Annotated in this window: 52 protein-coding genes, 1 tRNA gene and 1 pseudogene (2 of these 54 running past the window's edge); 32 read left to right on the forward strand and 22 right to left on the reverse strand. The window is 72.2% G+C overall.

Annotated elements, in window-relative coordinates; translation table 11 throughout:
• Positions 1–290 carry the 3' portion of a helix-turn-helix domain-containing protein gene (locus NAMU_RS13655; RefSeq protein ID WP_138180204.1) on the forward strand. 73 nt of this gene lie to the left of the window's left edge, so 290 of the gene's 363 nt are visible here — the last part of the coding sequence; its start codon lies beyond the left edge, outside the window; the stop codon is at positions 288–290.
• Here NAMU_RS13655 and NAMU_RS27455 read toward each other — a convergent pair.
• Positions 255–1,616, reverse strand: coding sequence for a tyrosine-type recombinase/integrase (locus NAMU_RS27455; RefSeq protein WP_015747992.1), 1,362 nt, complete (start codon positions 1,614–1,616; stop codon positions 255–257). The two genes, NAMU_RS13655 and NAMU_RS27455, sit on opposite strands and share 36 nt — an antisense overlap.
• Positions 1,617–1,692: 76 nt before the next feature.
• Positions 1,693–1,775: transfer RNA gene (locus NAMU_RS13665), tRNA-Leu, on the reverse strand.
• 71 nt (positions 1,776–1,846) lie between these two features.
• Between NAMU_RS13665 and NAMU_RS13670 the strand changes: the two genes are divergently transcribed.
• Positions 1,847–3,196 carry a M20/M25/M40 family metallo-hydrolase gene (locus NAMU_RS13670; RefSeq protein ID WP_015747993.1) on the forward strand — a complete coding sequence of 450 codons (1,350 nt, stop codon included), beginning with the start codon at positions 1,847–1,849 and terminating at the stop codon, positions 3,194–3,196.
• 163 nt (positions 3,197–3,359) lie between these two features.
• Here NAMU_RS13670 and NAMU_RS13675 read toward each other — a convergent pair whose 3' ends face one another.
• The 5 genes from NAMU_RS13675 to NAMU_RS13695 all read right to left on the reverse strand — a co-directional run bounded on the left by NAMU_RS13675 (position 3,360) and on the right by NAMU_RS13695 (position 7,716).
• On the reverse strand, positions 3,360–3,674 hold the full coding sequence (locus NAMU_RS13675) for an AzlD domain-containing protein (protein WP_015747994.1): 315 nt from the start codon (positions 3,672–3,674) through the stop codon (positions 3,360–3,362).
• Positions 3,671–4,429 (reverse strand): AzlC family ABC transporter permease, encoded by a 759-nt coding sequence (locus tag NAMU_RS13680; protein ID WP_015747995.1) that lies wholly within the window; start codon positions 4,427–4,429, stop codon positions 3,671–3,673. Before NAMU_RS13680 ends, NAMU_RS13675 begins: the two co-directional genes overlap by 4 nt.
• A gap of 13 nt (positions 4,430–4,442) precedes the next feature.
• The gene (locus tag NAMU_RS29345; protein ID WP_015747996.1) at positions 4,443–4,754 is read right to left on the reverse strand and encodes a DUF5703 family protein; all 312 of its coding nucleotides are present in this window, start codon (positions 4,752–4,754) and stop codon (positions 4,443–4,445) included.
• 7 nt (positions 4,755–4,761) lie between these two features.
• A complete protein-coding gene (locus NAMU_RS13690) occupies positions 4,762–6,723 on the reverse strand; it encodes an AAA family ATPase (protein WP_015747997.1) in 1,962 nt (653 codons plus the stop codon).
• A gap of 66 nt (positions 6,724–6,789) precedes the next feature.
• A complete protein-coding gene (locus NAMU_RS13695; RefSeq protein ID WP_015747998.1) occupies positions 6,790–7,716 on the reverse strand; it encodes an aldo/keto reductase in 927 nt (308 codons plus the stop codon).
• A 176-nt stretch (positions 7,717–7,892) separates the two neighbouring features.
• Here NAMU_RS13695 and NAMU_RS13700 point away from each other — a divergent pair, with 176 nt between their 5' ends.
• The 7 genes from NAMU_RS13700 (at position 7,893) to mshC (ending at position 14,015) form a co-directional block, all read left to right on the forward strand.
• Positions 7,893–8,945, forward strand: a complete 1,053-nt coding sequence (locus tag NAMU_RS13700; protein ID WP_015747999.1) for an LLM class F420-dependent oxidoreductase — start codon at positions 7,893–7,895, stop codon at positions 8,943–8,945.
• On the forward strand, positions 8,942–9,784 hold the full coding sequence (locus NAMU_RS13705; RefSeq protein WP_015748000.1) for an undecaprenyl-diphosphate phosphatase: 843 nt from the start codon (positions 8,942–8,944) through the stop codon (positions 9,782–9,784). Before NAMU_RS13700 ends, NAMU_RS13705 begins: the two co-directional genes overlap by 4 nt.
• A 101-nt stretch (positions 9,785–9,885) precedes the next feature.
• On the forward strand, positions 9,886–10,614 hold the full coding sequence (locus tag NAMU_RS13710; protein WP_015748001.1) for an MSMEG_4193 family putative phosphomutase: 729 nt from the start codon (positions 9,886–9,888) through the stop codon (positions 10,612–10,614).
• Positions 10,615–10,643: 29 nt separating this feature from the next.
• The gene (locus NAMU_RS13715; protein ID WP_015748002.1) at positions 10,644–11,204 is read left to right on the forward strand and encodes a DUF3090 domain-containing protein; all 561 of its coding nucleotides are present in this window, start codon (positions 10,644–10,646) and stop codon (positions 11,202–11,204) included.
• Complete coding sequence (locus tag NAMU_RS13720; RefSeq protein ID WP_015748003.1) at positions 11,197–12,015, forward strand: SCO1664 family protein; 819 nt, start codon at positions 11,197–11,199, stop codon at positions 12,013–12,015. Before NAMU_RS13715 ends, NAMU_RS13720 begins: the two co-directional genes overlap by 8 nt.
• Before the next feature lie 19 nt (positions 12,016–12,034).
• Complete coding sequence (locus NAMU_RS31435; protein ID WP_015748004.1) at positions 12,035–12,766, forward strand: M10 family metallopeptidase domain-containing protein; 732 nt, start codon at positions 12,035–12,037, stop codon at positions 12,764–12,766.
• Between the two features lie 31 nt (positions 12,767–12,797).
• On the forward strand, positions 12,798–14,015 hold the full coding sequence (mshC, locus tag NAMU_RS13730) for a cysteine--1-D-myo-inosityl 2-amino-2-deoxy-alpha-D-glucopyranoside ligase (RefSeq protein WP_015748005.1): 1,218 nt from the start codon (positions 12,798–12,800) through the stop codon (positions 14,013–14,015).
• Positions 14,016–14,048: 33 nt separating this feature from the next.
• Here mshC and NAMU_RS13735 read toward each other — a convergent pair whose 3' ends face one another.
• Complete coding sequence (locus tag NAMU_RS13735; RefSeq protein ID WP_052307943.1) at positions 14,049–15,164, reverse strand: ROK family protein; 1,116 nt, start codon at positions 15,162–15,164, stop codon at positions 14,049–14,051.
• Positions 15,165–15,396: 232 nt separating this feature from the next.
• Here NAMU_RS13735 and NAMU_RS13740 point away from each other — a divergent pair, with 232 nt between their 5' ends.
• The 3 genes from NAMU_RS13740 (at position 15,397) to NAMU_RS30490 (ending at position 18,512) form a co-directional block, all read left to right on the forward strand.
• Positions 15,397–15,774, forward strand: a complete 378-nt coding sequence (locus NAMU_RS13740; RefSeq protein WP_015748007.1) for a WhiB family transcriptional regulator — start codon at positions 15,397–15,399, stop codon at positions 15,772–15,774.
• Between the two features lie 161 nt (positions 15,775–15,935).
• Positions 15,936–16,328, forward strand: a complete 393-nt coding sequence (locus tag NAMU_RS13745; protein WP_015748008.1) for a hypothetical protein — start codon at positions 15,936–15,938, stop codon at positions 16,326–16,328.
• A 129-nt stretch (positions 16,329–16,457) separates the two neighbouring features.
• Entirely contained in the window at positions 16,458–18,512 is a 2,055-nt protein-coding gene (locus tag NAMU_RS30490; protein WP_015748009.1) for an ATP-binding protein, read from the forward strand.
• Positions 18,513–18,519: 7 nt separating this feature from the next.
• Here NAMU_RS30490 and NAMU_RS13755 read toward each other — a convergent pair whose 3' ends face one another.
• A complete protein-coding gene (locus tag NAMU_RS13755; RefSeq protein ID WP_015748010.1) occupies positions 18,520–19,380 on the reverse strand; it encodes a PAC2 family protein in 861 nt (286 codons plus the stop codon).
• Between the two features lie 171 nt (positions 19,381–19,551).
• Between NAMU_RS13755 and metH the strand changes: the two genes are divergently transcribed.
• The 3 genes and pseudogenes from metH to NAMU_RS31040 all read left to right on the forward strand — a co-directional run.
• Positions 19,552–23,112, forward strand: coding sequence for a methionine synthase (gene metH, locus NAMU_RS13760; protein ID WP_041368933.1), 3,561 nt, complete (start codon positions 19,552–19,554; stop codon positions 23,110–23,112).
• Positions 23,109–23,801, forward strand: coding sequence for an HAD family hydrolase (locus NAMU_RS13765; protein ID WP_015748012.1), 693 nt, complete (start codon positions 23,109–23,111; stop codon positions 23,799–23,801). The genes metH and NAMU_RS13765 overlap by 4 nt, the downstream gene beginning before the upstream one ends.
• 7 nt (positions 23,802–23,808) lie before the next feature.
• Positions 23,809–24,117, forward strand: a pseudogene (locus tag NAMU_RS31040) (SRPBCC family protein); the annotation flags it as partial.
• A 29-nt stretch (positions 24,118–24,146) separates the two neighbouring features.
• Here NAMU_RS31040 and NAMU_RS13770 read toward each other — a convergent pair.
• Positions 24,147–25,064 (reverse strand): PhzF family phenazine biosynthesis protein, encoded by a 918-nt coding sequence (locus NAMU_RS13770; protein ID WP_015748013.1) that lies wholly within the window; start codon positions 25,062–25,064, stop codon positions 24,147–24,149.
• 79 nt (positions 25,065–25,143) lie between these two features.
• On the opposite strand from NAMU_RS13770, the gene NAMU_RS13775 reads away from it, so the two are divergent.
• Entirely contained in the window at positions 25,144–25,890 is a 747-nt protein-coding gene (locus NAMU_RS13775; protein WP_015748014.1) for a YaaA family protein, read from the forward strand.
• Between the two features lie 37 nt (positions 25,891–25,927).
• On the opposite strand, the gene NAMU_RS13780 is transcribed toward NAMU_RS13775, so the two are convergent.
• The 5 genes from NAMU_RS13780 to glgX all read right to left on the reverse strand — a co-directional run bounded on the left by NAMU_RS13780 (position 25,928) and on the right by glgX (position 34,490).
• The gene (locus NAMU_RS13780; RefSeq protein WP_015748015.1) at positions 25,928–27,430 is read right to left on the reverse strand and encodes a cryptochrome/photolyase family protein; all 1,503 of its coding nucleotides are present in this window, start codon (positions 27,428–27,430) and stop codon (positions 25,928–25,930) included.
• 41 nt (positions 27,431–27,471) lie between these two features.
• On the reverse strand, positions 27,472–27,900 hold the full coding sequence (locus NAMU_RS13785; RefSeq protein ID WP_015748016.1) for an organic hydroperoxide resistance protein: 429 nt from the start codon (positions 27,898–27,900) through the stop codon (positions 27,472–27,474).
• Between the two features lie 39 nt (positions 27,901–27,939).
• Positions 27,940–29,700 (reverse strand): malto-oligosyltrehalose trehalohydrolase, encoded by a 1,761-nt coding sequence (gene treZ, locus NAMU_RS13790; RefSeq protein ID WP_015748017.1) that lies wholly within the window; start codon positions 29,698–29,700, stop codon positions 27,940–27,942.
• An 88-nt stretch (positions 29,701–29,788) separates the two neighbouring features.
• Positions 29,789–32,092, reverse strand: coding sequence for a malto-oligosyltrehalose synthase (gene treY / locus NAMU_RS13795; protein WP_015748018.1), 2,304 nt, complete (start codon positions 32,090–32,092; stop codon positions 29,789–29,791).
• Between the two features lie 58 nt (positions 32,093–32,150).
• Entirely contained in the window at positions 32,151–34,490 is a 2,340-nt protein-coding gene (gene glgX, locus NAMU_RS13800; protein ID WP_015748019.1) for a glycogen debranching protein GlgX, read from the reverse strand.
• Positions 34,491–34,759: 269 nt separating this feature from the next.
• Here glgX and uvrC point away from each other — a divergent pair, with 269 nt between their 5' ends.
• The 10 genes from uvrC (at position 34,760) to NAMU_RS13850 (ending at position 44,516) form a co-directional block, all read left to right on the forward strand.
• Positions 34,760–36,799, forward strand: coding sequence for an excinuclease ABC subunit UvrC (gene uvrC, locus NAMU_RS13805; protein ID WP_015748020.1), 2,040 nt, complete (start codon positions 34,760–34,762; stop codon positions 36,797–36,799).
• A 31-nt stretch (positions 36,800–36,830) separates the two neighbouring features.
• On the forward strand, positions 36,831–37,739 hold the full coding sequence (gene rapZ, locus NAMU_RS13810) for an RNase adapter RapZ (protein ID WP_015748021.1): 909 nt from the start codon (positions 36,831–36,833) through the stop codon (positions 37,737–37,739).
• Positions 37,739–38,719: a gluconeogenesis factor YvcK family protein gene (locus NAMU_RS13815; RefSeq protein WP_015748022.1), complete on the forward strand. Its 981-nt coding sequence runs from the start codon at positions 37,739–37,741 to the stop codon at positions 38,717–38,719. The genes rapZ and NAMU_RS13815 overlap by 1 nt, the downstream gene beginning before the upstream one ends.
• 54 nt (positions 38,720–38,773) lie before the next feature.
• Positions 38,774–39,754: a DNA-binding protein WhiA gene (gene whiA, locus NAMU_RS13820; protein WP_015748023.1), complete on the forward strand. Its 981-nt coding sequence runs from the start codon at positions 38,774–38,776 to the stop codon at positions 39,752–39,754.
• 269 nt (positions 39,755–40,023) lie between these two features.
• Positions 40,024–41,031, forward strand: a complete 1,008-nt coding sequence (gene gap / locus NAMU_RS13825) for a type I glyceraldehyde-3-phosphate dehydrogenase (protein WP_015748024.1) — start codon at positions 40,024–40,026, stop codon at positions 41,029–41,031.
• Positions 41,032–41,173: 142 nt separating this feature from the next.
• The gene (locus tag NAMU_RS13830) at positions 41,174–42,370 is read left to right on the forward strand and encodes a phosphoglycerate kinase (protein WP_015748025.1); all 1,197 of its coding nucleotides are present in this window, start codon (positions 41,174–41,176) and stop codon (positions 42,368–42,370) included.
• A gap of 6 nt (positions 42,371–42,376) precedes the next feature.
• A complete protein-coding gene (gene tpiA / locus NAMU_RS13835) occupies positions 42,377–43,162 on the forward strand; it encodes a triose-phosphate isomerase (protein WP_015748026.1) in 786 nt (261 codons plus the stop codon).
• 49 nt (positions 43,163–43,211) lie between these two features.
• Complete coding sequence (secG, locus tag NAMU_RS13840) at positions 43,212–43,448, forward strand: preprotein translocase subunit SecG (RefSeq protein ID WP_015748027.1); 237 nt, start codon at positions 43,212–43,214, stop codon at positions 43,446–43,448.
• Positions 43,449–43,489: 41 nt separating this feature from the next.
• Positions 43,490–43,837, forward strand: a complete 348-nt coding sequence (locus tag NAMU_RS13845) for an RNA polymerase-binding protein RbpA (protein WP_015748028.1) — start codon at positions 43,490–43,492, stop codon at positions 43,835–43,837.
• 175 nt (positions 43,838–44,012) lie between these two features.
• The gene (locus NAMU_RS13850) at positions 44,013–44,516 is read left to right on the forward strand and encodes a hypothetical protein (protein WP_015748029.1); all 504 of its coding nucleotides are present in this window, start codon (positions 44,013–44,015) and stop codon (positions 44,514–44,516) included.
• A gap of 15 nt (positions 44,517–44,531) precedes the next feature.
• Here NAMU_RS13850 and NAMU_RS13855 read toward each other — a convergent pair whose 3' ends face one another.
• On the reverse strand, positions 44,532–45,053 hold the full coding sequence (locus NAMU_RS13855; RefSeq protein WP_015748030.1) for an amino-acid N-acetyltransferase: 522 nt from the start codon (positions 45,051–45,053) through the stop codon (positions 44,532–44,534).
• Between the two features lie 288 nt (positions 45,054–45,341).
• On the opposite strand from NAMU_RS13855, the gene rimO reads away from it, so the two are divergent.
• The 4 genes from rimO (at position 45,342) to NAMU_RS31440 (ending at position 48,508) form a co-directional block, all read left to right on the forward strand.
• Complete coding sequence (gene rimO, locus NAMU_RS13860) at positions 45,342–46,799, forward strand: 30S ribosomal protein S12 methylthiotransferase RimO (RefSeq protein ID WP_015748031.1); 1,458 nt, start codon at positions 45,342–45,344, stop codon at positions 46,797–46,799.
• Complete coding sequence (gene pgsA, locus NAMU_RS13865; RefSeq protein ID WP_015748032.1) at positions 46,796–47,386, forward strand: CDP-diacylglycerol--glycerol-3-phosphate 3-phosphatidyltransferase; 591 nt, start codon at positions 46,796–46,798, stop codon at positions 47,384–47,386. Before rimO ends, pgsA begins: the two co-directional genes overlap by 4 nt.
• Positions 47,387–47,396: 10 nt before the next feature.
• Positions 47,397–47,942, forward strand: a complete 546-nt coding sequence (locus tag NAMU_RS13870) for a CinA family protein (RefSeq protein WP_015748033.1) — start codon at positions 47,397–47,399, stop codon at positions 47,940–47,942.
• A 158-nt stretch (positions 47,943–48,100) separates the two neighbouring features.
• Positions 48,101–48,508 (forward strand): helix-turn-helix domain-containing protein, encoded by a 408-nt coding sequence (locus NAMU_RS31440; RefSeq protein WP_015748034.1) that lies wholly within the window; start codon positions 48,101–48,103, stop codon positions 48,506–48,508.
• A 30-nt stretch (positions 48,509–48,538) separates the two neighbouring features.
• On the opposite strand, the gene NAMU_RS30495 is transcribed toward NAMU_RS31440, so the two are convergent.
• From NAMU_RS30495 to NAMU_RS13900, 5 genes are read right to left on the reverse strand one after another with little or no spacing between them, the layout of a single operon-like run.
• On the reverse strand, positions 48,539–49,489 hold the full coding sequence (locus NAMU_RS30495; RefSeq protein ID WP_083785839.1) for an ACT domain-containing protein: 951 nt from the start codon (positions 49,487–49,489) through the stop codon (positions 48,539–48,541).
• Positions 49,486–50,280: a thymidylate synthase gene (locus NAMU_RS13885; protein WP_015748036.1), complete on the reverse strand. Its 795-nt coding sequence runs from the start codon at positions 50,278–50,280 to the stop codon at positions 49,486–49,488. Before NAMU_RS13885 ends, NAMU_RS30495 begins: the two co-directional genes overlap by 4 nt.
• Positions 50,281–50,328: 48 nt before the next feature.
• Positions 50,329–50,604: a GlsB/YeaQ/YmgE family stress response membrane protein gene (locus NAMU_RS13890; RefSeq protein WP_015748037.1), complete on the reverse strand. Its 276-nt coding sequence runs from the start codon at positions 50,602–50,604 to the stop codon at positions 50,329–50,331.
• An 11-nt stretch (positions 50,605–50,615) separates the two neighbouring features.
• Positions 50,616–51,791 (reverse strand): hypothetical protein, encoded by a 1,176-nt coding sequence (locus NAMU_RS13895; RefSeq protein ID WP_015748038.1) that lies wholly within the window; start codon positions 51,789–51,791, stop codon positions 50,616–50,618.
• Between the two features lie 27 nt (positions 51,792–51,818).
• Positions 51,819–53,456, reverse strand: coding sequence for an alkaline phosphatase D family protein (locus NAMU_RS13900; protein ID WP_041370654.1), 1,638 nt, complete (start codon positions 53,454–53,456; stop codon positions 51,819–51,821).
• Between the two features lie 95 nt (positions 53,457–53,551).
• Between NAMU_RS13900 and NAMU_RS13905 the strand changes: the two genes are divergently transcribed.
• Positions 53,552–54,394, forward strand: coding sequence for an inositol monophosphatase family protein (locus NAMU_RS13905; RefSeq protein WP_217180410.1), 843 nt, complete (start codon positions 53,552–53,554; stop codon positions 54,392–54,394).
• A gap of 4 nt (positions 54,395–54,398) precedes the next feature.
• Here NAMU_RS13905 and NAMU_RS13910 read toward each other — a convergent pair whose 3' ends face one another.
• Positions 54,399–54,965, reverse strand: a complete 567-nt coding sequence (locus NAMU_RS13910) for a cysteine hydrolase family protein (RefSeq protein WP_015748041.1) — start codon at positions 54,963–54,965, stop codon at positions 54,399–54,401.
• A 56-nt stretch (positions 54,966–55,021) separates the two neighbouring features.
• Here NAMU_RS13910 and NAMU_RS13915 point away from each other — a divergent pair, with 56 nt between their 5' ends.
• Positions 55,022–56,465 carry the 5' portion of a Na+/H+ antiporter gene (locus NAMU_RS13915; protein ID WP_015748042.1) on the forward strand. Its footprint extends 422 nt past the window's final position, so 1,444 of the gene's 1,866 nt are visible here — the first part of the coding sequence; it begins with the start codon at positions 55,022–55,024; the stop codon falls past the right edge of the window.

Genomic DNA, 56,465 nt, shown 5'->3' on the forward strand with positions numbered 1-56,465 from the left:
AGCAGGCCAGGAACCGCAAAGTCCCACACCTTCGGTTCGGCCGAGATCAGATCAAGTTCCGGCGCACAGACGTGGTCGCGCTGATGGATCTGGCCGCGATCGCCCCCGTGTCCCTCACCCGAGCCGAGCCAGAGGGGGTCGATGCCGAGAAGGCCGGCACCGCTGGACTCCGAGCTGAGGCGACCGCCGCATACCGGTTGGCGAAGGCCGCCGGCCGGCCCGAGCAGGCCGCGCGCCAGGCAGCCCGGAAGCTGCTACCCGGCTTCATGCCCGAACGAACGGCTGTCTGACGCCGGTCGACCGCTACCCGCGGGTCGCGCTGCCAATTCGGCCACCCGCGCTGCTTCGATGTGCTGGCTGGGCATCAGATGGCTGTATCTGTCGATCGTCGTCGTGACGGACTCGTGACCGAGCCTGCGCTGCAGCACCATCAGGTCGATGCCGGCGGCGATCATCCATGAAGCGTGGGTGTGGCGCAGATCGTGGATGCGCGGCGTCTTTGTCAACTTCTTGACGTTCCCGCGCCCACCCTTATTACCAGCTACTCGCCTCCCTGTGGCATTCGCGCGGCCGGTTCTGGCCGCATTGGCCTTCGGTTCAAGCGGATTCTGCGCGGCCTGAACCGCAGCGATCCAGTTCGTCTCCCAGAATGTGTTGTGCCGGATCTGGCTCCCGCGGGCGTTGACGAACAACAGCTCGTCGGGCGCCCTCCCTTCGGCGAGGGTGAGCAGGTCGCGGCCAAGCGTCTCGCCAACCGACACCGTCCGGCGGCTGCGGCTGGTCTTCGTCGAGCCGACGTAGTGCTGGTGCTCGCCGTCTCGCTTCCATGCCTTATTGACGCGAAGCGCGACCATCTCCGACGACTGCTGCACGTCCATCACCTGCAGCGCCGTGATCTCTCCCCAACGAAGTCCGGTCCCGACCATGGTGCGCAGCAGCAACTGGTACCGCGGCGTCATCGCGTCGTGCAGCAGGTCGAACTCTTCGTGGGTGAGTAGGCACATTTCGTCCCCGACTTCCTCCACGCGCGGCAACGACACCCCCCTGCAGGGATTGTCCGCTCGCAGGCCCCGCTGCACCGCCCATTCCATCGACGCGGAAAGTAGGCCGTGTAGATTCCGGATGGTCTTGGGCGACAGCAGACGAGCCTGATCGACGACGGGGGGGCGGGCGGCGCGGACCGGATGGACCGGGGTGCCTCGGGCTCGCGAGTTGGACTTGCCGACTTGCTTGGTGCGCATCCGAGCGACCCAGGCCTGGACCGCATCTGCGTCGACTCGGTCGATCGGCGTGTGGCCTAACGTGTCGTCGAAGTGGTCGCGGACCTGGTTGCGGTACTTGCGCAGCTGGCTCTCGGCCGCGCGGTGATTGGCCTCGATGTAGGCGAGCATGACCTCCCGCACCGTCTTGATGGCCAGGTTGGCGCCGGCGACGGCAGCGGAGGCCTTGCTTCCGTCGCCGCCGAAAACGTCCAGCATGCGAACGAAATGGTCGGCATCGCGGCGCTTCTCAAACGTGATTGATTGCCGTAGGACGCGGCCGTCCTGTCGCTGCCGCCAGCGCACACGCCACCGCACCTCGCCCACTGGGGTGCGGTACTCGTCGATGCCCGCCATGGGCCAAGACTAGGCGCCATGGGCCAAAATCTCGATTCCATGGGCCACACTGTCCTGTTTCCGCAGGTCAGATGAGTGTCCGAGGGGGGACTTGAACCCCCACGCCCTTGCGGGCACTAGCACCTCAAGCTAGCGCGTCTGCCATTCCGCCACCCGGACCGGGTCCGCCGTGCCATCTGAAGCACTGCGACGGTCAAGCTTACTCGATGGCCGGGTGCTTGGATGACACGATGACCCCATCGGACCCCACCGACTCCAGCCCGGCCGCGAACGCGGTGGCGGCGGCGCAGGCGGAAGTCGTTCAGCTGTGCAGCGAGCTCATCCAGTTCGAGTCGGTGAACACCGGCGACCCGGCCACGATCGGCGACGGGGAGGCCCGGGCCGCCCGCTACCTGCAGGACAAGCTGGAGGAAGTGGGGTACGAGACGACCTACCTGGAGGCGACGCCCGGCCGGGGCAACGTGATCTGCCGGCTCACCGGGGCGGATCCCGACCGGGGCGCACTGCTGCTGCACGGCCATGTGGACGTGGTGCCGGCCGACGCGGCGGAGTGGACGGTGCACCCGTTCTCCGGGGCGATCCAGGACGGCTACGTGTGGGGTCGTGGCGCGGTCGACATGAAGGGCATGGTCGCGATGACGGTCGCACTGGCCCGCCAGTACCGGGCGCACGGGTTCGTCCCGCCCCGCGACCTGGTTTTCTCGTTCATGTCCGACGAGGAGGCGGGTGGGGCCTTCGGCGCGCACTGGCTGGTCGACCATCATCCGGAGCTGTTCGCCGGCGTCACCGAGGCGATTTCCGAGGTCGGCGGATTCTCCATCTCGCTGGGGGACGACCGCCGCGCGTACCTGGTCGCCGCGGCCGAGAAGGGCGTGGCCTGGGCCACTCTCAAGGCCACCGGCACCGCCGGTCACGGCTCGATGATCAATCATGACAACGCGGTCAGCCGGGTTGCGGCGGCCGTCACCCGGTTAGGCACCCACCGGTTCCCGATCACGCACACGGTCACGGTGGACACCTTGTTGTCCCGGATCACCGAGCTGACGGGGCTGGAGTTTCCGGAGGACGACCTGGAGGGATCGGTCGACAAGATCGGTCCGGTGGCCCGCATCGTCAACGCCACACTGCGCAACACGGCGAACCCGACCATGCTGCGGGCCGGCTACAAGGCCAACGTCATCCCGTCGACGGCCGAGGCGACGGTGGACTGCCGAGTGCTCCCCGGGTCGCAGGACACCTTCCGGCAGGAGGTCACGGACATCGTCGGCGACGGCATCGAGATCGACTGGGTGTGGCAGCCACCGCTGGAGTACCCGTTCGAGGGCAACCTGGTCGACGCGATGACCGCCGCCGTGACCGCGGAAGATCCGCAGGGCACGGCGATCCCGTACATGCTCTCCGGCGGCACCGACAACAAGGCTTTCGACAAGCTCGGGGTGGCCGGGTACGGCTTCTCACCGATGCGGCTGCCGGCCGACCTGGACTTCACCGCGCTGTTCCACGGCGTGGACGAGCGGATCCCGGTCGACGCCCTCGCCTTCGGAGTGCGGGTCCTGGACCGGCTGATCCGTACCTGCTGAGCCGCGATGGCCCGCGCGGATGAAGTCGTTGACTCCCGTCACATCCGTCCCATCTGGCGTGAGTTGATCCGCGCCGGCGGAGTTGATCCGCGCGGGAGGCGGCGGTGACGGGGAGGTTGATCCGCGCGGGGGACGGCGGTGACGGTAAAGGTGACCGCGCGGGTCAGGAGCCGGGGAGGGCGAGGCGGACCAGGGCGGTGGTCAGGGCGGCCAGCCCGACGACGACCAGGAACGGGGCCCGGCGCCAGACGGCGACGCCGGCGACGGCCAGGCCGGCGGCCCGGGCGTCCAGCACCAGAGCGGAACCGGTGGAGAAGGTCTGCACGGCGACCAGGGCGGCCAGCAGCACGATCGGCAGCAGGGCCGAGATCCGATGCACCCGAGGCCGTTGCAGCACCGACTCGGGCACGGACACGCCGGCCAGCTTGAGCAGGTAGCAGCCCAGGCAGCCGACCAGCACCCCGATCCACAGCGTCATGACCGGCCGTCCGCGGGCGGGTCGATCTGCTCGACCACCTCATCCACCCCGGTGGCCGGTCCCGGCCCGGTGCGGCCGGGCAGGAAGCCGGCGACGATCCCGACCAGGGCGGCGATCAGCACCGGGAAGCCGACCGGCACGAACGGTACCGCCACCAGCGCCACCAGGGCGGCGGCCAGGGCGATCGTCCACGCCTCGCCGCCGCGCAGCCGGGGCGCGAGCAACGCCAGGAACGCGGCCGGGGCGGCCGCATCCAGGCCCAGCGCCCGCGGGTCGGCCAGCCAGGCCGCGCCGACCACCCCGACCAGCGTGCCCAGGTTCCACAGCGCGAACACCCCGAGCCCGGTCGAGTAAAAGCCCCACCGGGCCGCCCGCGGCGAGTCCCGGCCGATCGACATCGCGGTCGACTCGTCGATGATCAGCTGGGCCGCGGCGAACCGGCGCCAGCCGCGCAGGGCCAGCAGCTCGGCCAGCCGCAGCCCGTACAGCGCGTTGCGGGCGCCGAGCATGATCGCGGTGGCCGCCCCGGCCAGCGGAGCGCCGCCGCCAGCGACCACCCCGACCAGCCCGAACTGGCTGCCCCCGGTGAACATCAGCAGCGACAGGGCCATGGTCTGCCACACGTCCAGGCCGCCGACCAGCGAGATCGCGCCGAAGGAGATGCCGTAGGCGCCGGTCGCGACCGACACGCCGACGGCATCGCGCAGCACGGCCGACCGGGTCAGGCGCCAGGCGGGGTCGGTTCCGGCGCTCACCCCACCCTGCCCGTCACGGGATCAGGTCGGGCAGCAGGGCGGGGGAGCGCTTGCGGCGCAACCACACCCGGCGCGTGCCGTCCGGGAACTTGAGCACCCGGGCCAGTTCCCAGCCGGCGAACTCGGCCCGGATGGCGAGCATCGACGCGGCCGCGGATCGGGACACCCGGGGGTCGATCCGCAGCGGTTGGTACTCGTAGTCGTCGCTGGGCGCCCACCGCGGCCGCGCGGGCGCCGGGGAAGCGCCGGCCGCGCCGCCGTCGCCGGCGGACCCGTCGGCGACGGCCGCACCGGCATCGCCACCGCAGTCGCGGGATCCGAGCATCCCGCCATCATGCCGAATCGATGACCGGGAACGCGGCCTGGGCCACCGGGTCGGCCGGCGCCGGGGGCGCCAGCTCCTCGCGCAACAGTCGGGACAGCCGGGTGCGGCGGGGGAGCGAACCCACCTCGCGCACCCCACGGGCCACCGCCGGGCCGGCCGCGTGCACCACCGACAGGTGCCGCCGGGCCCGGGTCAGCGCGGTGTAGACCAGCGGCCGGGACAGCATGTTCCCGGCCTCGGGCGGCAGCACGGCGACGACCGCCTCCCACTCCGAGCCCTGGGCCCGGTGCACGGTGATCGCCCAGCCGTGCAGCAGATCGCCCAGGGCCTTGCCGCTGATCTCCGCCTCGCCGCCGGTGAACGAGACCCGGATGGTGTTGTCGCCGCAGGTCAGCACGGTGCCCACCTCACCGTTGGCGTAGCCGGTCGGTTCGGCGTCCAGGTGGTTGGCGGTGGCCACGACGCGGTCGCCCGGGTCGAACCCGCGGACGGTGCCGGTGCCCGGGTTCAGCGCCGCCTTCAGAGCCCGGTTGAGCGCCTGGGTACCGGCCGGCCCCCGGTGCACCGGGGTGACCACCTGGATCTGGTCGCGCTCGCAGTCGAACACCCGGGGGATGGAGTCGGTGACGACCTGCACCACCCGGTGGGCGGCCTCCTCGGACCCCCGCGCCGGCACGATGACCACCTCGTGGGTGGGGTCGGCCACGGCCGGCAATTCGCCGGCCCGCACCGCGATGGCCAGCCGGGCGATGGTGCCACCCTCGTCCTGCCGGTACAACTTGGTCAGCTCGGTGACCGGCAGCGCGCCGCTGTCGATCAGGTCGCCCAGCACCCGGCCGGGACCGATCGAGGGCAGCTGCGCCGGGTCGCCGACGATCACCAGGTGCGCGCCGTCGGCGATCGCCGAGATCAGCGCGGCGCCGAGTTCGACGTCGAGCATGGAGGTCTCGTCGACGACGATCATCTTGGCCTCGATCGGGTTGCCGGCGTCCCGATCGAAGACGTAGGACGTCGAGCCCTTGTCCGGCGGCCGGGCGTCCAGCAGCCGGTGCACGGTGGTCGCCGCGCTGCCGGCCAGCTCCTCCAGCCGTTTGGCGGCCCGGCCGGTCGGCGCGGCCAGCGCGATCGAGGCCTCGACCTCGGTGCACAGCTTGACGATGGCCTCGACCGTGCGGCTCTTGCCGGTGCCCGGCCCGCCGGTGAGCAGGCTCACGCCGTGCTTGGCGGCCAGCGCGACCGCCCCGGCCTGCACGTCGTCCAGGTCGGTGACGGCCCGCTTGACCGCCCGCTCCCCGGCCAGGGTCCGGGCCGTGCGGGTCAGCCGGGCCAGGCCCTCGGCGATCGTCGCCTCGGCGCCGGCCAGCGGGGCGCGGGCCAGCCACCGCTCGTCGCCGCGGCCGTCCGGGGCCGGCACCGAGACCACGTCGTCGGTCAGCAGCGCGGCGCCGATCGCCGGTTCCGGGTCGATGCCGAACGGGCGGATCCCGTCGGCGACCAGCCCGGCGGGCGAGATGGTGTGCCCGTCCCGGGCGTGCCGGGCCAGTGTCCACTGCACCAGGGCCCGGCCCCGCCGCGGATCGTCGCGGCGCACCCCGGGGTGCAGCTCCCGGGCCAACCGGTCGGCCTGGGCGACGGTCGCGTCGGGCAGCACCGCGATCAGCCGCCACGGGTCCTCGCGCAGCACGGCCGGGGCGTCCAGGCCGAGCGCGTCCGAGAGCCGGGTGGCCCAGCGGGCCGGGATCTCCACCGGGACCAGGATCTCGGCCAGGTCGTAGAGCTGGCCGGCCCCGATGAACCCGGTCAGCAGCCGGCTGGCCCGGCGGTCGGTCATCCGCGGCAAGGCGGCCAGGTTGGTGGCGGTCACGTCGGCGGGGGAGCCGATGCCGGCGGCGGCGAACTGTTTGATCAGGCCCGGCCCGACGCCCGGCCACAGGCCGGCGGCGCAGAATTCGGCGAACACGTCGGGCACGCCCGGCAGGCTACCCGCTCACCAGCACCGGTTTTCCCGCTTCGTGCCGGGCAGGGCCGGCGCGGATCAGTCGGCGGCGCTGACGTCGTCCAGCGCGCTACGGATCTCCGCCGGCAGCACGACCTGTTCGGCCCCGAGCGAACCGATCAGCTGGGCCCGGTCCCGGGCCCCGACCACCACCGAGGTGACCGCGGAGCGGCCCAGCACCCAGGCGCAGGCCACCGACAGCGGGGTGGTGCCCAGTCCTTCGGCGGCGGTGGCCACCGCCTCGACCACCCGGGCCGCCTGCTCGGTGCGGAACCGGCCGACGTAGCGGGTGAAATGCGGTGACGCCCCGCGCGAATCGGCCGGAGTGCTGTGCCGGTACTTGCCGGTCAGCACGCCCCGGCCCAGCGGCGCCCAGGCCAGCAGGCCCAACGAGTGCGCCGCGGCGGCCGGCAGGATCGACTCCTCGCAGGCCCGGTCCAGCAGCGAGTACTCGGTCTGCACGCTGATCAGCGGGGACGCCGGGCCGTCGGCCCGCAGCCAGGCGGCCAGGGTGGCCAGCTGCCAGCCCGTCATGCCCGACACCCCGACGTAGCGGCAGCGACCGGAAGAGACCGCCATCGACAGCGCCGAACAGGTCTCCTCGAACGGCACCGCAGCGTCGAAGCCGTGCACCTGCCAGAGGTCGACGTGATCGGTACCGAGCCGGCTCAGCGAGGCGTCGAGTGCGCAGAGCAACCGGCCCCGGCCGCCGCCGACGCCCACCGTGGTGGTCGACAGCACCACCGAGGAACGGGGGACCACGTCCGGCACCAGCTTGCCCAGGATCGATTCGGCCTCGCCGTCGCCGTAGACATTGGCGGTGTCGATCAACGTGCCGCCGGCCTCGACGAACGCCTCCAACTGGGCCGCGGCCGCGTCGGCGTCGGTGTCCCGGCCCCACGTCATCGTGCCCAGGGCGAGCCGGGAGACGTGCAGGCCGCTCCGCCCGAGGTAGCGCGAGTCCATGAATGTCAACCTAGCGACACCGCCCGGTGGCCGGGTCCGCGGGGCCGCTGCCGGTACCGTGGCCCTGCGGTGCCGTCGATCGGGACCGGTCAGAATGTCATCAACAACCACGCTCCGTGACCGCCGACCGGAGCATCTCACCGAGCAAGGGGCAACCGGTCATTGTGGGACGCAGAATGCGCATCGGCCTGAACCTGGGCTACGTGACAACCGCCGAGGAACTGGCGGACAACCTGGCGTTGGCCGTGGCCGCCGAGTCCTTGGGCTTCGACTGTGTGTGGGCGGCCGAGGCCTACGGCTCGGACGCGGTGACCGTGCTGTCGGCCGTCGCCGCCCGCACCCATCGGATCGGCGTGGGCTCGGCCGTTCTGCAGATCCCCGGGCGCACCCCGGCGATGACCGCGATGACGGCCGCCACCCTGGACGCACTGTCCACCGGGCGGTTCACCCTGGGCCTGGGCGTGTCCGGGCCGCAGGTCTCCGAGGGCTGGCACGGTGTCCGGTTCGCCGACCCGATTGGCCGCACCGAGGAGTACGTGCAGATCATCCGGCAGGCGATCAGCCGCCGCCGGGTCACCGCCGGCGGCGAGCACTTCACGCTGCCGCTGCCCGGCGGGCAGGGCAAGTCCCTGGTCCTGTCCCTGCAGCCGGTCCGCCCGCAGATCCCGATCTACCTGGCCGCGATCGGCCCGAAGAACCTGGACCTGACCGGACGCATCGCCGACGGCTGGCTGGGCATCTTCTTCGACCCGGACACCGCCGCCGATTCGGTCGACCGGATCGGCGCCGCGGCCACCGCCGCCGGCCGCAATCCGGCCGAGATCGACATCTGCGTCACCGTGCCCACCTCGGTCGACCCGGATCCGGTCCGGGCCGCCGACCTGGTGCGCCCCTACGCCGCGCTCTACATCGGCGGCATGGGCTCGCCGAAGACGAACTTCTACCACCGCACGGCCGCCGAGATGGGCTTTCGCGACGAGGCCGACGAGGTGCAGCGCCGCTTCCTGGGCCGCGACTACGCCGGCGCGGCGGCCGCCGTGCCGGCCGAATTCATCGACCGGACCAGCCTGCTCGGCGACGAGGAGCGGATCGCCCAGCGGCTGACCCGGCTGGCCGCGGCCGGAGTCACCTCGGTCGCCGTCAGCTGCTTCGACCCCGATCTGGACGGCAAGATCGCCACCCTGACCACGGTGGCCGCCGCCGCCCAGCGCGCGGAGGCCGCGAAGTGAACCTGCTCCAAGCCGTCATCCTCGGCATCGTCGAGGGGCTGACCGAGTTCCTGCCGGTCTCCTCGACCGGCCACCAGACCATCGTCGCCGGCCTGATGGGGCTGCAGATCGACGACCCGTCGATCACCGCCTTCATCGCGGTCATCCAGGTCGGTGCGATCGCCGCGCTGGTGCTGTACCTGCGCCGGGACATCGTGCGCCTGCTGACCGCCTGGGTCCGCGGCCTGCGGCACGCGGAGAACCGCAGCGACCCCAGTTACCGGGAGGCCTGGCTGGTCATCCTGGGTTCGCTGCCGATCGCGATCGTCGGCCTGCTGGCCAAGAACATCATCGAGGGTCCGCTGCGTTCGCTGTGGGTGGTGGCCATCGCGCTGATCGCCTGGGGCGTGGTGATGCTCGTCGCCGAGGCGATGGCCACCCAGCAGCGGCACGAGCAGGACCTCGGCCTGAAGGACGCGCTGATCATCGGCTGCACGCAGGCGCTGGCCCTGATCCCCGGGGTGTCCCGGTCCGGGGCCACCATCTCGGCCGGTCTGCTGCTCGGCCTGGACCGGGTGACCGCGGCCCGGTTCGGCTTCCTGCTGGGCATCCCGGCGATGGCCGGCGCGGCCGTGCTGGAGGTCCCGGCCGCGGTCAAGACCGGGGGCGTTGGCATCGTGCTGACCCTGGTCGGCACCGCCGTCGCATTCGTCGTCGCCTACGTCACGGTCGCCTGGATGCTGCGTTTCGTCAGCCGGCACACCATCCGGGTGTTCGTCTGGTACCGCTTCGCCCTGGCCGCGGTGCTCATCGTGATGCTCAGCACCGGCTTCCTGACGGCCACCGGGATCCGGGGATGACCCAACCCGCCAGCCGGCCGGACCAGGATTCCGCGAAGGCCGAACCGCCCGGACAGCCCGAACAGCCCGACCAGCCCGAACCGGCCCCGCCGATCGTCACCGTGGTGCTGGTCCGGCACGGCCGGTCCACCTCCAATGTGGCCGGCACGCTGGCCGGTCGCACCCCCGGGGTGGAGCTGGACGAGCAGGGCCGTGAGCAGGCCGACACCCTGGCCCGGCGGCTGCGGGAGATCCGCATCGACCGGCTGGTCAGCTCGCCGCTGCAGCGGTGCCGCCAGACCCTGGCCCCGCTGGCCGCCGCCCTGGACCTGCCGGTGGAGATCGACGAGCAGTTGCTGGAGGTCGACTACGGCGCCTGGTCCGGGCGCAAGCTCTCCGAACTGCTGCACGAGCCGCTCTGGCGGGTGGTGCAGGCCCACCCGTCGGCCGCGGTGTTCCCGCAGGGCGAGGGCCTGGCCGCGATGTCGACCCGGGCGGCCGACGCGATCCGCCGCATCCGGCAGTCGGCGACCCGTGACGTGACCGTGCTGGTGTGCTCGCACGGCGACGTGATCAAGGCGATCCTGGCCGACGCGCTGGGGCTGCACCTGGATGCGTTCCAGCGGATCGTCGTCGCGCCGGCCTCGGTGTCGGTGATCCGGTACACCCCGCTGCGCCCGTTCGTCGAGCGGATCAACGACACCGGCGACCCGATCCTGGCCAAACCCCCGCCCCCGACCGTGCCCACCGACGAAACCGCCAAGGCCCCCGGTACCGGACCCGCCGACGCCCCGGCCGAGCCCGGATCGGACACCTCGTCCGATGCCGTGCCCGGCGGCGTCACCGGCTGATCCGCCGGACGACTAAGCTCAGGACCGTCATGTCGCGCCAGATCCACGTCTTCCGCTCGCCCGAGCGGTTCCTCGCCGGGACCATCGGGCAACCCGGCGAACGCGAATTCTTCCTGCAGGTCGTCGACGGCCGCCGGGTGCTGTCCGTCAGCTGCGAGAAGCAGCAGGTCGCGGTGCTCGCCGACCGGCTCGGTTCGCTGATCACCGAGGTCGCCCGCCGCTTCGGCGCGCAGGCCGAACCCGAGCTCACCGCCACCACCGACCTGACCCTGTCCACTCCGGTGGACGCCGAGTTCCGGGTCGGCACCATGGGCCTGGCCTGGGACGGCGAGGGCGCGCAGGTGATCGTCGAGCTGCTCGCGCTGACCGAGGAAGAGGTCGGCGAGGACATCGTGCTCGAGGACCGCGAGGACGGCCCGGACGCGTTGCGGGTGTTCCTCTCGCTCGCCGCGGCCCGCGACTTCGCCAAGCACGCCGAACTGGTGGTCGCGGCGGGTCGCCCGCCGTGCCCGCTGTGCAGCAACCCGCTGGACCCCGAAGGGCACATCTGCCCGCGGCTGAACGGCTACCACCGCGGCGCCGTTGGCTGACCGGGACCCCGCGCCGACCGGGGACGACGCCGACACTGTCGGGCACGTCCTGCGGCACGGGGAGATCACCGTCACCGGGCGCCTCACCGACGCGTCCAACGTGACCCTGCTCGGCCAATCCACGGTCGACGGGGTGGCCGTCGAGTGCATCTACAAGCCGGTCCGCGGCGAGCGCCCGCTCTGGGACTTCCCCGACGGCACCCTGGCCGAGCGGGAACTGGCCGCCTACCTGGTCTCCGCGGCGGCCGGCTGGGACTGCGTCCCGCTGACGATCATCCGGGACGGTCCGCTGGGCCCGGGCATGGTCCAGCGCTGGATCGGAGACTGCGACCCGGATCTGATGGTCGATCTGGTGCCGGTGCGCCAGGTGCCGGCCGGTTGGCTGCCGGTGATGCGGGCGATCGACGCCGGCGGTGAGGACGTCGCCGTCGTGCACGCCGACAACCCGCAGCTGGCCGTGCTGGCCGGGTTCGACCTGGTCGTCAACAACGCCGACCGCAAGGGCTCGCACGTGCTGCCGACCCCGGACGGCCGGGTGCTGGGGGTCGACCACGGGCTGTGCTTCCACCAGGACGAGAAGCTGCGCACGATCCTGTGGGGTTGGGCCGGCACCCGGCTGCCGGCGGCCGTGCTGGAGGGCCTGGCCCGGCTCGAGGACGAGCTGGAGGCCACCCTGGGCGACCAGCTGGACGAGCTGATCACGACCACCGAGATGGCGGCGCTGCGGCGGCGCATCGACCGGTTGCGGGCCACCAAGAAGTACCCCAAGCCGCCCGGGCACCGCACCCCGATCCCGTGGCCGCCGCTGTGAACACCCCGGTGAGCGCGCGATGAGTGTGGTGACCAACCTGGGCCGGACCGCGGCCCGCGCGGTCGGCGGGCTGGCCCTGGACGCCTCGCACGGGGTGCTGACCGCGGCCGCCGGGGTGCGGGCGGCGGCCACCGGCCACACCATCGGGCCGGCCACCTTGCGGGTGCACGTGGTCATCCTGTCCGACGAGGCCGGCCGCCCGCTGTGCGCGCCCGAGGCGGTGCGGCCGGCGCTGCGGCGGGCCGACGAGGTGCTGCGGCGGGAGGCCGGGATCCGGGTCCGGGTGGCCCGCCTGCAGGTGATCGACGAGCCGGCCCCGCCGCGGGCGCTGGACCCCCGGGCCAACCAGCTGCTGCTGCTCGACGACGTGCTGGGCCGCACCGAGTTCTACCGGCGGCACGAGGCCCCGGTCGACGTGGCCACCCTGGCCGTGGGCACCCCGGTGACGGTGGTGGTGGTCCGACGGATCGCCGGCCGCACGACCGGCTGCTCGCTGGGCATCAGCGCCGACTGGGTGATCGTGCAGGCCGGCCTGTTCGACGCCGCCGATCCGGGCAGCTACGACGAGACGGTGCTGGTGCACGAGCTCGGCCACGCGCTCAACCTGCCGCACCGCCGGGACCGGCGGAACCTGATGTTCCCGGAGTCCTCGCCCCCGGACGGGCTGCGCGGCACCGCCCTGCACCCGTGGCAGGAAGCGATCCTGCACGCCAACCGGCACGTCGTGCCCGGGGTCGCCCAACCCCGCTGAGCCCGCCCCGCGGCCCCACTAAGGTGGAGCGGTGCAATCCTGGCCCTCCCCGCCCGTGCCCGGAATCCCCGGCACGGGCCGACCGCTTCGGCTCTACGACTCGGCCACGGGGGAGGTGCGGCCCACCGATCCGGGTCCGGTGGCCACCATGTACGTCTGCGGGATCACCCCGTACGACGCCACCCATCTCGGGCACGCGGCCACCTACCTGGCCTTCGACCTGGTGCACCGGATGTGGCTGGACGCCGGTCACCAGGTGCACTACGTGCAGAACATCACCGACATCGACGACCCGCTGCTGGAGCGGGCGCAGCGCGACGGGGTGTCCTGGCGCAAGCTCGCGGACCGGGAGATCGGCCTGTTCCGGGACGACATGACGGCGCTGCGGGTGATCCCACCGGCCGACTACATCGGCGCGGTCGAGGCGATGGACGAGGTCACCGCGGCGGTGCAGGAGTTGATCGACGCCGGCGCCGCCTACCGGGTACCCGACGAGCAGTACCCCGACGTGTACTTCGACGTCACCGCCTCCGGGCAGTTCGGCTACGAGTCGCGCTACGACGAGGCGACGATGCTGCGGCTGTCCGCCGAACGCGGCGGCGACCCCGACCGGCCCGGCAAGCGGCAGCGGCTGGATCCGCTGCTGTGGCGGGTCGAACGGCCGCAGGAGCCGTCCTGGTCCTCGCCGATGGGTCCCGGCCGGCCGGGCTGGCACATCGAGTGTGCGGTCATCGCCGGCAACCGGATCGGGCCGGTCATCGACCTGCAGGGCGGCGGCAGCGACCTGATCTTCCCGCATCACGAGTGTTCGGCCGCGCACGCCGAGGTGCTCTCCGGCAAGCGGCCGTTCGCCCGGCACTACACGCACGCCGGCATGATCGGGCTGGACGGCGAGAAGATGTCCAAGTCGCGGGGCAACCTGGTCTTCGTGTCCCGGCTGCTGCATCAGGGCGTGGATCCGATGGCCATGCGGCTGGGCCTGCTGGCCGGGCACTACCGGCAGGACCGGGCCTGGTCGGACGAGGTGCTCACGGCCGCGGAGGCCCGGCTGGCTCGCTGGCGGGCGGCGGCGGCCCGGACCGGGGTCGACGCGGATTCGGTGGTACAGGCCATCCGGGACGGCCTGGCCGACGATCTGGACACCCCGACGGTGATCGAGGCGCTGGACGCGTGGGCGGCCGACGAGACCCTGGACGGGTCGGCCGTGGCCGCGGCGGTGGATGCGCTGCTCGGGGTGCGGCTGGTCTGAGCCGGGCCCGCCGGCCCGGGCCGGGGGACGGGCTCAGATCTCCAGCAGGGCGTGCTGGCCGGCCAGGCTGACCGCGCCCAGCAGCTCGGCCCGCAGCCCCAGGGCGCCGACCTTGACCTCCAGGGAGGCCGCGGTGGCCGGCTGGGCGAACCGGTTGATGGACTCGCGCACGCCGTCGGCCAGCGGCTCGCCGGCGGTGCCCAGCTCGCCGCCGAGCACGATCAGCGACGGGTTCAGGCAGTTGCACAGGTCGGCCAGGACCCGGCCGAGGGTGCGGCCGGCCTCGGAGATGAAACGTCCGGTGACCGGGTGCTTGGCCGCGTCGGCCAGCGGGAAGGTCTCGTCCCGACCACGGGGAATGCCCAGTTCGGTCATCAGGCGGCGGACCAGGGTGCTGGACACCACCGTCTCCAGACAGCCCCGGTTGCCGCAGCGGCACCAGGTGCCCTGCTCGCCGAGCCGGGTGTGCCCGATCTCGCCGGCCGCGCCGGTCGCGCCGTGGTAAGCCGACCCGCCGAGCACCAGGCCGGCGCCGATGCCCTCGGAGGCCTTGACGTAGATGAAGTCCCGCGCGCCCTTGGCCGCGCCGTACCGCAGTTCGCCGACCGCGCCCAGGTCCGCGTCGTTACCGATCAGGACGGGCCGGCCCAGCCGGTTGGACAGCTCCTCGGCCGGGTCCAGGCCGACCCAGCCGGTGAGCACCGACGCGGAGTGGATGCGATTGGTGCGCATGTCCAGCGGTGCCGGCACCCCGGCCGCGATCGAGCGGATGTCGGACATGCTGGTGCCGGTCTGGCCCAGCAGCCGGTGCACCATGCCCACCGACACGTCCAGCGCCGCCGCGGCCTCGCTGTCCACATTCACCGCGGCGTGCTCCTCGCCGCGAATGCTGCCGTCACTGCCGGCGACGGCGACCGTCACCCGTTCGTGGTCGAAGTCGATGCCGACCACCGACCCCGTCCCGCCGGATGCGACCAGCAGAGCCGAGGGGCGACCCCGTCCGGCCCCCCGGCCGCCGGCGGCCAGCACGTCCTCGGCGATCAGGCGTTCGTTGAGCAGGTCCTGGACGGTCTCCGCAACCGCGCTCCGGGACAGGCCGGTGATCAGGCTTAAGTCGGCTCGGGTGACGCCGTTCTCGCGTCGGATCACCTCCAGCAGCTGCTGACGAGAGCGATGCCGCCGGGCTGAGGAGGGTTCTGGGAGGTTCATTAGGACTGAGCCTAGCATTTATTCCGGTAAGACGACAGAAGTCTGCTAGCTTTATGGGCATCTTCCGGAAATGGTCTTCAGGCCGTAGCTGGCTTGAACCGCCGACATCGTTGTCTAATCCGGCCGGGTATCACTGTGACTGCGCTCACCCGCGCATCGGGGAGGACCAAGAGTGGCTTTTATCGGACGACTGCCGGTACCGACGACCGAGGCTTGGGACTGGCAGGCGGAAGCGGCCTGCCGGGGCATGGCGAGCTCGTTCTTCTTCCATCCCTGGGGCGAGCGCGGCCCGTCCCGGGACGAACGGGTCCGACGCGCCAAGGAGGTGTGCGCCGACTGCCCGGTGATCGACGCCTGCCGCCAGCACGCCTTGGAGGTCCAGGAGCAGTACGGGGTGTGGGGCGGGCTGTCCGAGGAGGAACGCCTGGTCCTGCTGAACCGGGGACGCCGGAGCCTGCGCCGCAAGCTGATCTCGCAGTCGACCGAGCTGGCCGCCCTGGTCGCCGCGCAACCGGCGCCGGTCACCGCGGGCTCCGGCAACCCCGGCTGAGCACCCGGCCAAGGCGCGGGACCGCGCCCGGGACCAGTGAGCGGTTGAGCGGAATCTGAGCGGAATCCGGTCTGGGAACTGAGCAGCGCCCAGACCTACCGTCCTTCCTGTCAACGACCGGAACACCAAAGACAGACCGGTCTTTCGTCACAGGAGGAACCATGACCCGCACCCTCGCCGCCCGCATCGCCGGTGCCGTCCTGGCCACCGGCGCCGCCGGGGCCATCGCCCTGGCCGGCGCCGGCCCGGCCGCCGCGCAGTCGGTCGCGTCCACGGCGCTGGCCCCCGGCCAGGGGGTCTGCTCCACCGCCCAGTACGCCTCCTACCAGGTGCGGGCGGACGGGTGGGCGACCGGTCAGGGGGCCAAGTTCAAGCTGCTGCGCAACGGTGTGGTGATCACCAGCACGCCGAGCCGGGCGACCGGCTGGGCGGCCGAGTACCGCAGCGCCTACGGCACCTTCCCGGGGGCCGGCTTCTACAGCGTCTGCGCCCAGAACACCGGCACCACCAACACCGTCGTCACCCTGCAGCTGCGCACGGACGCCGAGTTCTAGGCCGCCCCGCCCGGGCGCCGGCGCGGCGCGGGTCATGCCGACCCGCGCTCTTGCCGAGCCGCGCGCCCTGGGCCAAGCTCGGGACGGGGCACCGCCACGCCGGCGGTGCGGTCGTCAGGAGCACCGCCGATGGGTCAGACGATGGCGGACCGGGTCGAGTCCGCGCGCCGGCGCCGGTTCGTCGGGCGCGAGGGGGAGCTCACCCGGCTGGAGGGCCTGCTCCGCTCGCCCGATCCGGGAATCGTCTTCGTCTCCGGCCCCTCGGGCGTGGGCAAGTCGACGCTGCTGCGCCGGTTCGCCGAGCGGGCCACGGAGTCCGGCGCCCGGGTCACCCTGCTCGACGCCCGTGATGTCCCCCCGACCGCCGAGGCCGTCGCCCTCCGGCTGGGCGGGGCGGCCGCCGGGACGAGCGCGGGCCGGCCGGTCATCATCGTGGACACCTACGAGCTGCTGGCCGAGGTCGACCCCGTGCTGCGCGAGCAGATCGCCCCGACCCTGCCGGCCGACGCGCTGCTGGTGATCGGCGGCCAGCACCCGCCGGCCGCCGGCTGGCGCACCGACCCGGGCTGGAGCGAGCTGCTGGTGAGCCTGCGGCTGCCGAACCTGAGCGAGGCCGACTCGGCCGCGTACCTGGCCGCTCGCGACGTCCCGGCCGCGGCGCACCCGGCCGCGATCGAGTTCACCCACGGGCATCCGCTGGCCCTGGCCCTGGTCGCCGAGGTGCTGCGGGAGCGGGGCAGCTTCGTGCCGGACCGCTCGGCCGACGTGATCGGGGTGCTGGTCGGCTCCCTGGTCCGGCACACCCCGTCGCCCACCCACCGCCGCGCGCTGGAGGCCGCCGCGCAGGTCCGCTTCGTCACCGAGCCGCTACTGGCCGCGCTGATCGAGGTCCCCGACGCGGCCGAGCACTTCGACTGGCTGCGGGCCCAGCCGTTCGTCGAGTCCGGGCCTTCCGGCCTGTACCTGCACGACCTGGCCCGCACCGTGCTGTCCACCGACCTGCGCTGGCGGCACCCGGAGCTGTCGGTGCGGATGCACGCCCGGGCCCGGGAGTACTACCTGGCCCGGCTGGACAGCCCGGACCCGATGACGCAGGCCGGCGTGCTGCTGGACCTGATGTACCTGCACACTGACCTGCGCCGGTTCCTGCAGCCGCCGGACCAGGCGGCCGGGCTGCGCCTGGACCGGGCCCGACCCGACGACGGTGCCGCTGTCGTCGAGCTGGTCGGCCGGCACGAGGGCGCGGTCTCGGCCGAGCTGGCCCGGGCCTGGTGGACCCACCCGGCCGCGGCCTGGTCGGTCGTGCGGGACGGCGGGGCCGACCCGCCGACGGTGGTCGGCGCGGTCTGCCTGCTCGCGGTGGACCGGGTGCCGGACCCAGCGGGCGACGACACCGCGCCGGCCGACCCGGCCGTGGACGCGGCCCGGCGGCAGCTGCGCACGATGCCGCCGGTCCGGCCGGGGGAGCGGGTCACCCTGGTCCGGTTCTGGCTGACCCGCGACGACGACCAGTCCGTGTCCCCGGGGCAGGCGCTGATCACCGCACACCTGGCCCGGCACTACCTGAGCACCCCCGGGCTGGCCGTGTCGATGATCCCGTTCCGGCAGCCCGAGCAGTGGGCCGACGCCTGCGCCTACACCGACCAGGTCCGGCTGCCGGCGGCCGACTTCGTCGTCGACGCCACGGCCAGCATCGTCTACGGGCACGACTGGCGGCTGCAGCCACCACCGGTCTGGATCGCCGCCCTGTCGGCCCGGGAGGTCGGCTCGCCGCCGGCCGAGCTTCCCGCCACCGGGGTGCCGTTGCTGGTGCTGGACGAGGCGGAGTTCGCGACCGCCGTCAAACGGGCGTTGCGCGAGCTGACCCGGCCCGACCGGCTGCGGGACAACCCGTTGCTGCGCTGCCGGGTGATCGGCGCGGCCACCGGCGAACACGCCAGCGCCGCCGATCGGGTGGCCGCGCTGCAGGCGATGCTGCGGGACACGGTCCGCGCGTTGGGCGCCGGCCCGCCGGCCGACCAGCGGCTGGCCCGGGTGCTGCACCGGGCCTACGTCTCGCCGGCACCGACCCTGGAACGGGCGGCCGAAGTGCTCGATCTACCGTCCAGCACCTTCCGCCGGCTGCTGGGCACCGCCCAGGGCCGGGTGGTCGACGCGCTGTGGGCCCGCGAGCTGGGCACCTGATCCGGGCTCAGCGCCAGGAGTCCCCGCCCGGCTTGGGCCCGCGCCGGCGCAGGTACCGCTCGAACTCCGCGGCGATCGACTCGCCGGAGGCCGGCTTGAGCGGCTCGTCCTGCTCCTCGCGTTCCTCCAGCGAGCGGATGTACTCGGAGATCTCCTCGTCCTCGGAGGCGATCTGGCTGACCTCGGCCTCCCACTCGTCGGCCTGGGCGGGCAGGTTGCCCAACGGCACCGCCACGTCCAGCACCTCCTCGACCCGGTGCAGCAGGGCCAGCGTGGCCTTCGGCGAGGGCGCCTGGGAGACGTAATGCGGCACGGACGCCCAGAACGACAGGGCCGGGATGCCGGCCTGCACGCAGGCGTCCTGGAAGACCCCGGAGATACCGGTCGGACCCTCGTACCGGGACCGGGTCAGGCCCAGGCTCACCGCGGTCTGCTCGTCGTGGGCGGACCCGGTCACCTGGATCGGCCGGGTGTGCGGCACGTCGGCCAGCAGCGCGCCGAGCCCGATCACCTTGCTCACCTGGTGGTCCACCGCGATCTTGAGCAGCTCGTCACAGAACGCCCGCCAGCGGAAGTTGGGCTCGATGCCGTGCACCAGGATGACGTCGCTGGGCGAGTCGGGCAGCCGGCACACCGACAGCCGGGTGGTCGGCCACTCGATGGTCCGGGTCACCCCGTCCACCAGCCGCACCGTCGGCCGGGTGACCTGGAAGTCGTAGAAGCCCTCGGGGTCCAGTTCAGTCAGCGGCACCGCGTCCCAGATCAGGCCGAGCTGCTCGACGGCCGCACTGGCCGCGTCGCCGGCGTCGTTCCAACCCTCGAAGGCGGCAATCATCACGGGGTTGCGCAGGGGCATGAACTCACTCATCCGTACCCCCCTGCCCGGTGCTCATGGTCCGCTCGCTGACGCACGCTCACGCTCGCTCACGCCGGTCAGCCTACGTGCGTCCGCCCCGGCGATGGCACCTCACACAGCCGACCCGCCCGGTGGACCCTGGCGGAGCACCGGCCGGTGTGCTATTCGACCTACTCTGTACCGGTGACTGCCGCCCCCCGCCACCCGTTGTTGACCGCCCTGAGCGAGCGCGTGCTCGTGGCCGACGGCGCCATGGGCACCATGCTGCAGGCGCAGGACCCGTCGCTGGACGACTTCGCCGGCCTGGAGGGTTGCAACGAGATCCTCAACGTGACCCGCCCGGACATCGTCCGGGCGGTGCACCGCGCCTACCTGGAGGTGGGGGTCGACGCGATCGAGACCAACACCTTCGGTGCCAACCTGGCCAATCTGGCCGAGTACGACATTCCCGACCGGATCTACGAGCTGAGCCGGGCCGGCGCGGCGCTGGCCCGGGCCGAGGCGGACGAGTTCTCCACGCCCGACCACCCGCGGTTCGTGCTCGGGTCGGTGGGCCCGGGCACCAAGCTGCCGACGCTGGGCCACGCCGGCTACGTGACGTTGCGCGACGCCTACCAGCAGGAGGTCGCCGGCCTGCTCGACGGCGGGTCGGACGCGATCATCGTGGAGACCTGTCAGGACCTGCTGCAGGCCAAGTCGGCGATCCTGGCCGCCAAGCGGGCGATGACCGCGTCCGGGATCGTCGTGCCGATCATCGTGCACGTCACCGTGGAGACCACCGGCACGATGCTCCTCGGCTCGGAGATCGGGGCCGCCCTGACCGCCCTGGAACCGCTGGGCGTGGACTACATCGGCCTGAACTGCGCCACCGGCCCGGCCGAGATGAGCGAGCACCTGCGGTACCTGTCCCGGCACGCCACCGTCGGGGTGTCGGTGATGCCCAACGCGGGGCTGCCCCAGCTCGGACCCAACGGGGCGGTCTACCCGCTCTCGCCGGCCGAGCTGGCCCAGGCGCTGTCCGGCTTCGTCACCGAGTTCGGGCTGGGCCTGGTCGGCGGCTGCTGCGGCACCACCCCCGAGCACCTGCGGCAGGTGGTCGAGGCGGTGCGCGACCTGCGGGCGGCCGGCCGGCGCCCGCGCCGCGAACCGGGCCTGTCCTCGCTCTACCAGGCGGTGCCGTTCCAGCAGGACGCGTCCGTGCTGATGGTCGGCGAACGGACCAACGCCAACGGCTCCAAGGCCTTCCGCGAGGCCATGCTGGCCCAGGACTGGCAGGCCTGCATCGAGATCGCCCGCGCGCAGACCCGCGACGGCGCGCACGTGCTCGACCTGAACGTCGATTACGTGGGCCGGGACGGGGCCGCCGACATGGCCTCGTTGGCCTCGCGGCTGGCCACCGCGTCCACCCTGCCGATCATGATCGACTCGACCGAGCCGGAGGTGATCGGCGCCGGGCTGGAGCACCTGGGCGGCCGGTCCATCGTCAACTCGGTGAACTTCGAGGACGGCGACGGCCCGACCTCCCGCTACACCCGGATCATGAACCTGGTCGCCGAGCACGGCGCCGCCGTCGTCGCGCTGACCATCGACGAGCAGGGGCAGGCGCGCACCCGCGAGCACAAGGTGGCCATCGCCGAGCGGCTGATCGCCGACCTGACCGGGACCTGGGGCATGGCCGAGAGCGACATCGTGGTCGACTGCCTGACCTTCCCGATCGCCACCGGGCAGGAGGAGACCCGGCGCGACGGCATCGAGACCATCGAAGCCATCAGGGAACTCAAGCGTCGGCACCCGGATCTGCATTTCACGCTGGGCATCTCGAACGTCTCCTTCGGCCTGAACCCGGCCGCCCGGCAGGTGCTCAACTCGGTGTTCCTGGCCGAATGCACCGCCGCCGGCCTGGATTCGGCGATCGTGCACCCGTCGAAGATCCTGCCGATGGCCCGGATCCCGGAGGAGCAGCGCACGGTCGCGCTCGATCTGGTCTGGGACCGGCGCCGCGAGGGCTACGACCCGCTGCAGCGGGTGCTGGAGATGTTCGAGGGCGCGACGACGGCCGCCGGCCGGGCCACCCGGGCGGCCGAGATGGCCGCGCTGCCGCTGGACGAGCGGTTGCAGCGGCGAATCATCGACGGCGAACGCAACGGCCTGGAGGCCGACCTGGACGAGGCGCTGACCATGCGGTCGGCCCTGGAGATCATCAACGACACCCTGCTGGAGGGCATGAAGACGGTCGGTGAGCTGTTCGGCTCCGGCGCGATGCAGCTGCCGTTCGTGCTCACCTCGGCCGAGGTGATGAAGACCGCGGTCGCCTACCTGGAACCGCACATGGAGAAAGCCGATTCGGGCGGTAAGGGCACCATCGTGCTGGCCACGGTCAAGGGCGACGTACACGACATCGGCAAGAACCTGGTCGACATCATCCTGTCCAACAACGGCTACTCGGTGGTCAATCTCGGCATCAAGCAGCCGATCGCGACGATCCTGTCGGCCGCCCAGGACAGTGGCGCGGACGCCATCGGAATGTCCGGCCTGCTGGTCAAGTCCACGGTGATCATGAAGGAGAACCTGGAGGAGATGAACGCCCGCGGCATCGCCGAGAAGTACCCGGTGCTGCTCGGCGGGGCCGCGCTGACCCGCTCGTACGTGGAGAACGACCTGTCCTCGGTGTTCAAGGGCGACGTCCGGTACGCCCGGGACGCGTTCGAGGGGCTGCGGCTGATGGACGGGGTGATGTCGCGCAAGCGGGGCCTGGACCCGGTTGCCGCGGCCGCCGAGACGGCCAAGATCGCCGAGCGCAAGGCCCGGCACGAACGCTCCAAGCGGATCGCCGAGAAGCGCAAGGCGGCCGCGGCCGAGGAGGAGCAGGTCGACGTCCCCGCCCGCAGCGACGTGGCCACCGACAACCCGGTGCCGACCCCGCCGTTCTGGGGTTCCCGGGTGATCAAGGGCATCGCGCTGGCCGACTACTCGACCATGCTCGACGAGCGGGCGACGTTCATGGGTCAGTGGGGCCTGCGCGGCAGCAAGGGCGGGCAGGGTCCCAGCTACGAGGAACTCGTGGAGAAGGAGGGCCGGCCCCGGCTGCGCTACTGGCTGGACCGGCTGCACACGGACAAGGTGCTGGAGGCGGCCGTGGTCTACGGCTACTTCCCGTGCGTGTCCGAGGGCGACGACGTCGTCGTGCTGGCGGAGCCCACGCCCGACGCCGCCGAGCTGTGCCGGTTCACCTTCCCGCGGCAACGCCGGGACCGGCACCTGTGCCTGAGCGACTTCTACCGCTCGCGGGAGTCCGCGCGGCAGACCGGCCAGGTCGACGTCATCGCGTTCACCGTGGTCACCATGGGCCAGCGCATCGCCGACTTCGCCAACGAGCTGTTCGCGGCCAACGCCTACCGGGACTACCTGGAGGTGCACGGCCTGTCGGTGCAGCTGACCGAGGCGCTAGCCGAGTTCTGGCACCAGCGGATCCGCAGCGAGCTGGTCTTCCCCGACGGGTCCAACGCGGCCGCCGAGGACTCCGCGGAGATCGAGAAGTTCTTCGATCTGGAGTACCGCGGGGCGCGCTACTCCTTCGGCTACCCGGCCTGCCCGGACCTGACCGACCAGACCAAGGTGATGGCGCTGCTGGAACCCGAACGGATCGGCGTCGAGCTGTCCGAGGAGTTCCAGTTGCATCCGGAACAGTCCACGTCGGCGCTGGTGGCCCACCACCCCGAGGCCAAGTACTTCGCGGCCCGATGAGCGCCCCCGACGGTCCGCCGCTGCGCGCGGTGCTGTTCGACATGGACGGCACCGTGGTCGATTCCGAGCACCTGTGGGCGCAGGCGATGACGCAGATCGCGGCCGAGCTGGGCGGCACCCTGTCGGCGGAGGTGCTGGCCCGGACCACCGGCCTGTCGGTGCCGGCGTCGGTGGACCTGATGTTGACCGAACTCGGCTCCGACCTGGCCCATCACGAGGCGACCGAGCAGTTGCTGGCCCGCACGGCCGAGGTGTTCGCGGCCGAGCTGATGTGGCAGCCGGGCGCCCAGGAACTGATCGACGCGCTGCGCGCCGAGGGGGTGGCCACCGCGCTGGTCACCAACTCGCCGCGGGTCGTCGTCGACGTCGCCCTGCAGCGGCTGGGTGGGCACCGGTTCGACCTGTCGGTCTGCGGCGACGAGGTGGCGGTGCACAAGCCCGACCCGGAGCCCTACCTGACCGCGATGCGAGGGCTCCAGCGGCCGGCCGCGCAGTGCCTGGCGGTGGAGGATTCCCCGTCCGGCACCGCGGCCGCGGTGACCGCCGGAATCCCGGTGCTGGTGGTGCCGTCCGAGGTGGACGTCCCCGAAGGCCCGGGCCGGGTGTTCGCCGCCTCGCTGCTGGACGCCACCGTCGACGAGCTGCGGCATCTGCATCACGCGTTCCACCGGAGTCGTTTCGGGGCATAGACACCCCGTGCGCAGCAGCCTGGCGGTCTCCGGAGCGGCCCCGCCCGACCTGGTCTGGGAGCGGTACGTCGACCCCGCCCGGTGGCCGGACTGGTCGCCGCAGATCCGCGCGGTCGACTACCCCGGCCCGCGGCTGGCCGCCGGCACGTCCGGGGTGGTCCGCGGGCCGTGCGCGCTGGCCGTGCCGTTCGAGATCCTGTCGGTGGACCCGCAGCGCCGGCGCTGGACCTGGCGGGTGCGGCCGCCGGTGGTCGGCGAGCTGATCCTGGACCACGCCGTGACGCCGGCCGCCGACGGCACCCGCACCACCCTGGACGTGCAGGGCCCGGCGGCCGTCGTGCTGGCCTACCTGCCGGTGGCCCGGCTGGCTCTGAGCCGGCTGGTCAGGCCGGCGGCCCCCGCCGCTGCGGCCATCGGCACCGCCTCGCCGCTGACCCGGATGCCGCCGGACGCCGGGATGTCGACGGTGAGCAGGCTCGGCCGGCCCACGTGCCGGCCCTGGTGGATCAGCACGGTGGCCGGCAGCCGGAGCCGGCCGAGGTGGCGCAGGTAGGCCCCCAGCGAGGCGGCCGCCGAGCCGGTGGCCGGGTCCTCGGTGATCGTCCCCACCGGAAACGGGTTGCGGGACTCGAACTCCATCGGGCCCCGGGGGACAGCGACGGTGACCGTGCCGGCCCAGTCCTCCCGGTCCATCAGGGCCCGCAGCAGGTCCGGGTCGAAGGTGAAGCGGTCCAGGCGGTCCTGGTCGGCCAGCACCAGGATGGGGTGCCGGTTGCCGGCGAAGGAAATGGCCGGCGGGTAGTCCGGGTGCAGGTCCTCGGCGGTGAGGCCGAGCAGGCCAGTCAGCTCGACCAGGATGCCGGCCGGCATGGCCACCACCCACGGTTCGACGCTGGTGAAGGCGGCCCGGATCCGGCCGTCGACCTCGGTGGTGTCGATGACGATGGGGCCGGCCGGGGTGCGGAACCGGAAGGGCCCCGGGCCGTGCCGCTGCGCCAGGGCCACCGCGGTGGCGATGGTGGCGTGGCCGCAGAACGGGATCTCGGCCACCGGGGTGAAGTACCGCAGCGTGAGCGCACGCTCGGCCGGATCCCCGCCGACCACGAAAGCCGTTTCCGAGAAGCCGATCTCGGCGGCGATGGCCAGCATGGCGGCGTCCGACAGGCGCTGCGCGGCCAGCACGATCCCGGCCGGGTTGCCCCCGTCCGGCGTGGAGGTGAACGCGGCGTACCGCAGGGCCGAGGACTCTCGCGGGCTGCTCATCTCGCCGTCCACGGTAGCTCGCCGGACGGCCGATCGGTACGCCCGATCGGGCCGTCCGGGGGCCGTAGGGTGCCTGTTCGTGAACGTACTGCTGCCTCCGTCGGAGACCAAGGCCCCCGGCGGCGACGGGCCCCCGCTGGCGCTGTCCGCGCTGGGCTTTCCCGAACTGAACCGGCGCCGCACCGAACTCATCGCCGCGGTGATCGCGCTGTGCGCGGATCCGGTGCTCGCCCGGTCCGCGCTGGGCGTCGCGGCCAGCAAGGACGGCGAGATCGTCGCGACCGCCCGGCTGCGCACCACCGGCACCCGGCCGGCCCTGCACCGCTACACCGGGGTGCTCTACGACCACCTGGAGGTGGCCGGGCTGCCGCCGGCGGCCCGGGCCCGCGCGGCCGAGCGGCTGCTGATCACCTCGGCCCTGTTCGGCCTGCTGCGCGGCGGCGACCCGGTGCCCGCCTACCGGTTCTCGGCCGGCTCCCGGCTGGCCGGCCAGCCCACGGTGGCCGCCGGATGGCGCCCGGTGCTGGCGCCGGTGCTGGCCGGGCTGGACGGATTGGTAGTGGATCTGCGGTCGGGGGCGTACGCGGCGTTCGCGCCGGTCCCGGCCGCGGTCACCGTGCGGGTGCTGTCCGAGGCGGTACCCGGTGACCCGAGCACCCGCAGCGTCGTCAGCCACTTCGCCAAGGCGGCCAAGGGCCGGCTGGCCCACGCCCTGGTCGCCACCCGGGCGCAGGTCGACGACGTGCCCGCGGTGATCCGGGTGGCCCGGCGGGCCGGCCTCCGGGCCGAGCGGACGGGGGAGCGCTCGATCGACCTGATCACCTGATCACCTGATCACCTGATCGCGCGGCCGCGGCCGTTGCTCAGGGCGGGTCGGTGCCGCGGCGGCGTTCCTGGTCCAGCAGCGCGTCCAGGTCGGCCAGCCGGTCCAGCCCGCGCAGCGGTTGGGCCATCCGGTGGTTGCCGGACAACTCGCCCCGGTGCCGGTGCAGGAAGTTCCAGTAGCCGGCGGTGAACGGGCAGGCCTGCTCACCGACCCGCACCGTCGGCCGGTAGGCGCACGGGCCGCAGTAGTCGCTCATCCGGTTGATGTAGGCGCCGCCGGCGGCGTAGGGCTTGGTGGTGATCCGGCCGCCGTCGGCGAACTGCGACATGCCGACGACGTTGGCCACCATCACCCACTCGTACCCGTCGACGAAGCAGCGGTGGAACCAGTCGGTCAGCTCGGCCGGATCCCATCCCTGCTGCAACGCGAAGTTGCCCAGCACCATCAGCCGCGGGATGTGGTGGACCCAGCCGTGGTCGCGCAGGTCGGCGAGCACTCCGGACAGGCAGCGGGCCTGCACCGCGTCCGCGTCCAGCTCGGCGAACCAGTCCGGAAGCCCGCGCCGGGCCCGTAACCCGTTGCCGGCCGGGTAGTCCGGCCCCAGGTACCAGTACAGGTGCCAGACGTAGTCCCGCCAGCCCAGGATCTGCCGCACCACCGCCTCGGCCGCGGCGATCGGCGCCTGCCCGCCCCGGTAGGCGTCCTCGACCCGGTGCACCACCTCCAGCGGGTCCAGCAGGCCCAGGTTCAACGGCGCGGACAGCAGCGAGTGCGCCATCCAGGCGTCGTCGGCCAGCATCGCGTCCTCGTAGCGGCCAAAGGCGGCCAGCCGGTGGGCCACGAAGTGCTCCAGCGCCTGTAGGGCCTCGTGCCGGGTGGCGGCGAACCGGCGCGGGCCGTCCCGGCCGACGAAGCGGACGTCGCCGTCGCGCTCCCACCGGTCCAGATCGCGGCGCACCTGCTCGTCGATCTCGTCCTCCTGCGGCCACCAGGGCTCGGGGACACCCAGCGTCGGCGGCCCGGACCGGCCGCGGCGGGGCTTGGGTGGCGGTTCGCGGTTGTCGGCGTCGAAATTCCACCGGCCGCCGGCCGGTTCGTCGCCGTCCATCAGCACCCCCTGCCGGCGGCGGGCGATGCGGTAGTGGTCCTCCATCAGCAGCCGGCCGCGGCCGTCGGCCCAGGCGGCGAAGTCGGCCATGCCGGTGACGAACCCACGAGCCGGCAGCACCTGCACCCCGGGCAGTCGCTGCACCAGGGCCAGCGCGCCCCGGGTGGTCGGGTGGCACACCGTCAGCGCCCGGTCGCCGGCCGCGTCGGTGTACCGGTCGACCGCCCGGAACTCACAGCGGTCGGACAACTCGGCGGCCCGGTGCCGCAGCGCGGACAGCACCAGATGCGCCTTCTGCCGGTGGAACCGGCGGCGGGCGAACGCCCGGCGCGACTGCACCAGCAGCACCGGCTGGTCGTCGGTGTCCAGGAAGTGCGGCCCGAGCTGGTCGGCGAAGAGCCACCGGCGTTCGGCTGGCGCGGATGCGTTCACCCGGGCAGGTTTCCCACCCCGGTCCCGCGGCAATCAACCGATCAGGACGGGTCGACCAGCACCAGGGTCAGGTCGTGGTTGCCGGCCAGCGCCCGGCTGTAGGGGCAGCGGCCGTGCGCGCCGTCCAGCACGCGTTGCCCGGTTTCCCGGTCCACGCCCGGCATCTCGGCCTCGATGGTGATGGCCAGCCGGAAGCCGTCGGTGGCGGTGCCGCCGATCTGCACGGTCACCGACACGGCCGAGTCGGTGACGTCGACCTTCTCCTTGCGGGCGACCGAGCGCAGCGCATTGTGAAAGCACGCCGCGTACCCGGCGGCGAACAGCTGCTCCGGGTTGGTGCCCTCACCACCTTCGCCGCCCATGCTCTCGGGCATGGACAGCTGGTAGTCCAGGGTGCCGTCGGACGTGGCCACCCGGCCCATCCGACCGCCCCAGGCCGTCGCGGTGGTGGTGTAGGACAGTGCGGCCATCGTCGGCCCCTTCTGCTCTGGTCGCGGGAGGTGTCCCGATCAGCTTGCCGGAGCCAGCACCGCGGCCGAATGCGGGGGCAGCGTCAGGGTGGCCCCCGGCTCGGACGCCCGGTCCACCCGCACCCCGTCCCGCGTGGCCAGCAGCAGCGCACCGGCCGGGCCGCCCAGCGGGATCCGGCGCTCCTGGTCGGACAGGTTGGCGGCGATGCGTACGCCGGACCGGTCGACCAGCAGCCAGCGGGCCTCGTCGTCCCCGGTCGCGGTCAGGTCACCGAACCAGGGGTCGGTCAGTTCCGGCCGCGCCCGGCGCAGCGCGATCAGGTCCCGGTGCAGGGCGAGTAACCGGGCGTGCGGTTCCCGGCCGAGTTCGGACCAGTCGAGCTTGGAGTCCAGGAAGGTCGACTCGGCCTGCGGGTCGGGGACCAGGTCCTTGTCCCAGCCCATCCGGGCGAACTCCTCCAGCCGGCCCTCCCGGGTGGCGTCGGCCAAGAACTGGTCGGTGTGCGAGGTGAAGAACTGCCACGGCGTGCCGGCCGCCCACTCCTCGCCCATGAACAGCATCGGGGTGAACGGGCTGGTCAGCACCAGCACCGCGGCGATGGCCAGGTCGTCCGGGGACAGCTGGGCGGTGAGCCGGTCGCCGACGGCCCGGTTGCCGACCTGGTCGTGGTTCTGCGCGTACCCCAGGAACCGCCAGGCCGGCGTGGTCAGGGTGTCCACCGGCCGGCCGTGATCGCGGCCGCGGAAGCTGGAGAACGTACCGTCGTGGAAGAAGGCCCGGCTCAGCACCTTCACGATGTCCGACATCTTGCCGAAATCGGCGTAGTAGCCGTCGGTCTCGCCGGTCAGGGCGACGTGCAGGACGTGGTGGAAGTCGTCGCTCCACTGCGCGGTCAGCCCGTAGCCGCCGGCCTCGCGCGGAGTGATCAGCTTCGGGTCGTTCAGATCGGACTCGGCGATCAGCGACAGCGGCCGCCGCGCGTGCGGGGCCAGCGCGTCGACCCGCTTGGCGATGTCCTCGAGCAGGTGGGTGGCGTGGCTGTCGTTGAGCGCGTGCACCGCGTCCAGCCGCAGCCCGTCCACGTGGTAGTCCTGCAGCCACATGACTACGTTGTCCAGGATGTAGCGGCGGACCTCGCCCGAGTCCGGCCCGTCCAGGTTGATGCTGTCGCCCCACGGGCTGCCGCCCGCGGTCGGGTTGAGATACGGCCCGAACAGCGGGATGTGGTTGCCGCCAGCGCCGAGGTGGTTGTAGACGACGTCCTGGATGACCCCGATGCCGCGCTGGTGGCAGGCGTCGACGAACCGCTGGTAGGCCCGCGGCCCGCCGTAGCTGTCCTGCACAGCGAACCAGAGCACCCCGTCGTAGCCCCAGTTGTGGGTGCCGGCGAAGGCGTTGACCGGCAGTAGCTCGACCATGTCCACGCCCAGGTCGACCAGGTGGTCGAGCTTGCCGATCGCCGCGTCCAGGGTGCCCTCGGGGGTGAAGGTGCCCAGGTGCAGTTCGTAGACGACGCTGCCGGCCAACCGCCGGCCCGTCCACGCCGCGTCGCCCCACTCGTACTCGGCCGGGTCGAACGGGCGGGTCGGCCCGTCGACGCCCGTCGGCTGCCAGCGCGATCGCGGGTCGGGGCGCACCGTGTCGTCGTCGTCGAGCCGAAACCCGTAGTCGCCCAGCTGGTCCGGCGTCGCGATGGTCCACCAGCCGCCCTCGGCCGCGGTCATCGGCGCGTCCGTGCCGGCGGTGACCAGGGCGACCCGCTCCGCGCGGGGGGCCCAGACACGGATGGTCTGCGACATCATCACTTCCTGGTTGACTCGTCGGTTCAGGTCGGTCGGATCAGCTCGGTCGGATCGTCTTGGCCGGATCGTCTCGGTCGCCCGGCGTTCAGGACACGGCGCGGACCAGCAGCGCCACCGGATAGCGGTCGAGCAGCTCCACCACGGGGACGTGCTGGCTCTCGACCGGCCGGCCGGTCAGCTCGTCGTGCCAGTCGCCCGGGGGCAGGTGCAGCACGGTGTCCCGCCACCCACCGGCGGCGGCCAGGCCGACCGGCAGCCGGGTGGCCACGGCCAGGGCGCCGCCCCGGTCGAAGGCGAACAGGTGCTCGGCGGCCGCGCCGTCCACGTCGACCGGCGCGTAACCGTCGAACAGGTCGGCCCGGTCCCGGCGCAGCCGCAGCGCGCGGCTGGTGACCAGCAGCTTGGCCGCGCCGCTCTCGTCCACCGGCGGCAGCCAGCCCTCGTCCAGCCGGGCCAGCAGCTCGATCCGCCGGGCGTAGTCCACCGGCCGCCGGTTGTCCGGGTCGACCAGCGACCGGTCCCACAACTCGGTGCCCTGGTAGACGTCCGGGACCCCGGGTGCGAGCAGCTGGATCAGCTTGGCCGACAACGAGTTCGACCAGCCCGGCCCGGTCAGCCGGGCGGCCATTGCCGAGACATCGGCGCTCAGCTCGGCGTCGTCGTAGACGGCGTCGACAAGCGCGTGCAGCCGCTGCTCGAACGCGGCATCCGGGTCGATCCAGGCGGTGGACACCCCGGCCTCGCGCGCCGCCTTCTCGGCGAACGCGTGCAGGCGGTCCCGCTCGATCGGCCAGGCGCCGACGATCGCCTGCCAGAGCAAGTTGGCCAGGGCGCCGTCGCCGAGCGGGGCGAACCGCTTCCAGCGGCGGACCGCGGCGCCCCACTCCTGCGGCAGTTCGGAGATGACCGAGATGCGGGCCCGCACGTCCTCGGCCCGCTTGGTGTCGTGGGTGGACAGCGCGGTCATCGTGGCGGGGGAGCGGACCAGCCGCCGGGCGTGCAGGTCGTGCAGATCCGCCGGGGTCAACGCGAAATCGCCCGGCTCGCCGCCCACCTCGGTCAGGCTGGTCAGCCGGCTCCAGCGGTAGAAGGCGCAGTCCTCGACCCCCTTGGCCATCACCATGCCGGAGGTCTGCTGGAACCGGGTGGAGAACTCGGTCCCGACGTCCCGGAGCCGGCGGTCCAGCTCGGCCAGCGTGTCGGCCAGTTCCGGACGGGCGGTGACGGCCCGCTGCACCGCCTCGGTGAGCTGGTCGCCGCCGATCGGCAGGTAGGTGCGGTAGACGCCCAGCGAGGCGAGCAACTCGGCGACCCCGTCGTCGGCGCCCGGCACGTCGGGCACCAGCCGGGCCAGCCGCAGCACCTCCGATCGCAACGGCCCGTCGGCGACCGCCCGCTTGGTCGACCGGGTCATCGCGTGCCAGTCCACGGTCAGGCCGCCCCGCAGCTGGGTGTCCAGCACGTCCAGGGCCGGTTCGCCGGCCGGATCGACCAGCAGCCGGTCGACGGCGGCGAGCGCGTCGTACCCGGTGGTGCCGGCGCACGCCCAGGACGCCGGCAGCGTCTCGTCGCCCTCGAGGATCTTTTCCACCAGCACGTACCGGCCGCCGGTCAGCTCGGCCAGATCGTCCAGGTACTTGCCCGGGTCGGCCAGCCCGTCCGGATGGTCGATGCGCAGCCCGTCGACCCAACCGCGCTCCAGCCACCGGCCGATCTCGGCGTGCGAGGCCGCGAACACCTCGGGCAGCTCCACCCGGATCGCCGCCAGGTCGTTGACCACGAAGAAGCGGCGGTAGTTCAGCTCGGTGTCGGCCCGCCGGTAGTTCATCAGCTCGTAGTGCTGCCGCGCCAGCACCTCGCGCGGGGTGCCCGAGCCGGTGCCCGGGGCGATCGGCAACCGGTGGTCGTAGTAGCGCAGCGTGCCGTCCTGCACGGTCACCGCGTCGAGTTCGTCGTCCCCGTCGCCCAGGATGGGCAGCCGGACCTTGCCCCCGGAGACCGCCCACTCGATGTCGAAGTACTGGGCGTAGGGGGAGTCCAGGCCATGGGTGAGCACGTCCCACCACCAGACCGAGGCCTCCGGGGTGGCCACCCCGACGTGGTTGGGCACGATGTCGACCAAGACCCCGTGCCCGGCCCCGTGCGCCGCCTCGGCGACCCGCCGCAGGCCGGTGTCGCCCCCGCGATCCGGGTCGACCTCGCCGTGGTCGACGACGTCGTACCCGTGCCCCGATCCCGGCTCGGCGGCCAGGATCGGGGACAGGTACACCCAGTCCGCGCCCAGCGCGGACAGGTAGGGCACCAGGTCGGCGGCGTCGGCCAGCGTCCAGTCCGCGGTGACCTGGAGCCGGTAGGTGGACACCGGAACGGCCGGATCACGATCGGTCACGCCGCCGCCTCACCCTCGTGTGTCGCTGCGCAGACCTGGCTCATGACGACTCCCTCGCTTACGACTTCTTCTTGCGCGGGCTGCGGGAAGGGCGCGGCGCCGGCGGCTCGACCGCCGGCGCCGGTGCCGTCTCGGGCTCCGGCGTCTCCGAGACCTGCTCGGTGGTGCGGGATTCGGCCGGACCGGTGGCGGACTCGCTACCGGTCAGGGCCTCCGACCGCATCGCCACCGGAACCGGCGCGATGGTCGGCACGGCCGCCGCCGCCTGCCCGAGGGTGGCCGGCTCCTCGGCCCCGGCCAGGGCCTGCAGCACGACCAGGCCCTTGCTGGCCACCGGCACCGACCCGCCGCCCGGAATCGCGTCCAGATGCTCGGGCACGCCGGAGGTGTCGACCACCAGCCGCCAGGCCGGCGCGAACTCCTCCGGCGGCAGCACCCAGTCCATGCCCTCGTCGTGGGCGTTGAACAGCAGCAGGAACGAGTCGTCGACGACCCGCTGCCCGCGGGTGTCGGTGCCGCGGATGCCGTTGCCGTTGAGGAACATCCCGACCGACCGGCCGAAGCCGGCGTCCCAGTCCTCGGGCTTCATCAGCGCGCCGCCGGGCGTGATCCACACGATGTCCGGCAGCGGCTCGCCGGCCGCATGCCCGACCGGGCGACCGTCGAAGAAGCGGCGCCGCCGGAACGTCGGGTGCTGGCGGCGCAGCCGGGCCACCGACGCGGTGAACTCGATCAGCGCCTCGTCCGACTCCAGCCAGTGGATCCAGGTCAGTTCCGAATCCTGGCAGTAGGTGTTGTTGTTGCCCAGCTGGGTGCGGCCGAGTTCGTCGCCGTGCGCGATCATCGGCACCCCCTGCGAGAGCAGCAGGGTGGCGATGAAGTTGCGCTGCTGGCGGGCCCGCAGGGCGAGCACGTGCTCGTCGTCGGTGGGGCCCTCGACGCCGCAGTTCCAGGACCGGTTGTGCGACTCGCCGTCGTTGTTGTCCTCGCCATTGGCCTCGTTGTGCTTCTCGTTGTAGGACACCAGGTCCCGCAGCGTGAAGCCGTCGTGGGCAACGACGAAGTTGATGGAGGCGACCGGGCGCCGTCCCGAGTACTCGTACAGGTCGGCCGATCCGGTGAGCCGGGAGGCGAATTCGCCCAGGGTGGCCGGCTCCCCGCGCCAGAAGTCGCGAACCGTGTCCCGGTACTTGCCGTTCCACTCGGTCCACTGCGGCGGGAAGTTGCCGACCTGGTAACCGCCGGGGCCGATGTCCCACGGCTCGGCGATCAGCTTGACCTGCGAGACCACCGGGTCCTGCTGCACGAGTTCGAAGAACGTGGACAGCCGGTCGACGTCGTAGAACTCGCGGGCCAGGGTCGCGGCCAGGTCGAAACGGAAACCGTCGACGTGCATCTCGGTCACCCAGTAGCGCAGCGAGTCCATGATCAGCTGCAGCGAGTGCGGGTGCCGCACGTTGAGCGAGTTCCCGGTGCCGGTGTAGTCCATGTAGTACTGCTTGTCGTCCTCGACCAGCCGGTAGTAGGCCCCGTTGTCGATGCCCTTGAACGACAGGGTCGGACCCAGGTGGTTGCCCTCGGCGGTGTGGTTGTAGACGACGTCGAGGATGACCTCGATGCCCGCGGAGTGCAGCGACTTGACCATCGCCTTGAACTCCTGCACCTGCTGGCCGCGTTCGCCGAACGCGCTGTAGGTGTTCTGCGGGGCGAAGAAGCCGATCGTGTTGTAACCCCAGTAGTTCGACAGTCCCTTGTCCATCAGGGTGCTGTCGTTGACGAACTGGTGCACCGGCATGAGCTCGATGGCGGTCACGCCGAGCCGGGTCAGGTGGTCGATGACGGCCGGATGGGCCACGCCCGCGTAGGTGCCGCGCTGGCTGGCCGGCACCTCGGGGTGCATGGCGGTCAGGCCCTTGACGTGCGCCTCGTAGATGATGCTGTCGGCGTAGGGGATCTTCAGCAGCCGGTCGCCGGTCCAGTCGAAGAACGGGTTGATGACGACGCCGTGCATCATGTGCGGCCCGGAATCGGCGTCGTTGCGGCTGTCCGGCTCGCCCATGTTGTAGCTGAACAGGGCCGGATCCCAGTCGATCGCGCCGGACACGGCCTTGGCGTAGGGGTCCAGCAGCAGCTTGTTGGGGTTGCACCGGCTGCCGTGATGCGGCTCGTACGGGCCGTGCACCCGGTAGCCGTAGCGCTGCCCGGGCTGGACCGTCGGCAGGTAGCAATGCCAGACGTATCCGTCCACCTCGGGCATCTTGATCCGGGTCTCGCCGCCGCGCTCGCCGATCAGGCACAGCTCGACCTCGGTTGCGGCCTCACTGAAGATCGCGAAGTTCGTCCCGGTTCCGTCGAAGGTCGCACCCAGTGGATAGGGTCGTCCCGGCCAAATCTCCATCGGTGCTCCTACCTGCAACTTTGTTCAGATGTCCGTCACCGTTGACCGGCTGGGCGGGCGCCGCGGACGGCGTCCCACGACCGGTAACCCTAGCCGGGACGGCCGCCGGAAGCCGTGTCGGACGACTGTCAGGATCGTCTCCGATTGGCCGCCCCGCCCCCGGGGTACCCGCCGACTTCGGCCTCGCGCGGGCCCGCGGCAGCCGCCCGGACGCCGGCCCCGACGCCGACCCCGACGGACTGTCGGCGGGTTCGATTACCCTCGCCGATGTGCCGGATCCAGCCGTCTATCGCCCCGCCCCCGGCACGATTCCGGAGTCGCCCGGCGTGTACAAGTTCCGCGACCCCAAGGGCCGCGTGATCTACGTCGGCAAGGCCAAGAGCCTGCGCCAGCGGTTGAACTCGTACTTCGCCGACATCGCCGCGCTGCACCCGCGGACCCGGCAGATGGTGACCAGCGCCGGCAGCGTGGAGTGGACCGTGGTGTCCACCGAGGTCGAGGCGCTGCAGCTGGAATACAACTGGATCAAGGAGTTCGACCCGCGGTTCAACGTCCGCTACCGCGACGACAAGTCCTACCCGTTCCTGGCCGTGACGGTCGGCGAGGAGTACCCGCGGCTGCAGGTGATGCGCGGTGCCCACCGCAAGGGGGTGCGCTACTTCGGGCCGTACGCCCACGCCTGGGCCATCCGGGAGACCCTGGACCTGCTGCTGCGGGTGTTCCCGGCCCGGACCTGCTCGGCCGGGGTGTTCCGCCGGTCGGCGCAGATCGGCCGGCCCTGCCTGCTCGGCTACATCGGCAAGTGCTCGGCGCCGTGCGTCGGCCGGGTCAGCGCGCAGGAGCACCGGGAGATCGTCGAGGGCTTCTGCGACTTCATGGCCGGCAAGGCCGACCCGCTGATCCGCCGGCTGGAGAAGCAGATGACGGCCGCGGCCGCCGATCTGGACTTCGAGCGGGCGGCCCGGCTGCGCGACGATCTGTCCGCGGTGCGTCGGGCGGTGGAGAAGCAGGCAGTGGTCTTCGGCGACGGCACCGACGCCGACGTGATCGGCATCGCGGCCGACGAACTGCTGGCCAGCGTGCAGCTGTTCCACGTCCGCGACGGCCGGGTCCGCGGCGAACGCGGCTGGATCGTCGACGTCGACGCCGACGTGGACGCCGACGGCAACGACCGGGACGGTCTGCCCTTGCTGGTGGAGAACTTCCTGCTGCAGTTCTACGGCGACCTGGCCGCGGACGGCGATGCCGGCGGGCCGACCTCGTCGGTGCCGCGGGAGATCCTGGTGCCGGTGCTGCCCAGCCAGGACGCCGGCACCCACGACGAGATGGTCGACTGGCTTTCCGCATTGCGGGGCTCGCGGGTGTCGCTACGGGTGGCCCAACGCGGGGACAAGCGGGCGCTGGCCGAGACCGTGGCCCGCAATGCCCAGGAGGCGCTGACCCGGCACCGGCTCAAGCGGGCCGGCGACCTGACCGCCCGCTCGGCCGCTCTGTCCGAGCTCGGCGAGACCCTGGGCATGGACGTGGCCCCGCTGCGCATCGAGTGCATCGACATCTCGCACGTGCAGGGCACCGACGTGGTCGCCTCCCTGGTCGTGTTCGAGGACGGGCTGGCCAAGCGCAGCGACTACCGCCGCTTCGCCATCCGGGACAAGCCCGGCGACGACGTCGCCTCGATCGCCGAGGTGGTCCGGCGCCGGTTCACCCACCAGGCCAGGGCCGAGGCGGGGGAGCGGGCCGAGGCCGACTCGACCCCGGCCCCGACCCCGACCCCGACACCGGCCGGCTCCGGGGTGCCGGCCGGGATCGACCCGACCACCGGCCGAGTCCGCCGGTTCGCCTACCCGCCGCAGCTGCTGGTGGTGGACGGCGGTGCGCCGCAGGTCAATGCGGCCGCCACCGTGCTGTCCGAGCTGGGCATCGTGGACATCACCGTCTGCGGCCTGGCCAAGCGGCTGGAGGAGGTCTGGTTGCCGTTCCAGGCCGACCCGGTCATCTTCCCGCGCACCAGCGAGGCCCTCTACCTGCTGCAACGGCTGCGCGACGAGGCCCACCGGTTCGCCATCACCTACCACCGGGCCAAGCGCTCCAAGTCGATGACGGTGTCCGCGCTGGACAATGTCCCCGGACTGGGTGAGGTGCGCCGCAAGGCGCTCGTGCGACATTTCGGGTCGGTCGCCGCGCTGCGCCGGGCCGACGTCGAGCAGATCCTGCAGGTGCCCGGGGTGGGCCGGCGCACCGCGGAGGCGGTCGTCGCCGCCCTCGCCGGTTCCGGTGGCGCCGGAACCGATACCGTGATCAGTTCGTGACGCAGGGACGGGCAGAAGGGGGGTCCCGGACATGAGCAGCACCGACGCGGCCACGACGGGCAGCGGCAAGGACGAGCCGGTCATCCAGGTCGCGATCGTCTCGGGCCTGTCCGGGGCCGGCCGCTCGACCGCGGCCAAGTGCCTGGAGGACATGGGCTGGTTCGTAGTCGACAACCTGCCGCCCGAGCTGATCAGCACGATGGTCGATCTGGGTTCGCGGACCAGCGGCGACGTCACCCGGATCGCCATCGTGCTGGACGTGCGCTCGCGTGCGTTCACCGAGGACCTGGCCGCGGTGATCAAGGACCTGGACGCCAAGGGCTACCGGCCGCGGGTGTTGTTCCTGGAGGCCGGGGACGCCGCCCTGATCCGCCGGTACGAGGCCAACCGGCGCAAGCATCCACTGCAGGGCAGCGGCCGGCTGGCCGACGGGGTCGCCGCCGAGCGGGCCGTGCTGGAACCGCTGCGGCAGGAGGCCGACGTCGTCGTCGACACCTCCGAGCTGTCGGTGCACCAGCTGCGGGCCGAGGTGGAGCGAGCGTTCGGCCATTCCTCGCCGGAACGCAAGGCGTCGATGACGGTGGTCTCCTTCGGCTTCAAGTACGGCCTGCCGCTGGACGCCGACCTGGTCATCGACATGCGCTTTCTGCCCAACCCGCACTGGATCCCCGAGTTGCGCGATCACACCGGCCTGGAGCAGGAGGTTTCGGACTACGTGCTCTCCCAGGAGGGTGCGACCGAGTTCCTGGACCGCTACGTCGAGCTGATCGACCTGATCAGCGGCGGCTACCGGCGGGAGGGCAAGCGCTACCTGACCCTGGCGGTGGGCTGCACCGGCGGCAAGCACCGCAGCGTCGCGGTGGCCGAGGAACTCAAGCGCCGCCTGAACGCCGACACCCTCACCGTGCAGGTCGTGCACCGCGACCTGGGTCGGGAGTGATGGCCGGGCCCGGCCGTGCGGACCGGCCGAAGGTGGTCGCCCTGGGGGGCGGCCACGGCCTGCACGTGATGCTCTCGGCGCTGGTCCAGCTGCCGGTGGAGATCACCGCGGTGGTGACCGTCGCCGACGACGGCGGCTCGTCGGGCCGGCTGCGCCGCGAGGTCCCGGGCATCGTGCCGCCCGGGGATCTGCGGATGGCGCTGACCGCCCTGGCCGAACCGGACGCCACCGGCACCCTGTGGAGCTCGACCTTCCAGCACCGGTTCCGCGGCGACGGCGCGCTGGCCGGACATCCGGTCGGCAACCTGGTGCTGGTCGGCCTGAGCCAGGTCCTCGGCGATCCGGTGGCCGCGCTGGACGCGGCCGGCGCGATCATGGGCGTGCGCGGCCGGGTGCTGCCGATGTCGGCCCAGCCGCTGGACATCGTCGCCGACGTGGCCGGCCTGGACGAGGATCCGATGGCGATCCGCCGGATCCGGGGTCAGGTCGCGGTGGCCAGCACCGTCGGTCAGGTCCGGTCGGTGGCGCTGGACCCGGTCGATGCGGCGGCCTGCCCGGAGGCACTCAAGGCGATCCAGGAGGCCGACCTGCTCACCCTGGGGCCCGGCTCGTGGTTCACCAGCGTGCTGCCGCACCTGATGCTGCCCGACCTGGCCGCCGCCATCATCGGCAGCCGCGCGCACCGGTTGGTGGTGCTGAACCTGGCCGCGCAAATGGGGGAGACCGAAGGATTCTCGCCGGAGCAGCACCTGGAAGTACTCTCTGACCACGCCCCCGAGCTCCGGATCGATTCGGTGCTGGCGGACCGCGCCCGGGTCGAGCTGCCGCAGCGTCTGGCCTCGGCCGCGCAGCGGTTGGGTGCGCAGCTGGATCTGCACGATATTGCGATTGCGGGCACCGCCCGGCACCATCCGGCCGCACTGGCCACGTCCCTGGCCACCGTGCTGGGCCGGGCGTCCCGGAGTGGGCGGCACCGGTGACCGGACCGGCGGCAGTGGGGGAACGAACGTGAATGACGACAGGGAGCGGCCCGTATGGCGATGACGGCCTCGGTCAAGGATGAACTGAGCCGGGTGGTGGTCAGCAAGGTCTCCGCCCGTAAGTCGGAGGTGTCGGCGCTGCTGCGCTTCGCCGGGGGTCTGCATATCGTGGCCGGCCGGGTGATCGTCGAGGCCGAACTGGACACCGGCGCGGTCGCCCGGCGGCTGCGCAAGGAGATCGCCGAGCTGTACGGGCATGCCGCCGAGGTGCAGGTGCTGGCCGCCTCCGGAATCCGCAAGAGCACCCGCTACGTGGTCCGGGTGGTCGGCGGCGGCGACTCGCTGGCCCGGCAGACCGGTCTGATCGACCAGCGGGGACGGCCGGTGCGCGGGCTGCCGCCGCAGATCGTGGCCGGCTCGGTGGGCGATGCGGAGGCGGCCTGGCGCGGCGCGTTCCTGGCCCACGGCTCGCTGACCGAACCGGGCCGCAGCGCGTCCCTGGAGATCACCTGCCCCGGCCCCGAGGCCGCCCTCGCCCTGGTCGGCGCGGCCCGGCGGATGGGCATCGGGGCCAAGGCGCGCGAGGTGCGGGGCGCCGACCGGGTACTGGTCCGGGACGGCGACGCGATCGCCGCGCTGCTGACCCGGCTGGGCGCGCACTCCTCGATGATGGCCTGGGAGGAGCGGCGGATGCGCCGGGAGGTCCGGGCCACCGCGAACCGGCTGGCCAACTTCGACGACGCCAACCTGCGCCGGTCGGCACGGGCCGCGGTGGCCGCCTCGGCCCGGGTCGAGCGGGCCCTGGAGATCCTCGGCGAGGACGCCCCCGATCATCTGAGCCAGGCCGGACGGCTGCGGATCGCGCACGGTCAGGCCTCGTTGGAGGAGCTCGGTCAGCTGGCCGACCCGCCGATGACCAAGGACGCCGTGGCCGGCCGGATCCGGCGTTTGCTGACCATGGCCGATCGTCGGGCCGCCGAACTGGGCATTCCCGACACCGAGTCCGCCGTCACCGCAGACATGCTCGACTCCTGATCGCGGCGGCCCAGCTAAACCCATTCATCGCAGGTCACGGGCCTGCGTCCAGCCGCCCGGGCGGCCTCGACCGGGCCGCGCGACCCGGTCACGGGGGGCCGAAAGACCCCAATTCGGCGCCAACGCGGGAGCCGACATGCCGGGCCGTTGCCATCCCGATACAGTGAGTCCGAGACACCCGCAAAGACGTGGGCGACGTCTCTTGATCGATCCCGCCGGGGTCAGCGCGACCCTGCTGGGGGAACCCCATAGAGGAGGGCGGACAGAACGTGACTGTGCGCGTAGGTGTGAATGGATTCGGCCGCATCGGCCGCAACTTCTGGCGAGCGGTGGACTCGCTGGATACGGATGTCGAGATCGTTGCCATCAACGACCTGACCGACACCAAGACGCTCGCCCACCTGTTGAAGTACGACTCGATCCTGGGCAAGCTGCCGTACGAGGTGAAGGCCGGCGACGGTGTGCTGTCGGTCGACGGCAAGGACATCAAGGCCCTGTCCGAGCGCGACCCGGGCGCTCTGCCCTGGGGCGACCTGGGCGTCGACATCGTCATCGAGTCGACCGGTTTCTTCACCAAGGCCGAGGCCGCGCGCAAGCACATCGATGCGGGCGCCAAGAAGGTCATCATCTCCGCGCCGGCCAGCGGCGAGGACCTGACCGTCGTCGTCGGCGTGAACGATGACAAGTACGACGGCTCGCAGACGATCCTGTCCAACGCCTCCTGCACCACCAACTGCGTGGCGCCGATGGCCAAGGTGCTGCACGAGAACTTCGGTCTCGTCCAGGGTCTGATGACCACGATCCACGCGTACACCAACGACCAGGTCATCCTGGACTTCCCGCACTCGGACCTGCGCCGGGCGCGGGCCGCGGCCATCAACATCATCCCGACCACCACCGGTGCCGCCAAGGCCACCGCCCTGGTGCTGCCGGAGCTCAAGGGCAAGCTGCACGGGTATGCGCTGCGCGTCCCGGTGCCCACCGGCTCGGTCACCGACCTGACCGTCGAGCTGGACAAGAGCACCACCGTCGACGAGGTCAACGCCGCGTTCAAGGCGGCGGCCGCGGACGGCCCGCTGGCCGGCCGGCTGTTCTACTCCGAGGACCCGATCGTCTCCAGCGACATCCAGGGTTCGCCGGCCTCGTGCACCTTCGATTCGCCGCTGACCATCGCCCTGGGCGGCAACTTCTTCAAGATCGTCGGTTGGTACGACAACGAGTGGGGCTACTCGAACCGTCTGGTCGACTTCACCTCGATCGTCGCCAGCAAGCTGTAGGACCTTTCCGCGGGTGCTGTCCGTCCGGCTCGACCGGCCGGGCGGCACCCGCGTGCTGTCTGCGGGCCGCCCGCCGGCCCGACCCCGGACTCAACAGCTGTGGACTCACCAGCGACATCCCGAACAGTCTTAGGAGTTTCGCGTGCACACCCTCGATGACCTGCTGGCCACCGGCGTCGCCGGCCGGACCGTGCTCGTCCGCGCCGACCTGAACGTGCCCCTGGACGGCGACGTCATCACCGACGACGGCCGCATCCGCGCCTGCCTGCCCACCGTGCGGGCGCTGATCGCCGGCGGGGCGAAGGTGGTGGTGACCGCGCACCTGGGCCGGCCCAAGGGCGCACCCGAGCCGAAGTACTCCCTGGCCCCGGCCGCGGCCCGGATGGCCGAGCTGCTGGAGACCGACATCCCGCTGGCCAAGGACTTCGTCGGCCCGTCGGCCGCCGAGACCGTCGCCGCCCTGGGCAACGGCCAGGTCGCCATCCTGGAGAACGTGCGCTTCGACGCCCGCGAGACCAGCAAGGACGCCGCCGAGCGCGGTGCGCTGGCCGATGACCTGGTCGCCGTGGTCGGCTCGGACGCCGCGTTCGTCTCCGATGGCTTCGGCGTCGTGCACCGCAAGCAGGCCTCGGTCTACGAGATCGCGCAGCGGCTGCCGCACTACGCCGGTTACCTGGTCTCCACCGAGACGGCCGTGCTCAAGAAGCTGACCGTGGACCCCGACCGCCCGTACGCGGTGATCCTGGGCGGGTCCAAGGTGTCGGACAAGCTCGGCGTCATCACCGCCCTGCTGCCCCAGGTGGACAAGCTGCTGATCGGCGGCGGCATGGCCTTCACCTTCCTGGCCGCGCAGGGCTTCGGGGTCGGCAGCTCGCTGCTGCAGGAGGACCAGATCCAGACCTGCAAGGACCTGCTGGCCCACGCCGGCGACAAGATCGTGCTGCCCACCGACGTGGTCGTGGCCGACGCCTTCTCCGCGGACGCGGCGGTCAAGACCGTCGGCGTCGACGGCATCGAGGACGGCTGGATGGGCCTGGACATCGGCCCGTCCAGTGCCGCCAACTTCGCCGAGGTCGTCTCCGGCGCGGCCACCGTCTTCTGGAACGGCCCGATGGGCGTGTTCGAGCTCGCGCCGTTCGCCGCCGGCACCAAGGCCGTGGCCGAGGCCATCGCCGCCTCGCCGTCCTTCTCCGTGGTCGGTGGCGGCGACTCGGCCGCCGCGGTCCGCACGCTCTGCGTGGACGAGGCCGGATTCACCCACATCTCCACCGGCGGTGGCGCCTCGTTGGAGTATCTCGAGGGCAAGGAACTGCCCGGTATCGCCGTCCTGGAGGACTGAACACACATGGCTACCCGTACCCCGCTCATCGCCGGCAACTGGAAGATGAACCTGACTCATCTGGAGGGCATCGCCCTGGTCCAGAAGATCTCGTTCACCCTGCCGGAGAAGTACCTCAAGCACGTCGAGGTGGCGGTCTTCCCGCCGTTCACCGCGCTGCGCTCGGTGCAGACCCTGATCGAGGCCGACAAGATCGACTTCAAGTACGGCGCCCAGGACGTCTCGGCGCACGACTCGGGCGCCTACACCGGCGAGATCTCCGGCATCCAGCTGTCCAAGCTCGGCTGCACCTATGTGCTGGTCGGGCACTCGGAGCGGCGTGAGTACCACCACGAGACCGACGAGCAACTGGCCAAGAAGGTCAACGCCGCCTACAAGCACGGGCTGATCCCGATGTTGTGCGTCGGCGAGGGCCTGGAGATCCGGGAAGCCGGCAACCAGGTCGCGTACTCGGTCAACCAGCTGCTGGCCGGGATTGCCGACGTCACCCCTGAGCAGGCCGAATCCCTCGTGCTGGCCTACGAGCCGGTGTGGGCCATCGGCACCGGCCGGGTGGCCACCCCGGCCGACGCCCAGGAGGTCTGTGCCGCGCTGCGGGTCGCGCTGGCCGGCAAGTACGGGCAGGAGACCGCGGACAAGATCCGCATCCTGTACGGCGGATCGGTCAAGTCCGGCAACGTCGCGGAGATCTGCGCGCAGACCGACGTGGACGGTGCCCTGGTCGGCGGCGCGTCGCTGGACGGGACCGAATTCGCCACGCTGGCCGCGAACGCGGTCGGGGTCCTGCCCTGACCCGGCGGGTTAGACTCGGCGGACCCCTGACCCCGCACGCAAGGCAGTCATGATTCTCTTCCTGCAGATCCTGCTCGTCATCACCAGCCTCACGCTGATGGCGTTGATCCTGTTGCACCGCGGCAAGGGTGGCGGGCTGTCGTCGCTGTTCGGCGGGACGATGCAGTCGTCCCTGTCTGGATCGTCGGTGGTGGAGAAGAACCTGGACCGGCTGACCCTGTTCGTCGCGGCCGTCTGGGCGATCTCCATCGTCGGCGTCGGGTTGCTGCTCAAGGTCGGTGCCTGACTCCAGCGGTATCGGCCACAGTCCAAGACGAGGCGGTTGGCATGGCAGCTGGCAATCCGATCCGGGGGTCCCGGGTCGGCGCGGGCCGGATGGGCGAATCTGATCGCGGGGAGTCCGCGCCCCGGCAACGCTTCGAGTTCTACTGCGCGAACGGGCACGCCACGGCGTTGGCGTTCGCGATGGACGCCGAGATCCCCGACCTGTGGGACTGCCCGCGCTGCGGGTCGCCCGCCGGTCGGGATCGAGCGGCTCCGCCGCCGGCCACCAAGGTCGAGCCGTACAAATCGCACCTGGCCTACGTCAAGGAGCGGCGCAGCGACGAGGACGGCGAGGCCCTGCTCGCCGAGGCCCTGGCCCGGATCGAGGACAAGCGGACCCCGCGCAGCTGACGGGTTGCCGGGCATTCGATCACTCGATCGTGGTGTCCGGTGACCCGAACAGGTCAAAGCACCGATCACCCGTTGTTGATGTGAATCAGCTGAGCGATGATTCGCTGATCGCCGCGTCGGGCGGCGCACGTCCTGCGGGGGTGGACCAGTGATCTCGATCAGGCGAATGTTCGCGATGTCCGGCGCAGTCCTGGCCGGTGCGGTGCTGGTGGTGGGGTGCGGGTCGGCCGGCAGCGGCAGCACCACCGTCGCGGCCGCACCGTCCACGGTCACCGCCACCACCACCGTGGTCAAGACGGTGCGCAGCACCACCGAGGAGACGGTCACCACCACCGTCACCGCCGGGGCCGGCAGCTCGGACTATCCGCCGGCGGACTTCTTCGACAATGGCAACGGCGTCTACAGCGCGTTCGAGACCAACCACGACGCGTTCGACTGCGACGCCGAGTTCAACCGGTGCTGGGGGGTCAAGGTGACCGCGCCGGCCGGCTGTCCAAATGGCGTCGCGCTCAAGCTCACGATCTTCCCGGAGGGCAGCAACGACGCCGCGGCCACGGTGGAGCAGACCACCGGGACGGCGCTGGCCCCGCAGGAGATCGCCACCGTCGTGGTCGGCTCCAGCAAGCTGCCGGATGAGCAGAAGTACGAGGCCGAGATCACCGAAGCCGGCTGCGCCTGAGCCTGCGCGGGCGCGCTACAGGTGCTTGAGCATCCGGGTGTTGCCCAGGGTGTTCGGCTTGACGTAGGGCAGGTCCAGGAACTCGGCCACCCCGCGGTCGTAGGACGAGCGCAGCTCGGCGTGCGCCTGCGGGGACAGGTCCAGCTCGTGGATGGTCTCGAAGCCCAGCGACCGGAAGAACGGCACCTCGAAGGTCAGCACGAACAGCCGGTGCAGGCCCAGTTCCACCGCGTGCGCGATGATCTCCTCGCAGACCAGCCGGCCGACGCCGCGGCGCCGGGCCCGCGGGTCGGTGGCCACGGTGCGGATCTCGCCCAGGTCCTCCCAGAACACGTGCAGCGCACCGCAGCCGACCACCGTCTCGCCCAGCCGGGCCACCCAGAACTCGGTGACGTCCTCGTACAGGTTGGCCAGCGTCTTCTCCAGCAGGATCGGCCCGGCGTAGGCATCGACCAGCCGTTTGATCTCCCGGACGTCGCCGACCCGGGCCCGCTGCACGGTCACCGATCCGGTTGCCGACCCGGCGACCGGGCCCACCGGGTGGCCGTCCGCGTCGGCGCTCGGCCCGAGCCCCGGAGGCGGGCGGTGATCGGCAGTCACGACGCATCACCCTAGTTGGCCGAGCTGGCGAGGCCACCATCCGGACAGCGTTGGCCGAGCTGACGAGGCCACCATCCGGACAGCGTTGGCCGAGCTGGCGAGGCCACCATCCGGACAGCGTCGGCCGAGCCCGCGAGGCCACCATCCGGCCACCGTCGGCCGAGCCCGCGAGGCCAGGTCCGTCGCGTGACCGGCGAGCGGTCGGTGAGCGACTAAGGTGAGCCGGTGTCCACAGGTTCCACGGCAGCCACCCGCGTCGGTCTGGTGACCCTGGGCTGTGCCCGCAACGACGTGGATTCCTCCGAGCTGGCCGGCCGGCTGCAGGCCGACGGCTACCAGTTGGTGACCGACGAGGCCGAACCGGCCGACGTGATCGTGGTCAACACCTGCGCGTTCGTCGACGCGGCCAAGAAGGACTCGATCGACGCCGTGCTCGCGGCGGCCGACACCGGCGCGAAGGTCGTCGCGGTCGGGTGCATGGCCGAGCGGTACGGCGCCGAGCTGGCCCAGGCGCTGCCCGAGGCGGACGCGGTGCTCGGCTTCGACGCCTACCCGCGGCTGGGCTCGTTGCTCGGCGACGTGCTCGACGGGCACCGACCCGCGGCGCACACCCCGGTGGACCGGCGGACCCTGCTGCCGATCAGCCCGGTGGCCCGGGCGGGTGCGGTGTCCGGGGTCAGCGTGCCCGGTCACGCCGCCGGTCCGGTCGTGCCGCGCACGCTGCTCGACGAGGGGCCGGTGGCCCCGCTCAAGATCGCCTCGGGCTGCGACCGGCGCTGCACGTTCTGCGCCATCCCCTCGTTCCGGGGCGCGTTCGTGTCCCGGCCGCCGGCCGAGATCCTGCAGGAGGCGGCCTGGCTGGTCGATCAGGGCGTGCGGGAGGTCGTGCTGGTCAGCGAGAACACCACGTCCTACGGCAAGGATCTGCCCGGCGATCGGCAACTGGCCGACCTGCTGGCCGGCCTGGCCCAGGTGCCCGGGCTGACCCGGGTGCGGCTGTCCTACCTGCAGCCGGCCGAGACCCGACCCTGGCTGATCCAGGCCATCGCCGAGATCCCGGCCGTGGCCGACTACTTCGACATGTCGTTTCAACACTCCTCGCCGGCGGTGCTGCGCCGGATGCGCCGGTACGGCTCGACCGACTCCTTCCTGCAGCTGGTCGAGCAGATCCGGGTCGCGGCCCCGGACGCCGGGATCCGGTCCAACGTGATCGTCGGGTTCCCGGGGGAGACCGAGGAGGACCTGGCCGAGCTGGAGCGGTTCCTGGTCGGGGCCCGCCTGGATGCGGTCGGTGTGTTCGGCTACTCCGACGAGGACGGCACCGAGGCGCTCGGGCTGGCCGGCAAGCATGACGAGGACGTCATCGCCGAGCGGGTCGAGCGGATCACCGAACTGGTCGAGGAGCTCAGCGCGCAGCGGGCCGAGGACCGCATCGGCTCGCAGCTGCTGGTGATGGTCGATCGAGCGGCCGGTGACCCGGACGGCGACGGGATGGCCGTCGGTCGCGGCGACCATCAGGCCCCCGACGTCGACGGCGAGGTCCGGTTGATCGCCGACCGGGTGCTGCGGCCCGGCGAACTCGTCCGCTGCACGGTGACCGACAGCGACGGGATCGACCTGGTCGCCACGGTGGAGCCGGCCGCGGATCCGGCGGAGCCGGCGCTCCGGGTCGCGCCGCGATGACCGATCGGCCGCCCCCGCCGGTCTCGCTGGTCAACCTGCCCAACGCGCTGACCGTCCTGCGGCTCATCCTGGTCCCGGTCTTCCTGCTGGCGTTGTTCGCCGAAGGCGGCCACGACACCACCTGGCGGTGGATTGCCTGGGCGGTGTTCGCGTTGGCCGCCATCACCGACCGCTACGACGGCCACATCGCCCGCAAACGCGGGCAGGTGACCGACTTCGGCAAGATCGCCGATCCCATCGCGGACAAGGCCCTGACCGGCTCCGCCCTGATCGGCCTGTCCATGCTGGGCGATCTGGCCTGGTGGATCACCGTGTTGATCCTGGTCCGGGAGATCGGCATCACGCTGCTGCGACTGGCGGTGATCCGTTACGGGGTCATCGCGGCCAGCCCCGGCGGCAAGGCCAAGACGTTCGTGCAGATCATCGCCATCGGCCTGTACATCCTGCCGCTGCCGGCCGCGCTGGAGTGGGTCGCCGAGGGCGCCATGGGCCTGGCCGTGGTGCTGACCGTGGTCACCGGCGTCGACTACGTGGTGCGGGCCGCGCTGCTGTACTCGCGGGCCCACCGGCCGGCCGGCCAGGCCTGATCGAGCCGCGGTGCCCTCCACCCCCGCCGGGCCCACCCTGGCCGACCTGCTCGGCGTCCCCGGGGCCGCATTGACCCGGCTGATCGGCGCGCTGACCGACCGCGGTCTGACCGTGGCCACCGCGGAGTCGCTCACCGGCGGCCTGCTCGCCGCCTGCCTGACCGAGGTGCCCGGCTCCAGCGCGGTCGTCCGCGGGGGCCTCGTGGTGTACGCCACCGACCTCAAATCGACCCTGGCCGGGGTGGACCCGCAGTTGCTGGCCGAGCGGGGACCGGTCGACCCGGACGTGGCCGCGGCCCTGGCCGCCGGTGCCCGCGCCCGCTGCGGCGCCGACATCGGCGTCGGCCTCACCGGCGTCGCCGGACCCGATCCGCAGGACGGGGTGCCGGTGGGGACCTGGTACGTGGCGATCAGCGGCCCGGGGCCGGCCATGGCCCGGCGGACCGCCGATCCGGACGACGCCGGACGGAGCCGGGCCGCCATCCGGGCCCGAGCCGTTCGCGCGGCCCTGGACCTGCTCGCGGACGCGGCGCACGGCCGCGCAACGGTTTCGTAACCCGGCGGTGATGGACTTCGTGGAACATCGTGACCAGGATCGACGTTGTGGTGGTGAGAGCAAGCGCGCGGGCGCGGATTGCCGTGGTCCTCACCAACCCGGCGGCCCAGATCTTCAGCGCGGTACCGTAGCAACCGACCGCAGAGAGGAGGTGCGACATGCTCCTGCGTGACGCCGTGGGGGAGACCCTGCGTGACGCCCGGAACCGGCAGAACCGGACGTTGCGCGACGTGTCGACCGCCGCAAACGTCTCACTCGGCTATCTCTCGGAGGTCGAGCGAGGACGCAAGGAAGCCTCCAGTGAGCTGCTCGCCTCCATCTGCGACGCCCTGGATCTGGAGCTGTCGGATTTCCTCGATTCGGTGAGCCGGACGATGCGAACTGTCAGCGTGGCCGACAAGCGGGCCGTGGTGACGAACTCGATCAAGGCCGGCATGGGTTCCTCGAACCGGGAGCGCCGGATCGACGGGTCGATCAAGGAGTCCATGAAGGACACCCGGATCGAGCCCGAATTCCGGATCGTGGTGCCGTACGACGGCACCCGCCCGGGCGCGCCGGTCGCCTGAGCGCCCGCCCGAACCCAACCCGGGCCGCGGTCAGCCCGTTCGGGTGTGCACCAGCGCCTGCAGGGCCGACACGGCCCGCAGCGCGTCGTCGGCGGGCACGAACACGTGGTCGTGGTGCCGGCCGGCGATCACGTTGGCCGCGATCCCATCGGTGGCCAATGCCGTCGCGACCGCGGCGGTCAGCCCGACCGCGTCCAGCGCGGAGTGCACCCGCAGGGTGATCTGCCGGCACCGGAAGGTGCCGGCCAGGCCGGCGTCGGCCGCCTGCTCGGCCGCCAGTACCAGGGTCAGACCCTCGTCCTCCCGCACCGTGGCCACCGGCGCCAGCCCGTCGGGCACCCGGTCGCCGGGCACCGAGCAGTAGACGAACTCGCCGTCGCGCAACTCGGGCTGCAGCGATCGCAGCAGCTCGTCAAGATCGGTGACCGGTCGGCGTCGCCGGTAGGTGACGAAGGCGTACCCGTCGGCCTCCTCCCGGTCGGTGACCGCCCAGAGCGCTGGATCGATGGCCGGGAAGACCGTGTCGCCGGGCGCCGAGAGGTCCAGATGGGTGATCTCCAGCCGGTCGGCCCGCGGCAGGGCCTGGGCGTAGATCTCGCCGCCGCCGACCACCATCACCACCGGGTCGGTCTGCGCGCCCAGCGCGATCGCGCGGTCCAGCGAGTCGGCGACCTCGGCGCCGGGGGCCCGCCAGTGCGGGTCCCGGGTGATCACGATGCTGCGCCGGCCGGGCAGCAGGCCCATGGACTCGAAGGTCTTGCGGCCCATCACCATCGGATGACCCATGGTCAGCCGCTTGAACCGTTTGAGGTCGGCCGGGATGTGCCAGGGCATCGTGCCGGCCGCCCCGATGACCCCGTTACGGGCCACCGCCGCAACCAGCACCACCGTCGGCGCTGCGTCGATCATGGTGGCGTCGATCATGGTGGCGTCGATCATGGTGGCGTCGATCATGGTGGCGTCGATCATGGTGGCGTTCACACCGCGATGGGGGCCTTGATCGCCGGATGCGGGTCGTAGTTCCGGATCACGATGTCGTCCACGGTGAACGCGTCGATCTCGGTGACGTCCGGCTTGAGTTCAAGTTCGGGCAGCGGCCGCGGGGCGCGGGTGAGCTGCAGCCGGGCCTGATCCAGGTGATTGGCGTACAGGTGGGCATCGCCCAACGTGTGGATGAACTCGCCCGGCCGCAGGCCGACGACCTGGGCCATCATGCCGGTCAGCAACGCGTAGGAGGCGATGTTGAACGGCACACCCAGGAACACGTCGGCCGAACGCTGGTAGAGCTGGCAGGACAACGCACCGTCGGCGACGTAGAACTGGAACATCGTGTGGCAGGGCGGCAGAGCCATCTGGTCCACCTCGGCCACGTTCCAGGCCGAGACGATGTGCCGCCGCGAGTCCGGGTTGCTGCGCAACGAACGAACCAGACCGGCGATCTGGTCGATGTGCCGCCCGTCCGGGGCCGGCCAGGACCGCCACTGATGGCCGTAGACGGGTCCGAGTTCACCGTCGGCGTCGGCCCATTCGTCCCAGATCGTGACGCCGCGTTCCTGCAGCCAGTGCACGTTGGTCGAACCCTGCAGGAACCACAGCAGCTCGACGATCACCGAGCGCGTGTGCACCTTCTTGGTGGTGACCAACGGAAAGCCGGCCGACAGGTCGAAGCGCATCTGATGTCCGAAGATGCTGCGGGTGCCGGTCCCGGTTCGGTCGGACTTGACGGCGCCGGTGGTCAGGATGCGGTCCATCAGGTCCAGATACTGCTGCATGACGCAAGCCTATCGGCCGGTCCGGCCGGACACGCCCATCGCGCACCGTCAGCGGCGCGGCTTGTCCCCGGGGGCGCGGCCGGTGGCCAACTTGTAGACGCCGGCGACCACGATGGCCCCGATGATCGACCCGATCAGCCCGGAGGGGCGGATCTGCAGGCCGTCACCGGCGATGAGGCTGAAGATCAGGCCGCCGACGAACGACCCGATCAGGCCGACGACGATCGCCGCGGTCCAGTCGATCGGCCGTTTGCGGCTGCGGAACACCAGCTGCGCCGCGGCGCCGGCCAGCATCCCCACCAGGATGATCGCGATGATGAGCACGGGGCCACACGTTACGCGATGGGCCAGCTGATCATGGTGCGCCCGGCCGAGTCCCGTAGCTCCACTGCGCCCGGTCCGGGCGCCGCGTCGAAGAACGCGCGCACGGGGGCGCTGCTGCCCGCCGACACCGATGCGAACGAGGCGGCCGAGGACACGACATTCGGTGGTGGCACCCCGATCGGGTCGCCGCCGGCCGGCACGAAGACGAACGAGCTGTCCTGGACCCACTGGCTGGTGTCGGTGCCGGTGCCGGTGATGGTGAAGTCGGCGGCCAGGAAGGTGCCGCTGGCCGGCGGCCGGGACGCGCCGGCCTGGGCCTGATCGACCCAGCCGACCCCGGTGAGGGTGACGGTGAACGCCGGTCGCCCGATCTGCGCGGTAACCGGCTCGCCGGCCGCGCCGGTGACGGCCACCGCCGGCACCGCGGTCAGCGCCCACGTGGCCAACGGCGGGTCGCCGTACCGGTTGCCGGCCAGCCGCAGCTGCCCGGTGGTGGCCGCGGTGTCGAACGCCAGGTAACCGCCGACCGACTGGCCGGCGGTCAGGCTCACGCTGGTCAGGTCCGGCTCGAACCCGCTGATGATGTCCACGTCGGCCGGCGCGGCGCCGTCGGCCGGGACGAACGACCAGTCGAAGAACGGCACGTGCACGGAGCTCGATCCGTCATCGACCCGCTGGATCGTCATCGCCACCAGCAGGGTGGGGGCGTCGTCGGGATGATCCCAGCCGCTGCCGGGCTGGGACTGGACCCCGGACACCGACACCCGCAGCTGGGCGTCGTCGACCTGGACGGTCACCGGGACGTCGACGGCACCGACCTGGGTGGCCGGCGCATCGCGGCCCGGGATCGACGACCGCACCGCCCCGACCACCGCCAGCACGCCCACCACGATCGCTCCGACGGTGACCAGGATGACGATCAGGGCGACCAGCCCGCAGCCGGCGCCCGGGCCCCGGCGCCGGGCGGGCGAGGCCACCCCGGTGCCCGGCGGGATCGGCGCGAACGCCGGCCGGGACGGGGGAGCCGACGCCGGGGCCGGGTCGGCCGGCCAGGCGGGAGCCGGTCGGCCGGCCTGGTAGGCCCGGGGCGCGTCGTCGCCGGCGCCCGGCTGGTAGACCGGCGCGTCGCCCCGATACAGGCCGTCCTCGGATCCGTCCGATCGGCGCTGCCCCCCGAACCAGCCCATGTCCAGCCCCTCACGCCACCCGGCCGGCTACGCCAGTCGCATCCGGACGATCTCCCGCAGGCTCGGCTGCTCGCCGTCCGGACCGGCCTGATCGAGCCGGATGCTCGCCCGCGACCCGTCCAGGGTCAAGGACATCACGTCGTTGCCGAACAACGGGCCGGCCAGCCGGTGCCAGCGCACGGGCGGACGCGGGATCCGCGCGATGGTGCCGATCAGCGTGCGCACCGACCGTTCGGCGACCGAGCTCCAGCCGGCCCGGAAGGCCAGCTTCATCGCCGGCGGGACCCGGTTGTGCAGCGGCGAGCAGGTCAGCTGGTACACCGCCGAGCGGGTGCCGCCGGGCAGGGTGGCGGAGGCGATGTAGGCGTGGTGCACATCCCCGGACAGCACGCACACGGTGTCCGGGGCCGTCCCGCCGCCGGCGTGCTCGCCGCGACCGACCGCCCCGATCAGCGCGGCCAGCTTCTCGAAAGAGGCCCCGAACGAGGCCCAGTGCTCCAGGTCGGCCGCCCGGCGCAGCTTCTCCGAGGCGGCGGCGAGCAGCCGGCCGCGCCGGCCGGCGCACAGGACCTCGTTCCACGCCTCGATGTCGTGCAGGGCGGGAGCCATCAGCCAGGGCAGCGAGGTGCCGATCAGCAGGTGCCGGTAGTCGCCGTCGACCTGCTCGGTGATCCAATCCATCTCGCGTTCGCCGACCATGCCCCGGCGGCCGTCCAGCACCCGTCCGCACCGCGAGTCGATGACCAGCAGCCGGACCGGGCCGAAGTCGCGGCGGTAGGACCAGCGGGCCCCCTTGGCCCCGTCGGCCTCGGCGTCGGCGGCCTCGGCGAAGGCCCGCAGCAGCGGTTCGGCGTCCCCGCCGCCGGTGCGCACCCGTTGGTACAGCTCGTTGTCGGCCAGTTCGCGGGGGCCCAGGTTGCCCAGGTGCTGATACACCCAGTAGGAGGACAGGGCGCCGACGATGCGTTCGTGCCACCAGGGCTGCGCGGCCATGTCCTGCCGCCAGGACTGGGAGGTGTTCCAGTCGTCTCGCACGTCGTGGTCGTCGAAGATCATCGATGACGGGACGGTGGACAGCAGCCAGCGCACATCCGGGTCGGTCCACGACTCGTGATAGAGCCAGGTGTATTCCTCGAAGTCGGCGACCTGTTCCTTGGCGCCGGTGGTGATGTCGCGGCGTTGCCGGATCTTGTCCTGGGTGCCGCTGGTGGTCTCGTCGGCGTAGACCTGATCGCCGAGCAGGATCAGCGCCTGCGGCCACTGCTGGGGGTCCTGCTCGATCAGCCGCCGGGACAACCCGGCCAGGGCGTCGGCGTCGTAGCGCGGGTCGCGCACGGCCGCGGAACTGGCGTACCGGCAGGAGCCGAACGCGATCGTCACCGGGCGGGACTCGTCGACGGTGCGGATCACCGACGCCGGGCGGTCCCGGTCGGTCCGCGCCGGCGGCCAGACCCGGTCGCCGTCGAGCTCGACCTCGTAGGCCGTGGTGGTTCCCGGGGTCAACCCGGTGATCTGGACCAGCGCGTAGTGGTGCCCGGCCACCGTCCAGGTCTGCTCGACGGCGTCCAGGATCCGGACCTGGGCGGGCTGGTCGGTCTCCACCCAGATCGTCGCGTCGGTCGGCCCGACGTGTCGCAGCAACGGGCCGAGCAGCAGTCGGGTCACCCGGCATGTGTACCAGCCCACACCCGCTGATGTGCAGGGTCCGTTCGAGCGCAACGGCCACCCCCCGTTCACCGCGACTGGCTACGGTGAAGCACGTGTCCCCTTCCACCCCTGCATACCCGACCGAACTTTCCCCGACCGAGAACGAGCTGCCGGACCTGCGCGCCGCATCGCCGGACGCCGAGATCGCCGCGGCCCTGGTCCGCACCGCCGGCCGGTTGGCCGCCCGGATGCGCTCGTCCGGACTGCTGGTCGAGGAGAAGACCAGCATCAGCGACGTCGTCTCGGACGCGGACAAGGCCGCCGAGGCGCTGATCGTCGACCGGCTGACCGGCATCCGGCCCGACGACGGCGTGCTCGGCGAGGAGGGCGCGGCGGCGCCGGGTCGGCGCACCTGGGTGATCGACCCGGTCGACGGCACCTACAACTTCGTCTCCGGTCTGCCCGCCTGGTGCTCGGCCCTGGCCCTGACCGACGGCCCGGAGGGCGCCGGGGCCACCGTCCTGGGGGCCATCTACCAGGCCACGACCGACGAGCTGTGGCTCGGCGGGCCGCACCTGCCGCCCTCGCTCAACGGGGTGCCGCTGCCGGCGCTGGCCGATCGGGAGCTGCACGAGATCGCGATCACCACCTACCTGCACCCGCCCCGGCTGCTGGACCCCCGGCTGCGCGACGGGCTGGTCCGGGCGATCGCCGGCGCCGCCTCGGTGCGGATCATCGGCTCCGGATCCATCGAACTCGCCGCGGTGGCGGCCGGCCGGCTCGGCGTCTGGCTGCACGCCGACCCGCCGCTGTGGGACTGGCTGCCCGGGTCGGCCCTGGTCCTGGGCGTCGGCGGGGTCACCGACATCTTCGAGTACGGCGGCCACCGCTGGCACGTGGCCGGGCCGCCCACCGCCCTGGCCCAGGCCAAGGCGGCGGTGCTCGGCCTGGGCTGACCCGTCACATCGCGGGCGGCTGCTCGAAGCTGACCTGCTCGGTCGGCACGGTGCCGGCGGTGCGGCCCGGCGCCGTCTGGAACGACCAGTACAGGTTGGTGTGGGCGATGACCGACTCGGGCGGCGGAGCACCGTAGGCGGTCAGGTCCTCGGTGGTGTGGGCGTCGCCGACCAGCGTGGTGTCGTACCCGCGGACGAAGGCTCCGTGCAGGGTGGACCGGACACAGGCGTCGGTCTGCGCGCCGGTCACCACCACCCGACCCACGCCCAGGCCGGCCAGAATCTCCTCCAGCGGCGTGGCCTCGAAGGAATCGCCGTGCCGTTTGTGCACCAGCGGCTCGCCCTCGGCCCGGACCAGTTCGGGCACGTACTCCCAGGCCGGGCTGCCGGGGGTGAGTTCCTCGCTGGCGTGCTGGACCCACACGACGGGCACCTGCTCGCGGCGGGCCTTGTCCAGCAGCCGGTTGATGTTGGCCACCACCTCGTCGCGGCGGGGGCTGCCGTCGACGACGCCGTTCTGGACGTCGATGACCAGCAGAGCGGTGTGGGGGCGATCGGTCAGTGTCGTCATACCCGCACGATAGGACCGTGGTCCGACAGTGACCCCGAAGGTGCGACCATCGGCGGGTGGACACCGCGCTGTTGATTCTCGGGTTGATCGCGGCGGTGACCGCAGCCAGCGTCATCGCCAACCGCGTGGGCGTGCCCGCGCCACTGCTGTTGGTGGTGATCGGCATCGGCGCCTCGTTCCTGCCGTTCCTCGAACCGATCGAGCTCAGTCCCGAACTGGTACTGGTCGGGTTGTTGCCCCCGCTGCTGTACGCGGCCTCGATCCGCACCTCGCTGGTGGACATACGGGCGAACCGGCAGGCGATCGCCTGGCTGGCGGTTGGCCTGGTCATCGCGACCACGGTCATCGTCGGGTTCGTGGCCTGGTTGCTGATCCCGATCCCGCTGGCCGCCGCCTTCGCCTTCGGTGCCGTCGTTGCCCCCCCGGACGCGGTGGCGGCCACCGCGATCGCCCGCCGGATCGGGTTGCCCCGGCGCGTGGTGACCGTGCTGGAGGGCGAGTCGCTGCTCAACGACGCGACCGCGTTGGTCGCCCTGCGCACCGCGATCGTGGCCATCGGCGCGACGGTCAGCGTGTGGAGCATCAGCCTGGACTTCCTGTGGGCGGCGGCCGGGGGAGCGGCGATCGGGGTGCTGGTCGCGCTGGTCCTGGCCCTGATCCGGCGCAAGATCAAGGACCCGTTGATCGACACCACGGTCTCGTTGATGGCCCCGTTCCTGGCCTACCTGCCGGCCGAGGAGGCGCACGCCTCCGGCGTGATCTCGGTGGTCACCGCCGGCCTGGTGCTCGGCCACAAGGCGCCGATCATCCAGGACGCCACGTCCCGGATGAACGAGCGGATCAACTGGGACACCATCCAGTTCCTGCTGGAGAACACGGTGTTCCTGCTGATCGGCCTGCAGGTGCGACGGATCGTGGAGGGCATCGGCGGCTCGTCGCTGTCCGGCTGGACGATCACGCTGTTCTGCGCCGGCGTGCTGGCCGCCGTCATCCTGGCCCGGCCGCTGTGGGTGTTCCCGATCGGACTGCTGCTGATCCGGCCCCGCCGCTCGGACAGCCCGGACTTCTCCTGGCGGACCACCGCGGTCGTGTCGTGGGCCGGGATGCGCGGGGTGGTCACCCTGGCCGCCGTGTTCGTCATCCCCGACACCGTGCCCAACGTGCAGGTGCTGGTGCTCGGCGCGTTCGTGGTGACCGCCGGCACGCTGCTCATCCAGGGGCTGTCCCTGCCCTGGCTGGCCCGCCGGTTGCGGATCCGCGGACCCGACGAACGGGAGGACGCGCTGAGCGAGGCCACGGTGCTGCGGGCCGCGGTCGAGGCGGGCCGCCGCGAACTCGACCGGATCATCACCCCGGACGACGACGAGGAGGTCATCCGGATCCTGCGGGCCCGCGGCGAATCGCGCCTGAACGCCTCCTGGGAGCGGCTGGGCAGCGTCGAGGCCGACGAGACCCCCAGCGAGCTGTACCGGCGGTTGCGCACGGCCATGCTCGCCGCCG

The sequence above is a fragment of the Nakamurella multipartita DSM 44233 genome (assembly GCF_000024365.1).
Taxonomy (GTDB): Bacteria; Actinomycetota; Actinomycetes; order Mycobacteriales; family Nakamurellaceae; genus Nakamurella; species Nakamurella multipartita.

What these genes read in the sequence shown, in the direction of transcription:
- NAMU_RS27455 (WP_015747992.1), bottom strand. Translation starts at nt 1,616, where the DNA reads ATGGCGGGCATCGACGAGTACCGCACCCCAGTGGGCGAGGTGCGGTGG.
- NAMU_RS13670 (WP_015747993.1), top strand. Translation starts at nt 1,847, where the DNA reads ATGACCCCATCGGACCCCACCGACTCCAGCCCGGCCGCGAACGCGGTG.
- NAMU_RS13675 (WP_015747994.1), bottom strand. Translation starts at nt 3,674, where the DNA reads ATGACGCTGTGGATCGGGGTGCTGGTCGGCTGCCTGGGCTGCTACCTG.
- NAMU_RS29345 (WP_015747996.1), bottom strand. Translation starts at nt 4,754, where the DNA reads ATGCTCGGATCCCGCGACTGCGGTGGCGATGCCGGTGCGGCCGTCGCC.
- NAMU_RS13695 (WP_015747998.1), bottom strand. Translation starts at nt 7,716, where the DNA reads ATGGACTCGCGCTACCTCGGGCGGAGCGGCCTGCACGTCTCCCGGCTC.
- NAMU_RS13700 (WP_015747999.1), top strand. Translation starts at nt 7,893, where the DNA reads ATGCGCATCGGCCTGAACCTGGGCTACGTGACAACCGCCGAGGAACTG.
- NAMU_RS13715 (WP_015748002.1), top strand. Translation starts at nt 10,644, where the DNA reads ATGTCGCGCCAGATCCACGTCTTCCGCTCGCCCGAGCGGTTCCTCGCC.
- NAMU_RS31435 (WP_015748004.1), top strand. Translation starts at nt 12,035, where the DNA reads ATGAGTGTGGTGACCAACCTGGGCCGGACCGCGGCCCGCGCGGTCGGC.
- NAMU_RS13745 (WP_015748008.1), top strand. Translation starts at nt 15,936, where the DNA reads ATGACCCGCACCCTCGCCGCCCGCATCGCCGGTGCCGTCCTGGCCACC.
- NAMU_RS30490 (WP_015748009.1), top strand. Translation starts at nt 16,458, where the DNA reads ATGGGTCAGACGATGGCGGACCGGGTCGAGTCCGCGCGCCGGCGCCGG.
- NAMU_RS13755 (WP_015748010.1), bottom strand. Translation starts at nt 19,380, where the DNA reads ATGAGTGAGTTCATGCCCCTGCGCAACCCCGTGATGATTGCCGCCTTC.
- NAMU_RS13765 (WP_015748012.1), top strand. Translation starts at nt 23,109, where the DNA reads ATGAGCGCCCCCGACGGTCCGCCGCTGCGCGCGGTGCTGTTCGACATG.
- NAMU_RS13770 (WP_015748013.1), bottom strand. Translation starts at nt 25,064, where the DNA reads ATGAGCAGCCCGCGAGAGTCCTCGGCCCTGCGGTACGCCGCGTTCACC.
- NAMU_RS13785 (WP_015748016.1), bottom strand. Translation starts at nt 27,900, where the DNA reads ATGGCCGCACTGTCCTACACCACCACCGCGACGGCCTGGGGCGGTCGG.
- treZ (WP_015748017.1), bottom strand. Translation starts at nt 29,700, where the DNA reads ATGTCGCAGACCATCCGTGTCTGGGCCCCCCGCGCGGAGCGGGTCGCC.
- glgX (WP_015748019.1), bottom strand. Translation starts at nt 34,490, where the DNA reads ATGGAGATTTGGCCGGGACGACCCTATCCACTGGGTGCGACCTTCGAC.
- rapZ (WP_015748021.1), top strand. Translation starts at nt 36,831, where the DNA reads ATGAGCAGCACCGACGCGGCCACGACGGGCAGCGGCAAGGACGAGCCG.
- NAMU_RS13815 (WP_015748022.1), top strand. Translation starts at nt 37,739, where the DNA reads ATGGCCGGGCCCGGCCGTGCGGACCGGCCGAAGGTGGTCGCCCTGGGG.
- whiA (WP_015748023.1), top strand. Translation starts at nt 38,774, where the DNA reads ATGGCGATGACGGCCTCGGTCAAGGATGAACTGAGCCGGGTGGTGGTC.
- tpiA (WP_015748026.1), top strand. Translation starts at nt 42,377, where the DNA reads ATGGCTACCCGTACCCCGCTCATCGCCGGCAACTGGAAGATGAACCTG.
- secG (WP_015748027.1), top strand. Translation starts at nt 43,212, where the DNA reads ATGATTCTCTTCCTGCAGATCCTGCTCGTCATCACCAGCCTCACGCTG.
- NAMU_RS13845 (WP_015748028.1), top strand. Translation starts at nt 43,490, where the DNA reads ATGGCAGCTGGCAATCCGATCCGGGGGTCCCGGGTCGGCGCGGGCCGG.
- NAMU_RS13850 (WP_015748029.1), top strand. Translation starts at nt 44,013, where the DNA reads ATGTCCGGCGCAGTCCTGGCCGGTGCGGTGCTGGTGGTGGGGTGCGGG.
- pgsA (WP_015748032.1), top strand. Translation starts at nt 46,796, where the DNA reads ATGACCGATCGGCCGCCCCCGCCGGTCTCGCTGGTCAACCTGCCCAAC.
- NAMU_RS31440 (WP_015748034.1), top strand. Translation starts at nt 48,101, where the DNA reads ATGCTCCTGCGTGACGCCGTGGGGGAGACCCTGCGTGACGCCCGGAAC.
- NAMU_RS13885 (WP_015748036.1), bottom strand. Translation starts at nt 50,280, where the DNA reads ATGCAGCAGTATCTGGACCTGATGGACCGCATCCTGACCACCGGCGCC.
- NAMU_RS13895 (WP_015748038.1), bottom strand. Translation starts at nt 51,791, where the DNA reads ATGGGCTGGTTCGGGGGGCAGCGCCGATCGGACGGATCCGAGGACGGC.
- NAMU_RS13910 (WP_015748041.1), bottom strand. Translation starts at nt 54,965, where the DNA reads ATGACGACACTGACCGATCGCCCCCACACCGCTCTGCTGGTCATCGAC.